This window comes from Streptomyces colwelliae, from assembly GCF_048158785.1.
GTDB lineage: Bacteria > Actinomycetota > Actinomycetes > Streptomycetales > Streptomycetaceae > Streptomyces.
On the sequence record NZ_JBLTJC010000011.1, the window covers coordinates 1 to 55,367 of the forward strand.

The following is a 55,367-nucleotide window of genomic DNA, read 5'->3' on the forward strand; positions in this document are numbered from 1 at the left end:
GTGCTGTCGTAGCCGCCCTTGGTGGCCTCGTCGCCGCGCGGGCCGAAGCCGCTGCCCCGCACGTAGATGATGTCCGGGTTGATCGCCCGGATGTCCTCGACGTCGATGCGCAGTTTCGCGCGCGCCCGGTCACGCCGGGATCGTCCCGCTGAGGCGGCGCGGCTGAGCGAGGAGATCACGTCCACCGAGCAGGCCCTCGCCGGTCTGATGCGGGACTCTCTCACCCTCACCCTCATCCACACCTCCGCCACCCTCCTCGCCACCACCTCCCTCACCCTCACCCTCTGGACCGGCCTCGAAGAACCCGGAGTAGCCCTCGCCTTCGGAGTACTCGTCGCCGTAGGGGAGTTGAGCCGCTGGAACGGAACCGGTCTCCGCGAAACCGCCCCCCTCGGCGCGGCCGGCGCCCTCTCCTACGCCCTGCTCGGCGCCGACGCGGGCGAGCCCACCCACCACGGTGTCTTCCAGGTCGTCGCCGTGGTCGTGGCGGCCGCCCTCGTCGGCTGTGTTCCGCACATCGCGCGCGGCCGGAGCCGGACGCCGGACCACATGGCCCGCCGCGTCCTGACCGTCGGCTTCGCGGCCGTCTGTTTCCAACCCCTGTACAACCAGGGCGTGTTCAGACACTGGGGCGGGCCCGCCTACGCCGTGCTCCTGCTCGCGCTGCTCTCCCTCACCGCGCTCTGCGACGCCGTGCTCGCCGCCGCGGTCGCGAACTCGCGGACCCGGTGGCCGTTCGGGCCGCTGCTGCGGGACGAGCTGCGGGGGATGCTCGGGATCGGGTCGGCGGTGTGCGCGACCGGCGCGGTGATGGCGCTCGCGGTCGCCGTCGTGGGGTTGTGGGCGCTGCCCGTGTTCTCGCTGCCGCTGCTGCTGACCCAGCTGTCGTTCCGGCGGTACGCGGCCGTACGGGACACCTACCGGCAGACCATCGCCTCCCTCGCCCGGTCCACCGAGATAGCCGGTTACACGCCTGCCGGGCACGCCCGCCGGGTCGCCGCGCTGTGTCAGGCGGTCGGGCGGGACCTGGGGCTGTCCGAGCCCGACCTCACCGTCCTGGAGTACGCCGCCCTGATGCACGACATCGGCCAGCTCAGCCTCGTCGACCCGGTACCGGCCGGCGCCACCGCCGTACTCCCCGCCGAGGAGCAGCGGCGGATAGCGCTGCTCGGCGGGGCCGTCGTACGGCAGACCGGGGTGAGTCCTCAGGTGGCGGCCGTCGTGGAGCGGCAGGCCGACCCGTGCCGGGAGCAGCCGCTCTCCGCGCGGATCGTCCGGGCCGTGAACGCGTACGAGGAGAAAACGCGGGCAGGCGGCCCCGGCGGGCCCCTCCAGGCGTTGGAGGAGCTGCGCCTCGGGACCGCCGGGGACTACGCTCCCGAGGTCGTGGAAGCACTGGCCCGGGTACTGTCCCGGGACTGTCTGACCTTGCCTTCGGCTGGGTAACCCATGGGTAATGAGCGCCCTCCCAGTCGTACGTGGTTGGATGCGAAGAAGAGGGTGTCCGGGGGCAGAGCCAGCCCAACGAACGGAACTGGCAGGCGGGAATCGTGAGGATCTTCGGCAAGGGACGGCACCGGCCCTCCGCCTCCTGGCGGCAGGCCACAGACCGCGCGTTCACGCTGATCGGCGACGGTCGGTACGAGGACGCGGGCGCGCTGCTGACGCGGGCCGCCGATCTGGAGCCCTGGCTGTCCGAGTCCTGGTTCAACCTCGCCCTGCTGCACAAGTTCCGGCACGACTGGGAGCAGGCGCGGGCGGCCGGACTGCGGGCCGTGGCGCTGCTCGACCGGGAGGCCGGCGCGCCTGACTGGTGGAACGTGGGTATCGCGGCCACCGCCCTCCAGGACTGGCCGCTGGCCCGGCGGGCCTGGCAGGCGTACGGGCTGCGGGTGCCGGGCGGGGTCACCGGAGCGGGTGAGCCGGCGGGCATGGATCTCGGCAGCGCTGCCGTACGGCTGTCTCCGGAAGGGGAGGCCGAGGTGGTGTGGGGGCGGCGGCTGGACCCCGCGCGGATCGAGGTGCTGTCCATTCCGCTTCCCTCGTCCGGGCGACGCTGGGGTGAGGTCGTCCTGCACGACGGGGTGCCGCACGGCGAGCGGACGACCGCCGCCGGGCACTCGTACCCCGTCTTCGACGAGATCGAGTTGTGGGCGCCGTCGCCTGTGCCTACGTGGGTGGTGCTGCTGGAGGCTGCCGCCGAGGCCGATCGGGATGCGTTGGAGCAGTTGGCGGCGGATGCGGGGTTCGCGGCGGAGGACTGGTCGTCTTCCGTGCGGTTGCTGTGCCGGATGTGTTCGGAGTCCCAGATGCCTTCCGATGAGGGTGACGGGGAGCATCTTGATCCGCATGATCACAGTGAGCCGGGGCATCCTGGGCCGCTGGGTCACCGGACGGACGGGCAGTTGTGGGTGCCTGAGCGTGAGTGTGGGTTGGCTGCGCCGGCGTCGCTTGTTCGGGGGTTGTTGGACGGGTGGGTTGCCGATAGCCCTGACTCTCGGGACTGGCGGGATCTGGAAGAGGTCTGCTGAGGTCGGTGGTCGGGTGCGGGTCCGTTGTGGCTGGTCGCGCAGTTCCCCGCGCCCCTAAAAGACAAAAGACAGGGCGTTGTGGTTGGTGGCGTCCACGCGGCGGAGCCGCATCGAGCACAGCCCCGCGCCCCTGTCAGGGCGCTGCACGTACCCTGTATCAGCAGTAATCCCCCCCGGTTTTTGAGGAAGGCGTTCGTCGGCATGGCGCAGCAGGACACCGATCAGCAGCACGTGGGCGTGCTTCCCGTGGACGACGAGGGGTTCGTCGTCGACACCGAGGGCACCGAGGAGCGTGAGGCGGCCTGGCGGGAGCGGGGGAGTTCGCGGGCCATCACGGTCGTCGGGAATCCGGTGCTGCACAAGGAGTGCAAGGACGTCACCGAGTTCGGCGCGGAGCTGGAGACGCTGGTGGCGGACATGTTCGCCTCGCAGCGCACCGCCGAGGGCGTCGGGCTCGCCGCCAACCAGGTCGGCGTCGACCTGAAGGTCTTCGTCTACGACTGCATGGACGACGAGGGCAAGCGGCATGTCGGTGTCGTCTGCAATCCCAAGCTCGTCGACCTGCCCGCCGACAAGCGGCATCTGGACGAGAGCAACGAGGGGTGTCTGTCCGTGCCGACCGCGTATGCGCCGCTCGCGCGGCCCGACTACGCCGAGGTGACCGGTCAGGACGAGCGGGGCAACCCGATCAAGGTCCGCGGCACCGGCTACTTCGCTCGGTGTTTGCAGCACGAGACCGATCACCTCTACGGCTACCTCTACATCGACCGGCTCTCCAAGCGTGACCGCAAGGACGCGCTGCGGCAGATGGCCGAGAACGAGCCCCGCTACCCCGTGGTCGCCAACGACTGATCCGGCCGACCCCAGCGGTCGACCCATCTCCCTTACGTACGGCGTCTGTTCAGGTGCAACTCCCTGACCAGGCGCCGTTCGTCTGTCCCTCGCACATTCGATCGTTTTCGCTCGTGTAGTGATCCAGAATCGGTCACACAAGGGGGGATTCTCGGCACTTGGGGGTAGTGAAGGGAGCAAATCCATTCCCAGAACGGTCAGTTGTGGTGCTGAATAGGAAGTGCGGGGATACGCAACGGCGCACGCCCGGCACAGCGGGAGGGGCGTACGCAACTGGCGGCTGAGAGGGGTTTGTTCGTGCCTGCTTTCTCGCACAGCACCGCATCGGCAACGGCAACGGTAACGACGGCGATCGAGGTTCCACCGTCGCTCTCTCCCGGTGATCGAGACGGCGTTTCCCCGGCAACTGCATCCGTATTGGCCGACGCTCCAGGAGAAGACACGTGTCTGGCTGCTGGAAAAGCACCTCATGTCGGGGGACAAGGTAAGGGAATATGCCGACGGTCTGTGCTACACGGACCTGATGGCCGGGTATTACCTGGGCGCACCGGACGAGGTGCTCCAGGCGATAGCGGACTACAGCGCGTGGTTCTTCGTCTGGGACGACCGCCACGACCGGGACATCGTGCACCAACGCCCCGACGCCTGGCGGCGGTTGAGGTTCCGGTTGCACGCGGCACTGGATTCACCACGGCACCATCTGCTCCACCCGGATCCCCTGGTCGCGGGGTTCGCCGACAGCATGATGCGGATCTACTCGTTCCTGCCGGACACCTGGAACGCGCGGTTCGCCCGGCACTTCCACGCGGTCATCGAGGCCTACGACCGTGAATTCCGCAACCGTACCGAGGGGACCGTCCCCACGGTCGAGGAATACCTCGCGCTGCGCCGGCTCACCTTCGCCCACTGGATCTGGACGGATCTGCTGGAGGCGAGCGCGGGGCTCGAACTCCCGGACGCGGTAAGGAAACACCCGGGATATCGGCGGGCGGCACTGCTCAGCCAGGAATTCGCCGCCTGGTACAACGACCTCTGCTCGCTGCCCAAAGAGCTCGCGGGCGACGAGTTCCACAATCTCGGAATCAGCCTCATCGCACACGAGGGGCTGACTCTTGAGGAGACGGTCGCCGAAGTGAGGCGCCGGGTCGAGGAATGCATCGCCGAATTCCTCGTCGCGGAACAGGACACCTTACGGCTCGCCGACCGGCTCGACGACGGCACGGTGCGCGGAATGGAATTGAGTGCCGCGGTACGGACCTGCCTCGGCAATATGCGGAACTGGTTCAGCACCGTCTACTGGTTCCACCACGAGTCCGGCCGTTACATGGTCGACAGCTGGGACGACCGGTCCACACCCCCGTACGTCAACAACGAAGCGGCAGGTGAGAAATGACCGTCGAGTCTGTGCAGCCCGCGGCATCCGAGGTGCCGGAGCTGCTTGAACCGCCCGTCGCGGGCGGCCGGGTCCCGCTTCTCGGCCACGGCTGGAAACTGGTCCGCGACCCGCTGGCCTTCATGGCCCAACTCCGCGACCACGGCGACGTCGTAAGGCTCCGCCTCGGCCCCAAGACGGTCTACGCCGTCACCGCGCCCGCCCTCACCGGCGCCCTGGCGCTGAACCCCGAGTTCATCATCGCGGGCCCGCTGTGGGAGTCCCTGGAGGGACTGCTCGGGAAGGAAGGGGTGGCCACCGCCAACGGGGCCCTGCACCGGCGCCAACGGCGCATCATCCAGCCCGCGTTCCGGCTCGACGCGATCCCCGGCTACGGGCCGATCATGGAGGAGGAGGTGCACGCGCTCACCGAGCGGTGGAAGTCCGGCGAGATGATCGACTGCACCTCCGAGTCCTTCCGGGTCGCCGTGCGGATCGCGGCCCGCTGTCTGCTGCGCGGCGACTTCATGGACGAGCGCGCCGAGCGGCTGTGCGTCGCGCTCGCCACCGTCTTCCGGGGCATGTACCGGCGGATGGTGATACCGGCCGGACCGCTCTACCGGCTGCCCCTCCCGGCCAACCGCCAATTCAACCGGGCATTGGCCGATTTGCATCTCCTGGTCGACGAGATCGTCGCCGAGCGGCGCGAATCTGGTCAAAAGCCGGACGATTTGCTGACGGCATTGCTGGAGGCGACGGACGACAATGGCGACCCGATCGGGGAACAGGAGATCCACGACCAGGTCGTCGCGATCCTCACCCCCGGAAGCGAGACAATCGCGTCCACGATCATGTCGCTGCTCCAGATCCTCACCGAACACCCGGAACACGCCGACAAGGTACGCGAAGAGGTTGAATCCGTAACGGGCGGCCGCCCGGTGGCATTCGACGACGTCCGCAAGCTCACGTACACGAACAATGTCGTCGTCGAGACGCTGCGGCTGCTTCCCGCCGTATGGATATTGACGCGGCGGGCGGTCGCCGACACCGAACTGGGCGGCTATCGGATTCCGGCCGGGGCCGACATCATCTACAGCCCCTACGCCATCCAGCGCGACCCGCGTTCGTATGACCGAAACGAGGACTTCGACCCCGACCGCTGGCTTCCGGAACGGTCCAAGGACGTACCGAAGTTCGCCATGAGCCCGTTCAGCAACGGCAACCGGAAGTGTCCCAGCGACCACTTCTCGATGGCTCTGCTGAGCCTGCTCACGGCGGCGGTGGCGACGAGGTACCGCTTCGAGCAGGTGTCCGGCTCGAACGACGCCACCCGCATCGGCATCACCCTCCACCCGCGCCGGCTGCTGCTCAGGCCCCTGCCGAGGTGAGGTGACGGGCGTGCGTTCAGGCGGCTTCCGGGCCCCTGAACGTACGCCGGTAGGCGTTCGGGGTGGTGCCCAGCGCCCGGACGAACTGGTGGCGCAGGGCGGGCGCGGTGCCGAAGCCGGCGCGCCAGGCGATCGCGTCCATCGTCTCGTCCGTCCCCTCCAGCAACTGCTGGGCCAGCAGCACCCGTTGACGCAGGATCCAGCGGTACGGCGTGGTCCCGGTCTCCTGCTGGAAGCGGCGGGCGAAGGTGCGCGGTGACATGAGGGCGCGGGCGGCGAGCTGTTCGACGGTGACCTCCTGGTCGAGGTGCTCCGCCATCCACACCAGCACCTCGCCCACCGTGTCGCACTGCGAGCGCGGCAGCGGCCGCTCGATGTACTGGGCCTGGCCGCCGTCGCGGTGCGGGGGGACGACCATCCGCCGCGCGATGGCGTTGGCGACCTCCGGCCCCTGCTCCTTGCGCACGATGTGCAGACAGGCGTCGATGCCGGCCGCGGTACCGGCGGAGGTGATCACCGGGTCCGCGTCGACGTACAGCACGTCCGGCTCCACGGCGACCTTCGGGTACCGCCGGGCCAGCAGCTCCGCGTGATGCCAGTGCACCGCGCACCGCCGCCCGTCCAGCAGCCCGGCGGCGGCCAGCACGAACACGCCCGAACAGACGCTGAGCACCCGGGCACCCCGGTCCACGGCCCGTCGTAGGGCATCGAGGAGTGCCTCCGGATACTCCCGGGCCGCATAGGTCGCGCCCGCCGGTACGGCGATCAGGTCCGCGCTCTCCAGGCGTTCCAGGCCGTGCTCGACGGCCAGGGAGAAGCCCGCGTGGGTGGAGAGCGTCGGCCCCTCGGCAGAGGCGACCGCGAAGTCGTAGACCGGCAGCCCCTCGTCGCTGCGGTCGAGGCCGAACACCTCGCAGACGACGCCGAGTTCGAAGGGGTGGACTCCGTCGAGCAGGACCACGGCCACGTTTTTCAGCATGGTGCCAGTGTGCGCCCGGAGTGGCAGTAAATCGAGGGTGTACGGCAGTCCTGCCACTCACGGTAAGGAGTCAAAAGGACGAGACTCATGTCCATGAACTCAGCCATGGACAACCTCATCGCCCTCCTCGCCGTCGTCGGCATCTTCGTGGCCGTGACCTTCCCGTCGCTGCTCGGTATCGCGCACGACCGGCGCATCGACCGTCAGATCAGGACCGCCCACCGGATGATCACTTCGACACCACGACGGTGACCGACCATTCCTGAATGCCCTTGCATGAGATCTTGTGCGCGGCGGTGGCACACAGCGGCCGGGACGACGTGAGCTTCACGGTCCCGGCCGAGACCGCCTCGTACGCGTTGCTCGCGTCGCCGGGCCGGATCAGGATCCCGCTGTTGGTGGCCTTCAGGCCGCTGCCCACGGTCTTCACCGGCGCCCAGGGGCGGCTGGTCGTCCCGTCCAGCAGGATGCGGACGGTGTTGCCGGTCGTCACGCAGAACGTGCCGTTCGAGTCGGTGGCGGCGAGTGTCTCCTTCGCCGTACAGGCCGACCGGCTCTTGCTCGGTGTGGGGGATGACGACGGCGACACACTGCCGCTGCCGGTGTCGGACTTCGTGCCGCCGCAGCCCGTGAGGGCGAGCGCCAGGGTGGCGACGGCGAGGGACGGACCGAGAATAGATCGGCGCATGGGGGCCTCCTTTGCCCCTTTGACGTGTCACGGACGCATCCGGATCCCTCGTGAGCAGTGCAATATCCGTGGACATGACAGAACCCCGGCCGCTGCGAGACGGCCGGGGTTCAGCTCATGAAGGGGTCAGCCGGTCGTCACGGCGGTGTCGTCGAGGACGAAGCTGGTCTGGAGGGAGGAGTCCTCGACGCCGCTGAACTTCAGCGTGACGGTGGAGCCGGCGAAGGAGGACAGGCTGAAGGACTTCGCGACGTACCCACTGGCCGCGTTGAGGTTGGAGTAGGTGGCCAGGGTGGTGGATCCGGCGGTGACCGTCAGCTTGTCGTACGCCGTGCTGGTGCTGGTCTCCGCGGTGTCGACGTGCAGGTAGAAGGTGAAGGTCGTGCCCGTGCAGCCGGACGGGACGGTCACCGACTGGGACAGGGTGTCGGTGTGGGTGGAGCCGTAGCCGTCGAGCCAGGCCTTGTACGAACCGGTGCGGGCCGCCTCGCCGGTGTCGTTGGTGATGACCCCGCTGCTCGCGGTCCAGGTGGTGTTCCCGGACTCGAAGCCCGCGTTGCCCAGGAGCTGGGTCGAGGTGCAGCTGCCGCCGCCGGAGGTGCTGACCGTCCAGGTGAAGGAGGCCGAGCCGGAGGCGCCGGTGCTGTCCTTCGCGGTCACCGTGACGGCGTAGGTGCCGGCGGTGGACGCGGTGCCCGAGATCAGGCCGGCCGAGCTGATCGACAGCCCGGTCGGCAGTCCGGTCGCGCTGTACGTGAGGGCCGCGCCCGCGCTGTCCGAGCCGGAGATCTGGAGGCTGGCCGCGCTGCCGGTCGCGGTGGACTGGCTGCCCGGGTTGGTGACGGTCACCGTGTTGCCCGTGGTGGTGCCGGAGGTGAAGGCGGCGGTGCCGTCCGGGGTGCCCCAGCCGGTCGGGCCGTCGTAGCCGGTGCCCGCGGTGCAGAAGTAACTCGTCGTGCAGGAGCCGTTGTTGCCGCTCGTGACGTCGTACAGGTTGCTGGTGTGGGAGTAGGGGTACTTCGCCGGGTAGTCGCTGGAGCCCGGGGTGCCGGCCAGCGCGTAGACGCCCGCGATGATCGGGGACGAGGCGCTGGTGCCGCCGTAGACCGCCCAGCCGGAGCCGCCGTAGGTGTCGTAGACGGCCACGCCGGTGGCGGGGTCGGCGACGGCGGAGACGTCGGCCTCCATGCGCTTGGTGCAGCCCGTGTCGGTCTGCCAGGTCGGCTTCGCGTCGTAGGCGGAGCAGCCGGAGCCACCGCCCTCGGTGCTGCTGGTCTTCCACACGGACTCGGTCCAGCCGCGCGTGCTGGACGACGTCGACAGCGCGGTGCCGCCGACTGCCGTCACGTACTGGGATGTCGCCGGGTACTCGGCGCCGTAGGCCTCGTCACCGGAGGAGACGGTGATCGCGACGCCCGGGTGCTTGAAGTACGAGGTGTCCTCGGAGGTCTGCGAGGAGGCCTCGTCGCCGCCCCAGCTGTTGGAGACGAACTTCGCGCCCAGGGCGACGGCCTCGTTCTCCGCGGTGCCGAGGTTGGCGTCGGTGGCCGAAGTGGCCTCCACCAGGATGATGTTGCAGTTCGGGCAGACGGCGCTGACCATGTCGATGTCGAGCGCTTCCTCGCCCGCCCAGCCGGTGTCGTTCGTCGGCAGGGAAGTGGTGGAACCGGTCTGGCTGACCTGCTTGAAGCAGCCGCTGGCCTTGGTGCAGGCGGAGAGGCCGAAGTTCGAGCGGTAAGTGGCCAGGTCCGACTCGGCGTTGGGGTCGTTGTACGCGTCGACCACGGCGACCGTCAGGCCGGAGCCGCCGGTCGAGGGAAGCGCGTACGCGCTGTGCAGGTTGGCCGGGCTCAGCCCGGAGACCGCGGCCGCGGCGTCCGCGTGCACGGCGGCGGCCAGCTTCTGCTTGATGTCGGTGCGCCGCTGGGCGAAGCAGGATGCCGAACCGGGGGCCGCGGCGGCACACAGGTGCTCGGTCGGCACCTTCTGCCCGGCCTTGCCGGTCGAGTGGACGGCCTGGGCCGCGGGGGAGGTCAGGGCCTTGGAGTTCTGGGTGGCCTTGGAGACCTGGGCGGACTGGACGGCTGCCTGGGGGGCGGGCTGCGCGTCGGCGGGGGAGGCCGCCACGAGCCCGAAGACGCTGAGGGTGAGGGCGGGTATGGCGGCGGTCAGCAGTCTTCGCAGACTCCGTCTGGGCTTCTCACGCATGGGGTACTGCCTCCATTTGGAGTGGGGGTCCTCGGCGTGGTGGCAGGCCTGTGACGCGCGTAGCGGCGGCAGATGACATCGTCATGGGCATGACACTTTGAGCGTCCTGTGGGGCCACTGGTGAATGGCATGAACAGGACGGGCAGAACGTAGCCGGGGCGACGAGACCGCGAACAGACGCACCCCATGAACTTTGCCGCTCCATAGAAACTCCATGGACGGCCCATGGAAGCTCCATGGGCCGTCCGCGAAGTAAGAGGCAGATAAGGGGACTCGGGCGCCCTCTGGGGAACCCTCCTCCGAGGGGCCTAGAAGTCCTCGTCCAGGTCGACCGTGCCCTCCACCGCGACCTGGTACGCCGACGGGCGGCGCTCGAAGAAGTTGGTCAGCTCCTGGACGCCCTGCAACTCCATGAAGGAGAAGGGGTTCTCGGAGCCGTAGACCGGCGCGAAGCCCAGCCGCTGGAGGCGCTGGTCCGCGACACACTCCAGGTACTGGCGCATCGAGTCGGTGTTCATGCCCGGCAGACCCTCACCGCACAGGTCGCGCCCGAACTGAAGCTCCGCCTCGACGGCTTCGCGCAGCATGTCGGTCACCTCCTGCTGGAGTTGGTCGTCGAACAGCTCCGGCTCCTCCTTGCGGACGGTGTCGACCACCTCGAAGGCGAAGCTCATGTGCATGGTCTCGTCGCGGAACACCCAGTTGGTGCCGGTGGCGAGGCCGTGCAGGAGACCCCGGCTGCGGAACCAGTAGACGTACGCGAACGCGCCGTAGAAGAACAGGCCCTCGATGCACGCGGCGAAGCAGATCAGGTTGAGGAGGAAGCGGCGGCGGTCGGCCTGGGTCTGGAGGCTGTCCAGCTTCTCGACCTCGTTGATCCACTTGAAGCAGAACTCGGCCTTCTCGCGGATGGAGGGGATGTTCTCCACCGCGTCGAAGGCGGCCGCCCTGTCCGCGGGGTCGGGCAGGTAGGTGTCGAGGAGCGTCAAGTAGAACTGGACGTGCACCGCCTCCTCGAAGAGCTGACGGCTCAAGTACAGCCGCGCCTCAGGGGAGTTGATGTGCTTGTACAGCGTCAGCACGAGGTTGTTCGCCACGATCGAGTCGCCCGTCGCGAAGAACGCGACCAGCCGGCCGATCATGTGCTGCTCACCCGGCGTCAGCTTCGCGAGGTCGGCGACGTCCGAGTGGAGGTCGACCTCCTCGACGGTCCAGGTGTTCTTGATCGCGTCCCGGTAGCGCTCGTAGAAGTCCGGGTAGCGCATGGGGCGGAGGGTCAGCTCGAAGCCCGGGTCGAGGAGGTTCTTTTCGGTGGAGCTCATTACTGGCAGGCCTCGCAGGACTCGGGGTTCTCAAGGGAGCAGGCGACCGCGTCTTCGTCGGGCGTCAACTGCTGTACGGGGATGGGGGTTTGGGTCTGAGCCTGGGCCGCGCGGGCGATGCGGGTCGCCGGGCGCGAGCGCAGGTAGTACGTCGTCTTCAGGCCCTGCTTCCAGGCGTACGCGTACATCGAGGAGAGCTTGCCGATCGTCGGCGTCTCCAGGAACAGGTTCAGGGACTGGGACTGGTCCAGGTACGGCGTGCGGGCGGCGGCCATGTCGATCAGGCCGCGCTGCGGGATCTCCCACGCGGTGCGGTACAGGGCGCGCACGTCGGCCGGGATCCAACTGAAGCCCTGCACCGAGCCGTTGGCCTCGCGCAGCGCCTCACGGGTGCGGGCGTCCCACACGCCGAGCCGCTTCAACTCGTCGACCAGGTAGGAGTTGACCTGGAGGAACTCGCCGGAGAGCGTCTCGCGCTTGAACAGATTGGAGACCTGCGGCTCGATGCACTCGTAGACGCCCGCGATCGAGGCGATGGTGGCGGTGGGGGCGATCGCCAGCAACAGGCTGTTGCGCATGCCGGTTCGGGCGATACGTTCCCGCAGTGCGGCCCAGCGCTCCGGCCAGGTCAGTTCCACGTCGTAGTGGTCGGGGTGCAGGACACCCCGGGCCGTGCGGGTCTTCTCCCAGGCGGGCAGCGGGCCGTTGCGCTCGGCGAGTTCGGCGGAGGCCTCGTACGCGGCGAGCATGATGCGCTCGGCGATACGCGTCGAAAGCGCCTGCGCCTGCGGGGAGTCGAAGGGGACGCGCAGCTTGAAGAAGACGTCCTGGAGGCCCATCGCGCCCAGGCCGACCGGGCGCCAGCGGGCGTTGGAACGGCCCGCCTGCTCGGTCGGGTAGAAGTTGATGTCCACGACCCGGTCGAGGAAGGTGACCGCGGTACGGACCGTCTCGTCCAGCCGCTCCCAGTCGATGTCACCGTCGACCACGAACGCGCCCAGGTTCACCGAACCGAGGTTGCAGACCGCCGTCTCGCCGTCGTCCGTGACCTCCAGGATCTCCGTGCAGAGGTTCGAGGAGTGGACCGTGTGGCCCGGCTCGGCGGTCTGGTTGGCGGTGCGGTTGGCCGCGTCCTTGAAGGTCATCCAGCCGTTGCCGGTCTGCGCGAGGGTGCGCATCATGCGGCCGTAGAGGTCGCGGGCCGGGATGGTCTTCTTGGCCAGACCCTGCGCCTCGGCCTTGCGGTACGCGGCGTCGAACTCGTCGCCCCACAGGTCGACCAGCTCGGGCACGTCGGCGGGGGAGAAGAGCGACCAGTCGCCGTTCTCGTTCACCCGGCGCATGAACTCGTCCGGGATCCAGTGCGCCAGGTTCAGGTTGTGCGTACGACGGGCGTCCTCACCCGTGTTGTCCCGCAGCTCCAGGAACTCCTCGATATCGGAGTGCCAGGTCTCCAGGTACACCGCGGCCGCGCCCTTGCGCCGGCCGCCCTGGTTCACCGCGGCGACCGAGGCGTCCAGCGTCTTCAGGAACGGGACGATGCCGTTGGAGTGCCCGTTCGTCCCCCGGATCAGCGAACCGCGGCTGCGGATACGGGAGTACGACAGCCCGATGCCACCGGCGTGCTTCGAGAGGCGGGCGACCTGGTGGTACCGGTCGTAGATGGAGTCCAGCTCGTCCAGCGGGGAGTCGAGCAGGTAGCAGGACGACATCTGAGGGTGCCGGGTGCCGGAGTTGAAGAGCGTGGGGGAGGACGGGAGGTAGTCGAGGCGGCTCATCAGGCGGTAGAGCGCGGCTACTTCGTCCAGGGCGCGGGTGCTGTCGTCCTCGGCGAGACCGGCGGCCACGCGCAGCATGAAGTGCTGGGGGGTCTCGATCACCTTGCGGGTGATCGGGTGCCGCAGGAGGTAACGGCTGTACAGCGTACGGAGCCCGAAGTAGCCGAAGCGGTCGTCGGCCTCCGTGTCGATCAGCGCGTCGAGACGGGCCGCGTGCAGCGTCGCGAACTCGGCGGTGCGGTCCGCGATGAGGCCCTCGCGGTGGCCGACGGCGACGGATTCGGTGAACGTCGTGACGCCCTGGGAGGCGGCCTCGGCGGCGATGCTGACCGTCAGCAGCCGGGCGGCCAGCCGGGAGTAGACGGGGTCCTCGGAGATGAGGCCGGCGGCCGCCTCCGTGGCCAGTTCGCGCAGTTCCGCCACGTCCGCGTGCGCGGACCGGCCGCGCAACGTGGCGGCGGCGACCCGGCCGGGGTCGGCGTCGGGAAGGTCGGCGGTCAGCTCGGTCAGGGTCCGCAGGATCGCGGTACCGGGGCCGTCGGCTCCGGGAACGGTCGCTCCGGGAACGGCCGTACCAGGAACGTCGGTTCCGGTTCCGGTCGCGTTCGCTACGGTCGCCTCGTTCACCTGGGTCGCTGATGCCGGCTCTGCTGGCGCGATGGTCACGGTGGGGCTCTCCCTCGCTCGGCACGGGGCCTCGCTGAGGGCAGGCGGCAGCACACGAGCGCACGGGGCGTCGCGTCCACCGGCCCACTCCACGAGGCCCGGACGTCATGCGCCCTGGCCGGGTGGCCGGACGCGCGCCGTCGGCAGGTCCTCGGACTGACCAGGCGTGCATATGCACGCAAGTACACCGTTGCGGGACAGTTCCGGATTCGCACCGGATTCCCCTGCGGCGACAGCGAGCATGAGCATACATCTTGTGCTCGCCTGTCACGCCACCACCAGATGTTGTGTCGCGGTGGTTTCAGAGTGTCAGCTTGTAGGTGAGCAGAGTGAGATCGTCCAGGTGTGGCACGGGGTTCCAGTCGCGGTCGGGGGTGCGGACGAAACCGAGGCGTTCGTAGATGCGGTGGGCCGCGTGCATGGAGCTCTGGGTCGACAGGACTACGGCCGTGCAGCCCTCCGTGGCTCGGGCGCGGTCGAGGCAGGCGCGGACGAGGGCCTCGCCGGCGCCGCGGCCTCGGGCGGTGCGGGTGATTGCCAGTGCGCGGATTTCTGCCTCGCCGGGGCGGGCTATGTCGGCGACTGGGCCGGGGCCTTGGACGAAGGTGACTCCGCCGAGGAGGTGGTCGCCGTCCACCGCGACGAGAACCTCGGCGGCTGCGGCTCGGCTTGCTACGTCCTTCAGTACGGGGAGGTACGGGTCGGTCTCGCCGTAGTCGAGTAGGCCGTCGTCGAGGTAGGCGTGGGCTGTGAGGGTGCCGAGGGGTTCGTACTCGTCGGGGTGGGCCTGCCGGATCACGATGTCCATGTGATCGAGTGTGCCGGAGGGGTACGACAACGGGCCGCCGTTTTTCTTGCTGTCGGCGGCCCGCTGCGGGTTGTGTGTGGCTGGTCGCGCAGTTCCCCGCGCCCCTGGGAAATTCAGGCGCCGGCGATTACGGGGAGCTCCTCTTTTACCCCCGGGTCGCCTGCGTCTGCCGTGTAGTCGCCGGGGTTGGTCTCGTCGATGCCCTCGGGGGCCTTGAACGCCTTCAAGGCGAACGTGAGGACCACCGTCACCACGACGTTCAGGACGAATGCCGTCAGGCCGATGTAGCCGATCTCACCGATGCCCGGGATCTCCTTCGCGGAGCCGCCGAAGTGGGACTGGGTCGGGGAGGCCACGCCGTACGCGGCGAGGGTGCCGTAGATCATGCCGGTCGCCCAGCCGGCGAGGAGGGCCCAGCGGTGGGGCCAGCGGGTGAAGAGGCCGCCCACCAGGGACGGGAAGGTCTGGAGGATCCAGATGCCGCCGAGGAGTTGGAAGTTGATGGCGACCGTCTTGTCCATCGTCAGGACGAAGGCCAGGGCGCCTACCTTCACCAGGAGCGAGACGATCTTGGAGACCTTTGTCTCCTGGGCGGGGGTCGCGTCCGGTTTGATGAAGTCCTTGTAGATGTTGCGGGTGAAGAGGTTCGCCGCCGCGATGGACATGATGGCCGCGGGGACCAGGGCGCCGATGCCGATCGCCGCGAAGGCCACGCCCGCGAACCAGTCCGGGAACATGTTCTCGAACAGCTGCGGGATGGCCAGTTGGCCGTTGGTGACCTTGACGCCCGCCGCGATCGCCATGAAGCCGAGCAGCGCGAGCAGGCCCAGCATCAGTGAATACAGCGGCAGGATCGTGGTGTTGCGGCGGATCACGTTGCGGCTCTTGGAGGACAGGGTCGCGGTGATCGAGTGGGGGTACATGAACAGGGCCAGTGCCGAGCCCAACGCCAGTGTGGCGTACGTCCATTGGCCCGCCGGTGCGGGGACGAGTCCGCCCGCTCCCGCCGCCTTGAACTTGGCGCCCGCCGCGCTGAAGATGTCGTCGAAGCCGCCGAGCTTGATCGGGATGTAGATGATCGCCACCGCGATCACGATGTAGATCAGGCCGTCCTTCACGAACGCGATCAGCGCGGGCGCCCGTAGACCCGATGAATAGGTGTACGCGGCCAGCACCGCGAACGCGATCAGCAGCGGCAGGTCCTTCACGAACCAGTTGGAACTCGCGCTGCCGCCCACCCCCATGACGTCCAACACGGCCTGGATGCCGACCAGTTGGAGCGCGATGTACGGCATCGTCGCGAGGATGCCGGTGACCGCCACCGCCAGCGAAAGACCCTTCGAGCCGAAGCGGCCGCGTACGAAGTCCGAGGTCGTCACGTAGCCGTGCTTGTGCGACACCGACCAGAGGCGGGGGAGGAACGTGAAGATGAGGGGGTACACGAGGATCGTGTAGGGCACCGCGAAGAAGCCGGCCGCGCCCGCCGCGTAGACCGCCGCCGGGACCGCCACGAACGTATACGCCGTGTAGAGGTCGCCGCCGAGCAGGAACCAGGTGACCCAGGTGCCGAACGACCGTCCGCCCAGGCCCCATTCGTCGAGGCTCTGCTCGTTGTCGGCCCGGCGCCAGCGTGCCGCCAGGAAGCCCAGGACCGTGACGGCCAGGAAGAAGAAGATGAAGACGCCGAGAGCGACGCCGTTCACGCCGTCGTTCACCGGTTGCCTCCGTGGCGGGTCCGCTGGTCACGCTGCCAGAGCTTGTAGGCGGTCATGGTCAGCGCCGCCGAGATCAGCACCCAGAGCATCTGGTACCAGTAGAAGAACGGGATGCCGATGAACGTGGGGTCGATCTTGGAGTAGGAGCCGACCCAGAGCAGCGCCACGAAGGGCGCGAACAGGCAGACGGCGATGACGACACGCGCCGGTGTCACCACCGGTGCCGCCGCTTCGGGCGGAACTTCAGGCACATCTGACATTTCGCGGGTCCGTTCCCTCACTGATCACCTGTGTAACGCGCAGGCAATGTAGGTCACGGAATCACCGCAGCGAAAGACCCCGTCCGCATATCGGCATGTCGATTCGGTGAAGGCCCGACATCGGTGTCAACAGCAGGGCTCAGCAGCAGCGGAAGCCCTGCCTCGGGTCGGCCTCCTGGCGCTCCGTCCGCATCCGTTCGAAGTCGCGGAGGCTGGGGACCTCCGCCTCGGGGTGGTCCCGGCGTACGTGCGCGACATACCGGTCGTACGCCGACTCGTCCATCAACTCTCGGACATACCACCGCACTCCGCTAGTCGCCCGACTGAACGCCGACCACATCGCGCGCCGCCTCCTCTTCCTTCTCCTCCCGGGTCGGGATCAGCCCGGCCGGTGCCACGATCTTCGACTCGACGTACGGCGTCTCGCTCAGCGTGGAGAGCGCGGGGCGGCGGACGTGTCGAACGCAGACGCGAAGGGCGTCCGCGATCACGACCACGACGAGCACCGCGAGAATGGCCGAAAGCACCCCGTCCACCGTGGAGTTGGTGACGACGGTGCGCATGTCGTCCATGGACTTGGCGGGCGGCAGCACCTTGCCCGCGTCGATCGCGTCCTGGAACACCGAGCGTTGCTTGAAGAAGCCGACCTTGGGGTCGCTGGAGAACACCTTCTGCCAGCTCGCGGTCAGGGTGACCGTGGCGTCCCAGGCGAGTGGAACCCCGGTGATCCAGGCCCACTTGAGGCGCCCGGACTTCACCAGGAGGGTGGTGCAGACGGCCAGGGCGACGGCCGCGAGGAGCTGGTTGGAGATGCCGAAGATCGGGAAGAGCTGGTTGATCCCGCCGAGGGGTTCGTGGACGCCGACCCAGAGGAAGTAGCCCCACAGCGCGCACACGATCGCGCTGGTCAGCGCCAGGCCCGGCTTCCAACTCACGTTCTTGAAGGGCCGGTAGACGTTCCCCAGCATGTCCTGGAGCATGAACCGGCCCACGCGCGTGCCCGCGTCCAGCGCGGTCAGGATGAACAGCGCCTCGAACATGATCGCGAAGTGGTACCAGAAGGCACGCAGGCTCCCGCCGGTCACCTTGGAGAAGATCTCCGAGACGCCGACCGCGAGGGTGGGCGCCCCGCCGGTACGGGACAGCAGACTGGTCTCGTCGACGTTCTTCGCGGCCTGAGCGAGGTCGGCGGGGGAGATGTGATAGCCCCAACTGCTCACCACCTGCGAGGCGTTCTGCACCGTCGTGCCGATCGCGCCGGACGGGGCGTTCATCGCGAAGTACAGACCCGGGTCGATGATGCTCGCGGCGACCAGGGCCATGACGGCGACGGACGACTCCATCAGCATGGCGCCGTAGCCGATCATGCGGATCTGGGTTTCCTTCTGGATCATCTTCGGGGTCGTGCCGCTGGAGATGAGCGAGTGGAAGCCGGACAGGGCCCCGCAGGCGATCGTGATGAAGACGAAGGGGAAGAGCGAGCCGGCGAAGACCGGGCCGTTGCCGTGTTTCGCGAAGTCGGTGACGGCGGGCATCTTCAGGGCGGGCAGGGCGACCACGACGCCGATCGCCAGCAGGACGATCGTGCCGATCTTCATGAAGGTGGAGAGGTAGTCGCGCGGGGCGAGCAGGGTCCAGACGGGGAGGATCGAGGCGATGAAGCCGTACGCCACCAGCCAGATCACCAGCGTCGAGGGCGCGAGCGTGAAGGTGCCGGCCCAGGACGACTCGGCGACCCAGCGGCCCGCGACCAGGGCGAGCAGCAGCAGGGCCACGCCGATCAGGGAGACCTCGGAGACCCGGCCGGGGCGAAGTACCCGTAGATAGAAGCCCATCAGCAGGGCGATCGGGATGGTCATGCCGATGGAGAAGGTGCCCCAGGGCGAGGAGGCCAGCGCGTTCACGATGACGAGGGCCAGCACGCCGAGCAGGATGATCATGATGGCGAAGGTGGCGATCAGCGCCGCGGCGCCGCCGAAGGGGCCGATCTCCTCGCGGGCCATCTGCCCAAGTGACCTGCCGTCGCGCCGGGTCGAGAAGAACAGCACCACCATGTCCTGGACCGCGCCCGCGAAGATGACACCGACGATGATCCACACCGTGCCGGGCAGGTAGCCCATCTGCGCGGCGAGTACGGGTCCGACGAGCGGTCCGGCGCCGGCGATCGCGGCGAAGTGGTGGCCCAGCAGGACGCGGCGGTCGGTGGGGTGGTAGTCGATGCCGTTGTCGAGGCGTTCGGCCGGGGTGGCCCGGGTGCCGTCGACCTTCAGGACCTTGTACGCGATGAACTTCGCGTAGAAGCGGTAGGCGATGGCGTACGAGCCGAGCGCGGCGGCGACCATCCAGGCGGCCGACACGTTCTCGCCCCGCGCCAGCGCGAGTACGGACCAGCCCGCCGCGCCGACGAGCGCGACGAGGGTCCAGACGACGATGGTTCGGACGTTCGCGGTACGCACCGGGTGGTCCTCCCGTCCATGCGGCGACGGGAGGAACGTAGAGCAGCTTCGGTGACAGCGCTACACCGCGTGCACTACCTCAAGTGGCGCGAACCGTATGCCCTTTGGGCAATGGGCTTGGCCGGTGGGGCGTTTGAGGCTCAGTCGGTGGGGCGCTTGAGGCGGGCCACGAACTTGTACCGGTCCCCCCGGTACACCGACCGCACCCACTCCACCGGATTGCCCTCCTTGTCGAGGGAGTGGCGGGAGAGCATCAGCATCGGGAGGCCGACGTCGGTGCTGAGCAGGCCGGCCTCGCGCGGGGTGGCCAGCGAGGTCTCGATGGTCTCCTCGGCCTCGGCGAGGTGGACGTCGTAGACCTCGGCCAACGCCGTGTACAGGGACGTGTACTTGACGAGAGACCTGCGCAGCGCGGGGAAGCGCTTCGCGCTGAGGTGGGTCGTCTCGATGGCCATCGGCTCGGCGTTCGCCATGCGCAGGCGCTCGATGCGCAGGACGCGGCCGCCGGCGGTGATGTCGAGCAGGTCGGCGAGGGTGTCGTCGGCGGTGATGTAGCCGATGTCCAGGAGCTGCGAGGTCGGTTCGAGGCCCTGGGCCCGCATGTCCTCGGTGTACGAGGTGAGTTGGAGCGCCTGCGAGACCTTCGGCTTGGCGACGAACGTGCCCTTGCCCTGGATGCGCTCCAGGCGGCCCTCGACGACGAGTTCCTGAAGGGCCTGGCGCACGGTGGTGCGCGAGGTGTCGAACTCCGCCGCGAGGGTGCGCTCGGGCGGGACGGGGGTGCCCGGCGGCAGCGTCTCCGTCATGTCGAGCAGGTGCTTCTTCAAGCGGTAGTACTTGGGCACACGCGCGGTGCGGACGGTAGGCCCACCCTCGTTCTCCGCACTGCTGACGTCGGTGCTCATGCTCCGCCTTCCCGGCTCCGGACAAGGGTCACTTGGTGATCCCCTCTGTATACCGTCGCCGTCTCTTTTGGTCTAGTCCACAGCGCCAAGTGGTCTAGCGGACGACAGTACTCCGGCACCGTTGTTTTCGCTGCCTTCTTACTTAAAGGTTCCTGCATATGTAGGTCGCATAACGGCTGGTCAGGGGTGTTTCGGGGGCTCTTGACAGGCCCTGTGGTCTGGTCCAAGCTCCCGGTACTGGTCTACACCATTGGTTCAGGTCCCGGCTCTTGGGCGGGAGGTGTGGCAGGCATCCCTGAGGAGGGTGGCGTGAAGCGCAAGCTGATAGCCGCGATCGGTATCGCGGGCATGATGGTCTCCATCGCGGCGTGCGGGGGCAACGACGACAAGGGCTCTTCGAACAGCGGCGCCGACGCCAAGGAGCTGACCGTCTGGCTCACCGTCGACGCGCAGAACAACTGGCCCCAGCTGGTGAAGGCGGCCGACGCGGCCGTGCAGAAGGCGCACCCGGGCGTCAAGATCAAGCACGAGTACTACGGCTGGCCGGACAAGAACACCAAGCTCGACGCGGTCCTCGCCACCGACAAGGCGCCCGACGTGGTCGAGATGGGCAACACCGAGATGCTGGGCTACATGGTCAAGGGCGCCTTCGCACCCGTGGACCCGGCCAAGTTCACCAACTCCTCCGCCTGGCTCGACGGCCTCAAGGCCTCGGTGACCTACGACGGCAAGACCTACGGCGTCCCGTACTACGCCGGTGGCCGCGTCGCCAACTGGCGCAAGGACATCGCCGCTTCGGTCGGCATCAAGGCCCCGCCGACGACGTACACCGAGCTGACCGCCGACCTGGACAAGATCCAGAAGAAGGAAGGCAGCAAGTTCAGCGCCTGGTACCAGCCCACCCGTGACTGGTACGCGGCCATGTCCTTCGTCTACGACGCCGGCGGCGCCATCGCCACCCAGTCCGGGGACCAGTGGAAGGGCAGCCTCTCCTCGCCCGAGTCCATCAAGGGACTCGACGAGTGGAAGTCGGTCATCGACAAGTACATGCACGGCGACAAGACCAAGGACGAGTCCGACCGTTACATCGTCTACGGCCAGGGCAAGGCGTCCATGATCTTCGCCGCCGCGTGGGAGGGCGCGACCGCCGCCGACCCGAAGAACGACAAGACGGGCGGCAAGCTGAAGACCGGTCTCGTCAACTTCGTGATGCCCGGCCCGTCCGGCAAGAACATGCCCGTGTTCCTGGGCGGTTCGGACCTGGCCATCCCGGTCAAGTCCAAGGCGCAGGCGCTCGCCGCCGAGTGGATCAACGCCTTCACCGGTCCGTCCGGCCAGAAGGGCCTGATGGCCAAGGGCAACCTGCCGAACAACAAGACCGACCTCGCGACGCTGAAGAGCGACCCCGCGACGGCGGTCCCGGCCACCGCGGCCGAGTCCAACTGGTTCGTCCCGATGGCGCCGGGCTGGGGCCAGGTCGAGAAGGCCCAGGTCCTCCAGACCATGCTGCAGAACATCGGCACCGGCAAGAAGTCGGTGGCGGACGCCGCGAAGGAAGCGGACGCCGCGATCGACAAGGTCATCAACACCAAGTGACCCAGGGCCCTGCCGTCGAACTCCCGCCTGCCCGGCGACGCCTGGCACGCACTCCCCCACTGCCCAAAAGGCGCGGGGGGACCCCCAGCTGCGTTGCCGAACCGCCCACGTGGCTCCGCCACGAGGACGCTCCGGCGCCTTGCGATCGCACGCACCAGACGCCGCCGGGCCCGCCCTTCGGGCGGACGACGGGAGTTCGACGGCAGGACCCAGCGCGGGGCCCTGTTGGACACCAAAGTGTCTTGCCGAAGTGTCTTGTCGGACGCCGAGGTGTCCTCGGGGCGGGGCCCCGCGACTCGTAGGAAGCACGGCCGTACGACCTGAGGGATCGCCGAGGAGCGCGTGATGAGTGCCGACACGACCACCCCCGCCAAGGTGCCGCCGCCGCGGCAGGCGCCCCCACCGCGCGTCTCCGACGCACCCCGCAGACGGCGGACGTCGAGAGGCACCGGCGTCCCCTGGCTGCTGCTCGCGCCCTGTCTGCTCATCCTCGGCCTGGTCATGGGCTACCCGCTGGTCCGCCTGGTCACCCTGTCCTTCCAGTCCTTCGGCCAGTCCCAGCTGTGGGGCTTCAAGCCCGCCGAGTGGATCGGCTTCGACAACTTCTCCGGCATCCTCGGCGACGGCGAGTTCTGGGGCGTCGTCGTCCGCACGATCGTCTTCGCGGCCGGCTCGGTCATCTTCACGATGGTCGCCGGCATGGCCCTCGCCCTGCTCCAGCAGAAGGTCTCCGGCTGGGTGAAGACCCTCATCAACGTTGTCCTGGTGGCCAGTTGGGGCATGCCGGTCATCGTCGCGACCACCGTCTTCAAGTGGCTCTTCGACTCGGACTACGGCGTCTTCAACGCGCTGCTCAGCAAGTTGCCCGGCGTCGACATGATCGGCCACAACTGGTTCGCCAGCGGACCGCAGGGCCTCCTCGTGATCATGCTGCTCGTGGTGTGGGGCGCGGTGCCCTTCGTGGTGATCACCCTCAGCGCCGGACTCACCCAGGTCCCCCAGGAGTTGGAGGAGGCGGCCCGCCTCGACGGCGCCGGCGCGTGGGGCGTCTTCCGGTACGTCACCCTGCCCATCCTCAAGCCGATCATCGTGATGCTCACGACCCTCTCGGTGATCTGGGACATGGGCGTCTTCCCGCAGGTCTTCGTGATGCGCGGCGGGCACCCCGAGGCCGACTTCCAACTGCTCAGCACCTATTCGTACGACCGCGCCTTCGTCGTCAACGACTACGGACAGGGTTCCGCGATAGCCCTGGTCACCGTGGTGCTGCTGCTCGGGGTCGTCGCCGTCTACATGCGTCAGATGCTTCAGATCGGAGAGGTCGAATGAGCGCGCTCACGACCGATGCGCCCAAGACGTCGGGTGGTGGCCGCCGGAAGTCGAAGCTGGGCTGGAACCTCGTAGGCCTGCTCGTCTTCGTCGTCGTCGGCTTCCCCCTCTACTGGATGCTCGACACGGCGTTCAAACCGGCCAAGGACGCCATCGACCCGGACCCGAGCCTGCTGCCCACCGGCATCACCCTCGACAACTTCCGCCGGGCGCTGGACATCGCCGACTTCTGGGGCCCGGTCGGACGCAGCCTCATCGTGTCCCTGGCGGTGGTCGTGATCGGCGTCGTCGTCGGCCTGCTGGCCGCGCTCGCCATCTCCCGCTTCGCCTTCCGCGGCCGCAAGATCGTGATCGTCGGCATCCTCGCGGTCCAGATGGTCCCGCTGGTCTCGATGATCATCCCGGTCTTCCTGCTCCTGAACGACCTCGACCAGTACGACAAGCTCTCGGGCCTGGTCATCACGTACCTGACCTTCATCCTCCCGTTCACGGTGTGGACCCTGCGCGGCTTCATCGTCAACATCCCGAAGGAACTGGAGGAGGCGGCCATGGTCGACGGTTGCTCCCGCACCGGCGCCTTCATCCGCGTCGTCTTCCCGCTCCTGGCCCCCGGCATGGTCGCCACCTCGGTCTACGGCTTCATCCAGGCCTGGAACGAGTACCTGTACGCCCTCATGCTGCTCAGCCAGGAGCACCAGACGGCGACCGTCTGGCTCGGCAACTTCACCACCAAGCACGGCACCGAGTACGCCCCGATGATGGCCGGCGCCACGATGATGGCCGTGCCGATCGTCGTCCTGTTCCTCATCGTCCAGCGCAAGATGGCCGCGGGGCTGACCGCCGGCGCTGTGAAGGGATAACGCAACCGATGACGACTCTCGCCAGCGGTACAGACACCCTGACGCGCGACGCCCTCACCGTCCTGCAACCCGGTTTCCCCGGCACCACGGCCCCCGACTGGCTGCTGCGCCGCCTCGGCGAAGGCCTGGCCTCGGTGGGCCTGTTCGGCCGCAACATCGCGTCACCCGATCAACTGTCCTCGCTGACCGCCCAGTTGCGCTCCGAACGGGACGACGTACTGGTCGCGATCGACGAGGAGGGTGGAGACGTCACCCGCCTGGAGGCCCGTACGGGTTCCTCGTTCCCGGGCAACCACGCGCTGGGCGCGGTGGACGACGTGGACCTGACGAGGGCGGTGGCCCACGAGCTGGGCCGCAGACTCGCGGAATGCGGCGTGAACCTGAACTGGGCCCCCTCCGCCGACGTCAACTCCAACCCCTCCAACCCGGTCATCGGCGTCCGCTCCTTCGGCGCCGACCCGGAGCTGGTCGCCCGGCACACGGCGGCCTACGTCACCGGCCTCCAGTCGGCGGGCGTCGCCGCCTGCACGAAACACTTCCCGGGCCACGGCGACACGGCGGTCGACTCCCACCACGCGCTGCCGCGCATCGACGCGGAGTCGACGGTCCTGGAGCAGCGCGAACTGCTCCCGTTCCGCGCGGCCATCGCCGCCGGCACCCGCGCGGTGATGAGCGCCCACATCCTGGTCCCCACCCTGGACCCGGACCGCCCGGCCACCCTCTCCCTCAGCATCCTGACCGACCTCCTCCGCGGCCGGCTCGGCTACGACGGCCTCATCGTCACCGACGGCATGGAGATGCAGGCCATCGCCGCCACCTACGGCATCGAACGTGGCAGCGTCCTCGCGATCGCCGCCGGCGCCGACGCGATCTGCGTCGGCGGAGGCCTCGCGGACGACGAGACGGTACGACGCCTGCGGGACGCGCTGGTGGGGGCGGTGCGCTCGGGGGAACTGCCGGAGGAGCGGCTGGCCGAAGCGGCGGAACGGGTGCGGGGACTGGCGCGGTGGACGGCTTCGGGTGCCGCCGCCGCTCCGGAATCGGCGTCCGCGTCAGCGGGAGGCGTGACGCGCGTCGACATCGGTCTCGTCGCCGCCCGCCGCGCCCTCACGGTCACCGGCGCCGACGACTTCACCCCGCTCACCGAAGCGCCCTACGTCGCGCTCCTCACCCCGGTCGCCAACATCGCCGTCGGCGACGAGACGCCCTGGGGCGTGGCCGCGGAACTGGCCCGGCTCCTGCCCGGCACGGAGACGGCCGGCTTCGCGGGGGAGGACGCGGGAGGTGACGTCCTGAACGCGGCCGGCGCGCGACGCGTCGTCGTCGTGGTCCGGGACGAACACCGGCACCCCTGGATGGCGGCCACCCTCGACACCCTGCTGGCCGCCCGCCCCGACACCGTCGTGGTCGAGATGGGCGTCCCGCAGGCACCGCCCCGAGGCGCCCTGCACATCGCGACGCACGGCGCGGCCCGCGTCTGCGGCCACGCGGCGGCGGAGGTCATCGCGGGCGCGTGACCACGAGCCGGGGGAGCGACCCCGACCCGGGGGAACACCTCCGAATACACCGGTGCCGGACCCTCCACGAGGGGGCCCGGCACCGGCACGTACACATATGAGACCGGGTCAGATCCCTTGCCGGTCAGGCGTGTTGGAGAACCCGAGCCTCGGACACTCTGCGAGCCAGGCGTGTTGAGGACCCCGCCCCTCAGATGCCCTGCCAGTCCGGCTTGTTGACGAACGTGTGCCGGAAATAGTCCGCGAGCTTCAGCTTGGACGCGGCGCCCTCGTCGACCACGACCGTCGCATGCCGGTGCAACTGGAGCGCCGACGCCGGGCACACCGCGGCGACCGGTCCCTCCACGGTCGCGGCGACCGCGTCCGCCTTGCCCTCACCGGTCGCGAGGAGCACCAGGTGCCGGGCCTCCAGGATCGTGCCGATGCCCTGGGTGATGACGTGGTGCGGGACCTGCTCGATGTCGCCGTCGAAGAACCGCGCGTTGTCCACCCGCGTCTGCTCGGTCAGCGTCTTGATCCGGGTCCGCGAGGCCAGCGACGAGCACGGTTCGTTGAACCCGATGTGCCCGTCGGTCCCGATCCCCAGTATCTGAAGATCGACCCCGCCGGCCTCACTCAGCGCCCGGTCGTACGCCTCGCACGCCCCCTGCACGTCCTCGGCGGTCCCGTCCGGCCCGAGGAACGCGTCGATCCCGACCCCGAGCGGCTCCAGCACCTCACGCCGCAGGACCGAGCGGTACGACTCCGGGTGCTCGGCGGGCAGCCCCACGTACTCGTCGAGCTGGGCGATCCGCGCCCGCGAGGTGTCCACGGCCCCGGCGCGGACCTTGGCGGCGAGGGCCTCGTAGATGGGCAGCGGCGTCGACCCGGTGGCCACGCCGAGAAGGGCGTCCGGCTTGCGCCGGAGCAGCTGTGCCATGGCCTCGGCGATCAGCTCGCCGCCCGACTTGGCGTCCGGAACGATGACAACTTCCACGCTGGCCTGCCGTTCTGCAGAGGGGCTTCGAGGAGCCCGGAGGTGCTGTGTGGTTTAGACCAATCCGCGCACCAATCTAACAGAGGAGGGTCCTGCCTCCCAGAGTTCGCCGCCTGTCCGGGAACCGGTAACCGCCCAACAGAGGCGCACCTCCCTCAGAGGGGGTGAAATGGACACCGCACCACTGCCGCGACCGACCTCCGGAGGACCCCGCATGACCGCCACGACACCGGCCCCCGACAGCGAACTCCCCGGCCGGATCATGGCCCGCGAGATGGCCGAGCAGCCGGCGGTCCTGCGCCGCATCCTGGACGAGGGCGCCCCGCGCATCCGCCAGGTCGCCCAGGAGGTGGCCGTACGCAAGCCGCGCTTCGTGCTGCTCACCGCCCGCGGCACCTCCGACAACGCGGCCCTGTACGCCAAGTACCTCCTGGAGATCCGCCTCGGCCTGCCCTGCGGACTCACCTCGATGTCGACGACCACGGCCTACGGCGCCCGCCCCGACCTGACCGACGTCCTCGTTGTCACCGTCAGCCAGTCCGGCGGCTCCCCGGACCTGGTGGCCTCGACCCGGGCCGCTCGCGAGGCCGGCGCGATCACGGTCGCCGTGACCAACAACCCGGACTCACCGCTGGCCGCCGTCTCCGAGTACCACATCGACGTCATGGCGGGCCCGGAGAAGGCCCTCCCTGCGACCAAGACGTACACGGCCTCCCTGCTCGCGCTCTACCTCTTCGTCGAGGGCCTGCGCGGCGGCGACGGCGCGGCGGCCAAGGCGCTGCCCGACCTAGCCGAACAACTCCTCGCCCGCCAGGACGAGGTCCGCACCCTCGCCTCCCGCTACCGCTTCGCCGAACGCATGGTGATCACCTCGCGCGGCTACGGCTACCCCACCGCCAAGGAAGCCGCCCTCAAGCTGATGGAGACCAGCTACATCCCCGCTCTCGCCTACTCCGGCGCCGACCTCCTGCACGGCCCCCTCGCCATGGTCGACAACGTCTCCCCGGTCATCGCGGTCGTGACCGACGGCAAGGGCGGCACCGCCCTCCAGCCCGTCCTCGACCGGCTGCGCGGCCGGGGCGCCGACCTGGTCGTCATCGGCCCGGCAGGCCAGGTCGACCAGGCCTCCGCCGGCTTCGTCCTGCCCGTCGAGGGCGTCCCCGAGGAACTCCAGCCGGTCCTGGAGATCCTCCCGCTCCAGCTCCTCGCCTACGAGGTCACCATCGCCCGCGGCCAGGACCCGGACGCGCCCCGCGCCCTCGCCAAGGTGACGGAGACCCGCTGAGCCCGCGTTCCGTTCCGGCCGCGGAAATTCGCATGACCAATCAGCCCCGCACAGGACCGGACACCGTTAGGCTTTCCAACATCCTTCAAAGCATGGACACCGAATGTGGTCTAGTCCACAATGTGTTAAAGGCGTAAGCCTCCGTCTTCCCCGCACAGGAGGACGGACCGAGGAACCGAGGCTCTCTGCCCTGACTGCCCCGGCTCCTCATCCATCGGCCGATCGGGACCGCACACCCCGTGGCCGTTGCTGCTCCGGGCTGCGGTGCCGAGAGGGCTGAGGGTCCCTCTCAGGCGCCGCGGCCCGCGGGTGTTTTTAGGACAGGTGCAGACCGGCGGGTACGCTCGCAGACGTGCCCTCCATGAACGAACTCGTACGCCAGCACACCGCACTCGACGACTCCGACCTCGAGTGGCTCCACCTGCTGGTCTCGGAGTGGCAGCTGCTCTCCGACCTCTCCTTCGCCGACCTGGTCCTGTGGGTCCCCACGCGCGACGGCACCCGCTATGTCTCCGTCGCCCAGATGCGGCCGAACACGGGTCCCACCTCGTACCAGGACGACATGGTCGGCCACCTCGTCCCACGCGGCCGCCGCCCCATGCTGGACGCCGCCCTGGACGAGGGCCGCATCGTCCGCGAGGGCGACCCGGAGTGGCGCGAAGAGGTCCCCGTCCGGGTCGAGTCGATTCCGGTACGACGGGACGGGCGCGTCCTGGGTGTCATCGCGCGCAACACCAACCTCCTCACCGTGCGCACCCCGAGCCGCCTCGAACTGACCTACCTCCAGAGCGCGTCGGACCTCGCGCAGATGATCGCGGCCGGTTCCTTCCCGTTCCCGAACCAGCAGGTCGACATGGACGCCTCGCCGCGCGTCGGCGACGGCCTGATCCGCCTCGACGGCGACGGCATCGTGCAGTACGCCTCGCCCAACGCGCTGTCCGCGTACCACCGCATGGGCCTCGCCACCGACCTCGTCGGCCAGCCCCTGGGCACGACCACCGCCGAACTCGCCCCGACCCGGGGCCCGGTGGACGAGGCGCTCGCCAAGGTCGCCAGCGGATGGGCGCCGCGCGAGTTCGAGATCGAGGCACGCGACGGGGTCATCCAGTTCCGGGCGATCCCCCTCAAACCCAAGGGCACCCGCATCGGTTCACTGGTGCTGCTCCGGGACGTCACCGAACTGCGGCGCCGCGAGCGGGAGTTGATCACCAAGGACGCGACCATCCGGGAGATCCACCACCGGGTGAAGAACAACCTCCAGACGGTCGCCGCCCTGTTGCGCCTCCAGGCCCGCCGGATCGACTCCGAGCGCGGCCGGGAGGCGCTGGAGGAGGCCGTACGCCGGGTCGGTTCGATCGCGATCGTGCATGAGACGCTGTCCCAGAACCTGGACGAGCGCGTGGAGTTCGACGAGATCGCCGACCGGGTGCTCGCGATGGTCGCCGAGATCTCCCCGGGCAAGGTCACCGGCCGGCGCAGCGGTCGCTTCGGGATACTGGACGCCGAGGTCGCGACCCCGCTCTCCATGGTCCTCACCGAGATCCTTCAGAACGCCCTGGAACACGGCTTCCGCGAGGGCGAGACGGGCACGGTCGAGGTCTCGGCCGTCCGCGGCGGCACCTCCAAGGAGGCCCGCCTCCTGGTCACCGTGCAGGACGACGGCGTGGGACTCCCCGAGGGATTCGACCCGCACCGCTCCGGCAACCTGGGCCTTCAGATCGTACGGACCCTGGTGGAGGGCGAGTTGGGCGGCACGTTCGACATGGTGGCGGGGCCGGAGCGGGGAACCCGGGTCATCCTGGACGTCCCGGTGCAGGCGCACAAGTGACGTACGTGCACAGGACCTCCACACGCGGGTGCGTCAACGGCCGTACGTACGCGGGCGCTTGAACGGCCGTACGCGCGCGGACTCGGACGGCGGTACGCGCGGGCCTGAACAGCAAAGAGCCCCGGACCAGTTGATGGTCCGGGGCCAGTCGCTCGTTGCTATGCGCATCGGGGGTACTGCGCGCTGCGGCTCGGGGGCGGGAGATGCGTACTCGCTGTACGCGCCGCCAAGCTCAGGCTGTTAGCAGGGTGGGCGTCAGGCGGAGGCCTGACGGGCACGGTTGCGAGCGGCGCGGCGCTTCATGGCGCGGCGCTCGTCCTCGCTGAGACCACCCCAGACGCCGGAGTCCTGGCCGGACTCGAGCGCCCACTGCAGACACTGGTCCATAACGGGACAGCGACGGCAGACGGCCTTGGCTTCCTCGATCTGCAGCAGCGCAGGACCGGTGTTGCCGATGGGGAAGAAGAGCTCGGGGTCTTCCTCGCGGCAAACGGCGTTGTGACGCCAGTCCATGGCTGCTACCTCTCCTTGGTATTACGTGCGGGTTGCTTGTGAATGTGAACGCTTTCACGAATCCCTCAACAAGTGAAGGGCCGAACGCCAGGTTCACTGGCGGAGGTCCTGTGGATTGAAGAGGGGTTCCGGTGATCCGTGGAGGCCGGTGTTGCGGGCCGTCTCGATCGCCACGTAGAGACTCGCAAACCTCAGCGGCGGATACAACCCCTTCCGGAAAGTTTTTTTTGATTCCTCGGTGTCGACTAGGTCACAGCCGTACTTCCATGGGGTGGACCCTGGTCTAAACGTTCGAGTGAAAGGACTTCAGCCCTTTCTGCTCACACAATCACACGCAGTGCACGGCGTACGCCTGTGAACGTCACGCTCGTACGCAGTCCGAGGTGGTCGCCGTCCATCTGGAGGGGCAGGGGGACCTTCGAATGCAAGGTGAACTCGCTCAGGTCGTGCAGAGCCGCAGCGTGCTTGCCATGGGGCCCGCGTTCGGGGGACGAAGTGAGCAACTGGGTGCCATACCGGGCAACCGCGGCACTGGACAGGCGGCTGAGACCGAGTACGTCGAGGCCTTTATCGAACGACGCCTTAGGTGACGTGTACATCGGGCGATTGCCGAGATACGTCCAGGGCGAGGTGTTCGAGACTATGGCCACCACCAGATCGGTGACCGGGTCGCCGCCGGGCTGCTCCAGGGTGATCGTCCCGTGCCGGCGGTGCTGCTCGCCGAGGAACTGCCGGACCACCTGACGCACGTAGAGCGCATGCGTGGACTTCTTACCCTGCTCACGCTGTTGTTCGACCCGCCCGACCACCCCGGCGTCGAACCCGAGCCCGGCGTTGAAGGTGAACCAGCGCGAGGGCACGGCCTCGTCCTCGGTGCCGGGCGTCCCGGAGGTCAGCCCCAGGCCGACCGTGCGCTCGCTGCCCTCGCGCAGGGCGTCCAGGATGGCGCCGGTCGCCTCCACGGCGTCGTTGGGCAGCCCCAGGGCGCGGGCGAAGACGTTGGTGGAGCCGCCGGGGACCACGGCGAGGCCGGGCAGGCGCTCCGGGTCGGGGCCGGTGTGCAGCAGGCCGTTGACGACCTCGTTGACGGTGCCGTCACCGCCGAGGGCCACGACCAGGTCGACGTTCCCGGTCTCCGCGGCCTGCCGGGCGAGGTCGCGCGCGTGGCCCCGGTACTCGGTGGTGACTGCCTCCAGCTTCATCTCGCTCGCGAGCGCGTGGAGCAGGACATCGCGCGTACGTGCGCTTGTGGTGGTTGCCGCCGGATTGACCACGAGAAGTGCACGCATGAGTTGCAGCGTACCTACTGGGGGGTACCCGGCCCATACCGAGGTAGGGGTTGGGTAAGAGGAGACGGCGTGAGCCTGGCCACCTGGGGCCGGATCCCGAGGGCTACCCTGCTGGGGTGAGTGCTGAGCAGACCCCCGCCCCGGAGACCGACGCCCCCGACGGACCCCGTCCGCGCCGGCTGAACTACGCGGCGGCCCTCGTCGCCGTCGAGGGGCTCGCGCTCGCCGTCGCCGGGGTGTGGATGCTCGTCCTGGGTCTCACCGGCGAACCGGACGACCGGCAGCAGGCCGTGACCGGTGGGGTGACCCTGGTGGTGCTCGCGCTGCTGCCGCTGCTCGCCGCCCGCGGACTGCTCGGGCTGCGCAGCTGGAGCCGGGGGCCGGCCGTCATCACCCAGATCATGGCGCTGCCCGTGGCCTACAACCTGCTCCAGGCCGACAGTGTGGCCATCCCGGCCGGTATCGCGCTCGCGGTGGTCGCGATCGGTGCGCTGGTGCTGCTGGTGAACCCGGCGACGACACAGGCCCTCGGAATCCGAGGGCCCGGCCGTGGCACCGAAGAGCCGAAGAGCTGACTTCGGCAGGCGGATCACTCCTCGACGAGGAGCTTCTCCCGCAGCTGGGCCAGTGTCCGGGCCAGCAGCCGGGACACATGCATCTGCGAGATGCCGACCTCCTGCGCGATCTGCGACTGCGTCATGTTGCCGAAGAAGCGGAGCAGCAGGATGCGCTTCTCCCTGGGCGGCAGGTCCTCCAGCAGCGGCTTGAGCGACTCGCGGTACTCGACGCCCTCCAGGGCCTCGTCGTACGCGCCCAGTGTGTCCGCGACCGCCGGGGACTCGTCGTCCGTGTCGGGGACGTCCAGGGACAGCGTGGAGTAGGCGTTGGCCGACTCCAGGCCCTCCAGGACCTCCTCCTCCGAGATGCCCAGCTTCTCGGCCAGCTCGTGGACCGTGGGGGAGCGGCCGTGCCGCTGCGAGAGCTCCGCCGTCGCCGTGGTCAGCGACAGACGCAGCTCCTGGAGCCTGCGCGGGACGCGCACCGCCCAGCCCTTGTCACGGAAGTGCCGCTTGATCTCGCCGACGACCGTCGGGGTCGCGTACGTCGAGAACTCGACGCCGCGCTCAGGGTCGAAGCGGTCGACCGACTTGATCAGGCCGATGGTGGCGACCTGGGTCAGGTCGTCCAGCGGCTCACCGCGGTTGCGGAAGCGGCGCGCGAGGTGCTCGACGAGCGGCAGGTGCATACGGACCAGCCGGTTGCGCAGCTCCGCGTACTCGACGCTGCCGTCCTTGAGGGTGCGCAGCTCGATGAAGAGTGCGCGCGCCCCGCTGCGGTCCTGGGGGTCGTGCCGTGTGACCTGCACGCTCTGCGTGCTCGCCACGTTGTCCCGCTCGTGCTCGCTCATCGCCTGGCCCGTCGCCCCTTCCCGAGCTTTCGCCTCCTCCCCCGCGCTCGACCCAGTCGGAGCGGGGGAACCCCCGGCAACGGGGGAGACCCCACCAATACGCACGGCACCGTCCTGCTCACGTTGACCGTCGTCCATCACACCGGCCTCCGAGGGTTCTTCCTCCGGGTGCGGCCGGGCCTGTTCCGGGATTCCGCCGCGCGGCACGAGGGGGCTTCCGTCCGCCGTGCGGCGGGATCCTCCCGGGCCGCCCTCGGCCGGCAGCTCCCGTGTGCCGCGCTCTTCGTCCCGCACCGGCCCGTCCCCGTTCCTCACGCCGGCCCGGGTCCCGCGCCGCGCTGTTTGTAGAGGCTGATCGAAACGGTCTTGTCCTCGTCGACTGCCGATGAGACCTTGCCCGCGAGGGCCGAGAGCACGGTCCAGGCGAAGGTGTCGCGCGCGGGGGCGTGACCGTCCGTCGTCGGGGCGGAGACGGTGACTTCGAGCGAGTCGTCCACCAGGCGGAAGACACAGCTGAGCACCGAGCCCGGCACGGCCTGCTGGAGCAGGATCGCGCAGGCCTCGTCCACCGCGATGCGAAGGTCCTCGATCTCGTCGAGGGTGAAGTCCAAACGGGCTGCGAGGCCGGCCGTGGCCGTACGCAGCACCGACAGGTATGCGCCCGCAGCCGGCAGCCGGACTTCCACGAAGTCCTGGGTCGCGGGCTCGCCTGCGATCTGGGACACCCTCACCTCCAAGGTGGTACAAGCTCTTTCGGGGGCCCAGGGGTCGCCCCCCGGGGTAACGCGATACTTGGTTCAGCGGTGACGCTACCGCGCTCCGAACTTTTCTGTCCCCGGGACCCCAACCCCATGGTGTCACTCATAGTAAACCTACGGATACGCTCCGTGGCTAGGGGTCCTGCGGGCCCAATTGGGAAGAGCGCGCGCCGGGTTGACGTACCCAGACGTCAGACGGTCGAACCGTCGAAACGGGCGGGAAACAGGCGGCCGGATTACGGGGTCACAAGAGCACGTGGTCGACGAAGCACCAGCGCCAGCTCTCCCCGCGCTCGAACGTCCGCATCACCGGATGTCCGGAGTCCTTGTGATGTGCTGAGGCATGGCGCAGGGGCGAGGAGTCGCAGCAGGCGACATGGCCGCAGAAGAGGCACAGTCTCAGCTGCACCGGGTGGGTGCCTGCCGCCAGACACTCCAGACAGGTCTCGCTCTGGGGCCCCGGTTCGGGGAGCGGCAGCGCGTCGGCGTGCGTGCACTGTTTCATGATTGCCAGATTACGACGGGTGTGCGGTTGGCCGCGCGGAAAAACGAGGGCGGGCGAGGACGATGGACGTGATGCCACTGCTGTTGCTGGTGGCGGGGAGTGCCGTGGTGGCCGCCGCGGCCCGGCGCACCCCGGTGCCGGCACCGCTGCTGCTGGTCGCGGTCGGGCTGGTCGTCTCGTACGTCCCGGGGGTGCCCGACTACACCCTCGACCCGGAGGTCGTGCTCCCGCTGCTGCTGCCCCCGCTGCTGTACACGTCGGCCACCGACAGCTCGTACCTCGATCTGCGGGCCCAAGTGCGGCCCGTGGCACTGCTGTCGGTGGGCTACGTGCTCTTCGCCACGTTCGTCGTCGGCTGGGCCGCGTACGTGATCGTGCCGGGGCTGCCGCTGACCGCGGCCCTGGTGCTGGGCGCGGTGGTGGCGCCGCCGGACGCGGTCGCGGCGACGGCGGTGGCCCGCCGGGTCGGACTGCCCTCGCGGATCACGACGATCCTCCAGGGCGAGTCCCTGCTGAACGACGCCACCGCGATCACCGCCTACAAGGTGGCCCTCGCGGCCGCGATCGGCGAGGGCGCCACCTGGGCCGGCGGTATCGGCGAGTTCCTGTTCGCGGCGGTCGGCGGTGTCGGTATCGGGCTTCTCCTGATGGTGCCGATCCACTGGCTGCGCACGCACCTCAAGGAGGCGCTGCTCCAGAACACGCTCTCCCTGCTGATCCCGTTCGTCGCCTACGCGGTCGCCGAGCAGGTGCACGCCTCCGGGGTGCTCGCAGTCGTGGTCGTGGCGCTCTATCTGGGCCACCGCGCGTGGGAGGTCGATTTCGCGACCCGCCTCCAGGAGGAGGCCGTGTGGAAGATGGTCGCCTTCGTCCTGGAGTCCGCGGTGTTCGCCCTGATCGGGCTCCAACTGCCGGTGGTCCTCAAGGGCCTTGGGGAGTACCGGGGCCTGGACGCCGCCTGGTACGCGATCGCCGTCTTCCTGGTCGTCGTCGTGACCCGGTTCGTGTGGGTGTACCCGGCGGCCTTCCTGCCCCGCATGCTCTCGGCGCGGATCAGGGAGCGCGAGGACAGCCCCACCTGGAAGGGGGCGATGACCACCGCGTGGGCCGGCATGAGAGGCGTGGTCTCGCTGGCCATCGCCTTCTCGATCCCGCTCACGGTGCACGGCGGCGACCCCTTCCCGCAGCGCAACCTCATCCTGTTCCTGACCTTCACGACGGTCATCGGGACGCTGGTGGTGCAGGGCCTGAGCCTGCCCCCGATCATCCGCCTCCTGAAATTCCCCGGCCGCGACCAGCAGGCCGAGACGCTCGCCGAGGCCAACGCCCAGGCGCAGGCCTCCCGCGTCGCCGAAAAACGCCTGGAGGCCCTTCTGGAGGACGAACGCAACGCCCTGCCCCCTCCGCTCGCCGACCGCCTCCGCGAGGTCCTGGAGCGCCGCCGCAACGCCGTCTGGGAGCGCCTCGGCGCCACCAACCCCGTCACCGGCGAGACCGTCGACGACACCTACCGCCGCCTGTCCCGCGAGATGATCAGCGCCGAACGCTCGATGTTCGTCCGCCTCCGAGACGGCCGCTACATCGACGACGAGATGCTCCGCACCCTGCTGCGCAGGCTGGACCTGGAGGAGGCGGCGGCTTACCGGGAGGCGGCCTAGCGGTTTCGGTTTCTACGGCACCAGGAGTGCGCTTATGGGAACGGCCGCCCGGTGATCACCGCGGCAACTGTGCTCCCGCGCGGAAAGGCCCCTTCGCCGGCCAGGGCGACAAGTCCGTACAGCAACTTGGCGACATAGAGACGCTCTACGGGCACCCCGTGCCGGTCCTCGAAGTCCTCGGCGAAGGCGTCGAGTTCGGTCGGCACGCGCGCGTAGCCCCCGAAATGGAAGCGGTCGTCGAGCGACCAGTCGCCCCGCCGGCCACCGAAGGCGCGCTCCTGCAAGGCCTCTATGTCGGTGCTCAGGAAACCGCCCTTGAGGACCGGTATCCCCAACGCCCGCTGGTCGGGGGCCAGTCCGGCGGCCAGCCCGGCCAGCGTGCCGCCCGTCCCGCACGCCAGGGCGACGACATCGGCATGGACGTCGGCATCGGCACGCGCGCGCAGTTCCTCGCCCAGGGCCCGGCAGCCGCGCACGGCAAGGGAGTTGCTGCCGCCCTCGGGGACGACGTGGGCGTCCTCCGCGCCCGCCGTGCGCAGGATCGCGGCCAGTGTCTCCGACTCGGTCTTGCGCCGGTACGTCGACCTGTCGACGAAGTGGAGGCGCATCCCGTCGGCCGCGCAGCGGGCCAGGGACGGGTTGAGCGGGCGGTCGGACAGTTCCTGGCCGCGGACCACGCCGACCGTGGGCAGACCCAGGAGGCGGCCCGCGGCGGCGGTGGCGCGCAGGTGGTTGGAGTAGGCGCCGCCGAACGTGACGACCGTCCGGCCGGCCGCCGCCGTGAGGTTCGGCGCGAGCTTGCGCCACTTGTTGCCGATGAGGTCCGGGTGGATCAGGTCGTCCCGCTTGAGCAGCAGCCGGATGCCGTGCCGACCGAAGCGCCCGTCCGTGATCTCCTCCACCGGCGACGGGAGCCGGGGCCGTAGGGCGGCGAGGTCGGGGCTGGTCACGGCACCATTGTCACCCGGGGCGCCCGTGTCGTCCGTGTCGCCTGTGTCGTCCGGGGGTCACTTCAGCCGGTCGTGGATCCGGTCGCGCAGCCAGTTCATCGTGAACCCGCGCGGGTCCACCTTTCCGGGCTGCCACTCCAGGTGCCCGATCACCGACCGCGCCGTCCAGCCGTGGTGGCGGCAGATCGCCGCGCAGACCTTCTCGATCGTCTCCAACTGGGCCTCGGGCCACGGGTCCTCGCCGTCGCCGAGGTTCTCGCACTCGAAGCCGTAGAAGTGCCGGTTGCCGTCGGTGTTGGCCTCGTTGTCGTGCGGCAGCGCCTTTTCGGCGATCACCGCGCGCAGGACGTCGTCGTCGCCGAGGCCCGCGTGGTTGGCGCGGCCGTAGCCGACCAGGTGGACGGTGCCGTCCTTGGTGATGACGCCGTGGCAGAGCGGGCCGGGCAGGTCGGAGCGGCCCTCGCGGCACAACTCCACCGTGTGTGCGCTGCCCTTGGTGACCGTGTGGTGGATCATCACGCCGTGGACGGGCCCCCACGGGCCCTTGTGGTTGCGGTTGTGGTGCTTCCAGTCGCCGACCTCGACGACCTTGACGCCCTCCGCCTTCAGACCGGACAGGAAACCGCCCGCGGACATGGGTGAGGCCATGACGCCTCCTTCGTGCTGTGCGACGGCCGCCGTACAAGGCCGTCTCGTATCGCTGCTTGTACCGAGAAAGTGCGGTACGGGCGACTTGTTCGCACGGCGTGCGAGTCGATCCGGACACCCCGGACATCAGCGGCCACTCGAACAACATTCGACGTAAACGGCCCCCGTGCCCAGCAGTTGAAGATCCATTCCCGCTCTTTTGGGTAATACCATCAGCACGCTCCGTGAGAAAGGCTGGTGCGCGAGAACGATGCCCGGCGCACAGGTGCCGGGCGAATGGGGAGGGCATTTCTCTATGTCGGTAGGCGAAGAGGTCCGCGCGGAGCAGAACAAGCCGCAGCAGAGTCTTGGTACGGCGGCTGCGCGGAACCTGGCCACGACCACGAAGTCCGCGCCGCAGATGCAGGAGATCAGCTCGCGCTGGCTGCTGCGCACACTGCCGTGGGTGAACGTGCAGGGTGGCACATACCGGGTGAACCGACGGCTGAGTTACTCCGTGGGCGACGGCCGGGTGACATTCGTGAAGACCGGCGACCGAGTCGAGGTCATTCCCGCGGAGCTCGGCGAACTGCCCGCGCTGCGGGACTACGAGGACGAGGAGGTGCTCTCGGAGCTGGCCACCCGCTGCCGGCAGCGCGAGTACGCCCCGGGGGAGGCGATCGCGTCGTTCGGCGGCCAGGCCGACGAGGTGTACCTGCTGGCGCACGGCAGGGTGGAGAAGGTCGGCACGGGCCCGTACGGCGACGACACGGTCCTCGGAGTCCTCGCCGACGGCGCCTACTTCGGCGACGAGGCACTGCTCGACCCGGAGTCCATCTGGGAGTACACGGCCCGCGCGGACACCGCCTGCACGGTGCTGATCCTGGCCCGCGGAGACGTCGAGCAGGTCGCCGAGCGCTCCGAGACCCTGCGGGACCACCTCGCGCAACTGCGCGCGATCCCGGAGCAGCGCACCAACAAGTACGGCGAGAAGTCCATCGACCTCGCCTCGGGCCACTCCGGCGAGCCGGACATCCCGCACACGTTCGTCGACTACGACGCCAAGCCGCGCGAGTACGAACTGAGCGTCGCCCAGACCGTCCTGCGCATCCACTCGCGCGTGGCCGACCTCTACAACCAGCCGATGAACCAGACGGAGCAGCAACTCAGGCTCACCGTCGAGGCGTTGAAGGAGCGCCAGGAGCACGAGCTGATCAACAACCGCGAGTTCGGCCTGCTCAACAACTGCGAGTACGACCAGCGGCTCCAGCCCCACGACGGCGTGCCCGGCCCGGACGACATGGACGAGCTGCTCAGCAGGCGGCGCGGCACCAAGATGCTCCTCGCCCACCCGCGCGCGATCTCCGCCTTCGGCCGCGAGCTGAACAAGCGCGGACTGGTCCCGGAGTCCCTCGACGTCGCCGGCAACCGCATCCCGACCTGGCGCGGCGTGCCGATCTACCCGTGCAACAAGATCCCGGTCAGCGACCGGCGGACCACCTCGATCATCGCCCTGCGTACCGGCGAGGCAGAACAGGGCGTCATCGGCCTCCAGCAGGCCGGCATCCCGGACGAGATCGAGCCGAGCCTGTCGGTGCGCTTCATGGGCATCAACGAACAGGCGGTCATCAACTACCTCGTGACGGCCTACTACTCGGCGGCCGTCCTCGTGCCGGACGCCCTCGGCGTCCTGGAGAACGTCGAGATCGGCCGCTGGAGGTGACGTTTCAGCAGATGGACGCGGTGTCCCCGCCCGTCAGGGCGGGTACACCCCGGTCGTATGCGACCGGTCGCAGCGCAGGCGTCACCGTCCGCGGACTGTCCGAGGGGGACCCCATGGCCGAGTTCAGGACGGAGACGAAACAGCGCGCCGACGGGACACCGCCGGCCGACGGGCACGAGGCGGCGGTGATCCTGGAGGGGGCCAGGGCATCCGTCGACCCCGAACTGCGCGCGGCGATCGACTCGTTGCCCGGCTCGATGCGCCGGATCGCGCTCTACCACTTCGGGTGGGAGCACGCGGACGGCACCCCGGCGGCGGGCAACGCGGGCAAGGCGATCCGCCCCGCACTCGTCCTCGCCGCCGCCACCGCACTCGGCGGCGAGCGGGCACGGGCGAGCGCACTGCGGGCCGCGGCCGCGGTGGAACTGGTCCACAACTTCACGTTGCTGCACGACGACGTGATGGACCGGGACACCACCCGCCGGCACCGGCCCACCGCCTGGACCGTGTTCGGCGACGCCGCCGCGATCCTCGCCGGGGATACCCTCCAGGCGCTGGCCCTCCGGCTGCTCGCCGAGGACCCGCACCCGGCGGCCCCGGCCGCCGCCGCCCGGCTCGCGAACTGCGTCGTCGAACTGTGCGAGGGCCAGCACGCGGACACCGCCATGGAGAAGCGCGCCCCCGGCGAGGTCACCCTCGACGAGGTGCTCGCCATGGCCGAGGCCAAGACCGGCGCGCTGCTCGGCTGCGCCTGCGCGGTGGGCGCGCTGTACGCGGGGGCGTCCGCCGAGGACGTCGAGGCGCTGGACGCGTTCGGCCGCCAGGCCGGGCTCGCCTTCCAGCTGATCGACGACGTCATCGGGATATGGGGCGACCCCGTCCGCACCGGCAAACCGGCCGGCGCCGACCTCGCCGTCCGCAAGAAGTCCCTGCCCGTGGTCGCCGCCCTCACCTCGGGCACACCGGCGGCCGTGGAACTCGCTGAGCTGTACGGACTGCCGTGCGAGGAAGGGGAGTTGGAGCGCACCGCGCTCGCCGTCGAGCGGGCGGGCGGCCGGGACTGGGCGCAGGACCAGGCGGCCGACCGGATGGGGCGTGCCGTGCAGGAGCTGGCCCGGGCGATTCCGGACCCGCAGGACGCGGGCGGTCTGCTCGCACTGGCCGAGTTCGTGACCCGGCGCAGCAGCTGATGACCCCGGAGCCCTCCGGAGCCGTGCGGACCTGACCCCGCACGACCACCGAGGGCCCCGGACAGACGGGTCCCGCGCATCCCCACGGTGCGCGGGGCCTGCTTTTTTTGTGGCTCGGTTCGCCTCCGGGGCGCCAAAGTCTGTGTCGAGAGGCCGACCGTGCTCGACCCTTCGGGCCTCCGCGCGCTCGACCTCTCGACACAGACGCGCCCCTTCGGCTCACTCGCCCGTAAGTCCCGCTAGTCTCAACAGCCCTTCAGGTAACGGTGGTTGAGAGCTAGGGGCAGGGTATGGGCGTGGCGATACGGACCGCGGGCGAGGGCGACAGAGAGCTGGTCGTCCGGCTGTTGGACGAGGCTTTCCAGGACGATCCGGTCAGCGGCTGGGTCTTCCCCGACGCCGAGTACCGCCGTACGACCCACCACAGGCTGATGGCCGCCTTCACCGACGCCGTGTTCGCCGACGGCCGTATCGACCTCGCCGAGGACGGCACGGCGTGCGCGCTGTGGCTGTCGGTACCGGGCGAGCCGCATGCGGAGGGCGGCGAGGACGAGGCCGTACAGCTGCGGGAGTTCGTGGATCCCGACAACGAGCGGGTCGAGACGATCGCCCGGCTCATGGAGGAGGGGCATCCCACCGGCCGCGCCCACGAGTACCTGTGGATGATCGCCGTGGCACCGGGCCGGCAGGGTGAGGGCCTCGGCGCCGCGCTCATCCGGCACGTCCTGGACCGCTGCGACCGCGAGGGCCTGCCCGCGTACCTGGAGGCGAGCAGCGAACGCAGCACCAAGCTGTACGAGCGGCTCGGGTACTCGTTCACCGACCGCACCCTCGACCTTCCGGACGGTCCGCGCATGTATCCGATGTGGCGCGAGCCCCGCACGGTTCTAGGCTGAGGACATGGGCAGAGAAGAGCACACCTGTCCCGACTGCGGACAGCCGGTGGCCACCGTCGTGCGGCGGTACAAGACGCTCGGCGCATGGGTACCGAAATGGGTGGCCGGCCCGTGCCGGAACCCTGACTGCGAGGCGTACGCCGGCGAGGGCGCCGGGCCCAAGGAGGAGCCCGGGGCCGAATCCGGCCCGAAAGAATCCTGATCCCGTGTCGAGAATCCCGGCCCGGCTCCGATGTCCCCTGTGAGAGCCGCCCGGTACGGGTGGCACGAGCCGAAGGAGCGGACTCATGAAGTACCTGGTCATGGTGCAGGGCACACAGGCGGACTACGACGGCATGCAGGGCAAGCCCACCCCGGGTTCCCCGGCCTGGAGCGAGGCCGAGATGCAGGCCATGTTCGCCCACATGGGAGCCATCAACGACGACCTGTCCGAGACGGGTGAGCTGATCGACGCGCAGGGGCTGACCGAGCCGGCGAGGACCCGGCTGGTCGCGCTGGGCGCGGACGGCAAGGCCGTGATCACCGACGGGCCGTACAGCGAGACCAAGGAGCTGATGGCCGGCTACTGGGTCCTGGAGTGCGCGAGCCTGGAGCGCGTCACGGAGATCGCCGACCGCGTCACCCGCTGCCCCCTGCCCGAAGGCGCCGCCAACCGCGCGGTGGTGATCCGCCCCATCGGGGAGGGCGGCGGGGACATCTGAGCCGTATGCGGGACACCACCGGGACCACCGGCACCGAGGACCTGCGCCGCCACGCGCCGCAGGTCCTCGGCGCGCTCGTCCGGCGCTACGGACATTTCGACACCGCCGAGGACGCCGTACAGGAGGCGCTGCTCGCGGCGGCCCGGCAGTGGCCGGAGCACGGGGTGCCGGAGAATCCGCGCGGCTGGCTGATCCGGGTCGCCTCGCGGCGGCTGACGGACGCGCTGCGCGCCGAGGAGGCGCGGCGGGCGCGTGAGGAGAAGGCGGCGGCACTCGAGCCCCGGGAGCCGTACACGGCCGAGCCGCCGCGCGAGGACGACACCCTCTCGCTGCTCTTCCTGTGCTGCCATCCGGAGCTGACCCCGACCGCGCAGATCGCGCTCACCCTGCGGGCGGTCGGCGGACTGACGACGGCCGAGATCGCCCGCGCGTATCTCGTGCCCGAGGCGACCATGGCGCAGCGGATCAGCCGGGCGAAGGCGAAGGTGCGGGGCGTGCGCTTCGGGCGGCCGGACAACTGGGCCGAGCGGCTGCCCGCCGTCCTGCACACGCTGTACCTGATCTTCAACGAGGGCTATACGGCGACGTCCGGCCCGAGTCTCACGCGGCGCGAACTCGCGGGCGAGGCAATCCGGTTGACCCGCGCCGTGCACCAACTGCTCCCCGAGGCCGGCGAAGTGGCGGGGCTGCTCGCGCTGATGCTGCTCACCGACGCCCGCCGTGCCGCCCGCACCGGCCCGCACGGCGAACTCGTCCCCCTCGACGAACAGGACCGCGACCGCTGGGACAGGGCGGCGATCGAGGAGGGCGTCGCCCTCGTCACCCGGGCGCTGTCCCAAGGGCCCGCGGGGCCTTACCAGTTGCGCGCGGCGATCGCCGCCGTGCACGACGAGGCGCCGTCGGCGCGGGCGACGGACTGGCACGAGATCCTCGGCCTGTACGAGGTGCTGGTGCGGCTGGTCCCCGGCCCCGTCGAACGCCTCAACCGGGCTGTCGCCGTCGCCATGGTCGACGGTCCGCACGCGGGCCTGGCCCAACTGGACGTCCTGGCCGACGAGTTGGGAGAGGGACACCGCCCCGACGCGGTCCGCGGCCACCTCCTGGAACGGGCCGGCGATCTCACCGCGGCCCGGGCCGCCTACGAGTCGGCGGCGGCCAGGACCCTCAGCCTGCCCGAGCAGCGCTACCTGCGCACGCGGGCGGCGCGGCTCGGGCCGTAGCGTGCTCCCATGCCGGAAGACGAACCCACCACAGCCCCCAGTCCCGCCCCCATCCTCCACATCACCGAGCGCGCCCTGTGGGACGCGGCCCGCGAGCGGGGGAGTTATGAGTGGTCGACCCGTGGCCGCACCCTCCAGGAGGAGGGTTTCATCCACTGCTCGACCCGTTCCCAACTCCCGCGCGTGGCAGCGTTTTTGTACGGTTCCTACGACGGCCCCGACGACCTGGTGGTCTTGGTCGTGGACCCGGTACGGCTCGGCGTTCCGCTGAAGTACGAGGCGCCGGAGCCGGGGGCTGAGGAGTTCCCGCACGTGTACGGGCCGATTCCGGTGGACGCCGTGGTGGACGTGGAGGTGTGGACGGCTTGAGTCGATTATGGCGCCGGGCCCTGGTGGCGTGGGCGGTCGCCGTGGTCGTCGGGGGCGGGCTCACGCTGTGGCTGCGGGACCCGGGCCAGTCGCATGAGCCCGGCGGGACGCCGACGCCGTTGCTGAGGCAGGACGGCCAGGACACGGCGAGCGCCTGTCCGAGGCCGACGGACTCGCGGTACGACGACCCCCGGGTGATCGTCGTCTGCGTCAGGGGCGGTTAGGCAGCCCGCCGGTCTCCGGGTCGCGGCCGGTCAGGCAGTAGACGCCGCCCGCCGGGTCCCGCATCACCGTCCAGTGCTTGCCGTGGGAGACGACGGTCGCGCCGAGTTCCTCGTGCCGTGCGACGGCCGCGCCGATGTCCGCGCAGGCCAGGTCGAGATGGGCGGCGGCGAGGTGTTCCTCGCCGAGGCGTTGCAGCAGGATGCGGATCGGCAGGCCGGGCGGGGGCTTGAGCACGTGGAACTCGGGGAGCGCGCCCGCCAGCGAGGCCCAGTCGGGCAACAGGGCGCTCCAGAAGGCGACTTCGGCGTCGTAGGAGCCGGGGCCGATGTCGAGGGAGACCTGGTCGAGGCGGCTGCCGGCCACGACGGGCGGTCGTACGGACTCGCCGTGCCAGGGGACGGCGCAGAACAACTGACCGCCGGGGGACCGGAGTACGGCCCAGCCGTCGTGCTCGGCGACGGTCTCCGCGCCGAGTCGCAGCGCGGCGCCCACGAACGCCGGTACGTCCTCGACGGAGAAGTCGAGATGAGCGCCGCCCGCGCCCGCCTCGACCCCCTGGACCTTCACACAGGCGTCGGCCCCCTCGGACAGCAAGGTGACGAACTCCCCCTGTTCACCGCGCGGTTCGGACAGCCGGGTGTTCGTGACGGCCGTCCAGAAGGCGTGAGCCGGGCCCAGGAGGCCGAGCGGGCGGTCGACGAAGGCGTGGGTCCAGCGGATGGTCGGTGCGCTCATGGCGTGATCGTAGGCGGGAGCATGCGACGCGCCCGCGTGATTTTCGGCCCGTCCTTTTTTCGGTCCCGCCTTCAATCGCCGCTGCGCTGCATGAACCGCAGCATGTTCCCGGCCGGGTCGCGGAACGCGCAGTCGCGGACGCCGTACGGCTGGTCCGTCGGCTCCTGGACCACCTCGGCGCCGGACTCCTGGACGCGGGCGTAGAGGGCGTCGCAGTCGGCGGTGGTGAAGTTGACCCCGCGCAGAGTGCCCTTGGCGAGCAGTTCGGCCATGGCCTGCTTGTCGGCGGGGGAGGCGTCCGGGTTCGCGGCCGGCGGCTCCAGGACGATCTCCACGTCCGGCTGCAACGGCGACCCCACGGTCACCCACCGCATGCCCTCGAAACCGACGTCGTTACGGATTTCCAGCTCCAGGACGTCGCAGTAGAAGGCGAGCGCCTTGTCGTGGTCGTCGACGGCGATGAAGCACTGGCGGAGTTTGAGATCCATGGACGACAGGCTAGGGGCGGAGCGGTGGTCCCGCCCGGTTCGGGCGGGTGAAAGTGCGGGCCACGCAGGACGGGATCACCGCGCCCGCCTCGTGGGAGCGGGCGCGGTAGGCGCTCGGGGTCTCGCCGACCAGTTCGGTGAAGCGCGAGCTGAACGAACCGAGCGAGGTACAGCCGACGGCCATGCACACCTCGGTCACGCTGAGGTCGCCGCGCCGCAGCAGCGCCTTCGCCCGCTCGATCCGCCGGGTCATGAGATAGCTGTACGGCGTCTCCCCGTACGCGGCGCGGAAGCTGCGCTGGAAGTGGCCCGGGGACATCAGCGCGGTCCGCGCGATCGAGGCCATGTCGAGCGGTTCGGCGTACTCGCGGTTCATGCGGTCACGGGCCTGGCGCAGCCGTACGAGATCGTCGCGGTTCACGTCGCCCAGGATGGCACGGGTGCGGCGTCTTGACCTCGGTCCAGGAACGCGAGGGAGAGGGGCTCCGCCGTCGGTCGGGACGGGCCGACTGGCTCCCCCCCCCACACACAGCCTGACCGATCACCACGCCGTGTCTGCCGATACAGTGGTGCCCGGCCGCGACTGGCGAGGGTGGACAACCACCGGGGAGCGGCTGTTCTTTCACGTGAGCGTCGACCGCCTGGGCGCCTCCGCCAGTGAATTTCCGCTGAGGAGGCCAAGACGTGGATCTGCGTTACGGAATCAACCCACAGCAGCAGCCGGCGCATGCCACGCCGGTGGGGCCCGGCCGGTGGCCGGTTCGGGTGGTGCAGGGAAGCCCGTCGTACATCAACATGTTGGACGCGCTGAACGGCTGGCAGCTGGTGTGTGAGGCGAGCCGGGCCCTGAAACGGCCGGCGGCTGCTTCCTTCAAGCATGTCTCACCCGCCGGTGCCGCCGTGGCCGGGCCCGTCGATGACGTGACAGCGGAGCTCTACGGCGTTCAGCAGCCCGATGTCGGCCCCCTGACCAGTGCGTATCTCCGCGCTCGCGACGCCGACCCGAAGTCCTCCTACGGAGACTTCGCCGCTGTCTCGCACCCGGTCGACGCGGAACTTGCCGCATTGCTGGCCCGCGTGGTCTGCGACGGCATCATCGCGCCGGGCTATGCGCCGGGCACCGTGGGAACGCTCGCCAAGAAGAAGAACGGCCGCTTCCTCGTCATGGAGGCGGACCCGGCCTTTGTGCCGCCGGAGCGTGAGACGCGCGAGGTCTTCGGCCTGCGCCTGGCCCAGCAACGGGACGAAGTGCCGCTTGCCGCCACGCTGTTGGAGAACGTCGTGTGCGGTGCGCTGCCCACGACGGCCGCGGAGGATCTTCTGCTCGGCCTGGTGGTGCTGCGTCACACCCAGTCCAACTCGGTGTGCTACCTGCGGGACGGGGTGACGCTGGGCATCGGCGCGGGACAGCAGTCCCGCGTCGACTGCACGCGACTTGCCGGCGCGAAGGCCGACACCTGGTGGTTGCGTCGCCATCCGGCGGTTCGAGCTCTCGCCTTCCGGCCGGACATCCGACGCCAGGACCGGATCAACTGGCAGATCCGCTTCATCGAGGGTGACCTCACGCCGGACGAGAGCACCCGCCTCTCCCGTGCGCTGTCCCAACCGGGGGAAGAGCTGACCGGCAGCTCGCGCGCCGAGTGGATGGCCCGTCTGAAGGGCGTCGCGTTCGTCTCCGACGGGGCTCTGCCGTTCCGCGACAACGTCGACCACGCACACCGGCACGGTGTCCGCTACATCGCCGAGCCGGGCGGATCGATCCGTTCCGCCGAGGTCGAAGACGCCTGCCGCGAGCATCGGATCGCCCTCGCACGCACCGGCCTCAGGCTGTTCCACCACTGAGGAACCATGCCCTGCGACGACGCTCGTGGGGCGCTGCGTCAGGAAAGCGCCGTCGACAGGGATGCCGTCCTCGGACCGACCAGAAAGGGCACCGCATGCTCGACCTCCACGACCTGTTGTCCGCCAACCCCTACCCGGGCCGCGGGGTCCTGTGCACCCGCACCCACTCCGGAGCGGTTCTGGGTGGTTACTTCCTCACCGGACGCAGCCCTGCCTCGCGCGACCGCGCCCTGCGACTGATCGACGGTGAGCTCGTGGTCGGCCCCCGCACCATGGGGAAACATGATCCACTGCGCCACTACGCCGCCGCCACGGCTACCGGTGGCTGGCTGGTTCTGGGTAATGGTGAGCAGGTGTCCCAGGCCGCGGAACGACTCCGTGCGGGAGCCGCGCCCACCGAAGCGCTCAGCGGCTTCGAGTACGAACCGGACCCGCCGATCCGGACGTCCCGGATCACCGCGCTGATCAGCCGCGACGGCGGACGCACCGCCGTTTTCGGAGCCGCCCGGCCCAGTCGCGCCGCACGCCTGACCAGCAACGTGATGACCCTCGCCGTGCAGGATCTGGAACCGGGCGAGGCGGTCCTGCTGACCACCTACGACTCCGATGGCGAACAGGTCTCGGTCGCCGCTCCCTTCACCGAGGCCGCTGTCAGCGCCAGGAACGCCGAGGAACTGTTGGACGAGATCTGGTCCGCGCTCGACGAACGGTTCAGGATCGCTGCCGCCGTCCTTGATCCTGCCCCAGGGACCAGGGTCGGCGATCCGGCGATCTGCTTGAGCTGTGACGCTTGTAGCGCCCGCCTTCTGCCCCAACGGTCGCTTGGGCGTGGGTCCGTGCGGCAAACCCGTGTCGTGGACGGGCGGGACGCCTGGGAGACAGGCCGAGACAGGCTTCCTGTGACACATTCCGATCTCGCTCGCCGCATCCATGCCGTCTCCCACCTCGAAAGCCACTTCACGCTCCGGTCCGGACGGGCCGCCACGGAGTACTTCGACAAGTACCGGTTCGAGGGCGATCCCGTTCTACTGGACGAGATCGCCCAGCGGATGACGCCACCGGCGACGAGGTCGGCGAGGTGCGGGTACTTCACCCGCACCTCGATACTCAGCGATGCTGCCGGGCCGCTGCCGGGTATCGAGCATCCAGCAGGCCGCGCCCTCGGGTAAGGACGCGTGGCCCCCGCGGATCAGCGAGATCACGTGCCTCGGTGGCGTCCTCGTCTGCCGTCGCTGACGCAGGAACGACGAAGGGGCCCCGCCGGCGAACCGGCAGAGCCCCTTCCCCAAACCCACTGACCGTCGATGGTGCACCGATCGCCGGTCCGTCGGGACAGGCCGACTGGGTGTCAGGCCTTCTTCGTCTCCTAGTAATGGGCCGGGTTGGTGACCTGCGGGGATCCCGCCTGTGGGGCGCTGACCTGGCCTTTTGGTGTTGGGCTGCGATGGCTGCTGACGGTCCTGATCGGGTGTTCTGCGGACTGTGTGCGGACTGGGCCGGGACTGATGCGATATCACTGAGCGTTTTCATTGCGGCCACTGATCGGGTGACGGGGGCGATGTGAGGTCCGGGTGCGCAACGGACAGGGCTCCCATGCTGCCGAGTTGGGACTTCGAACACTCCTCCGGGCGAGGCAACCATGATCACGACCTACAGCTTGAGTACTCGAAGCCGAAAATGGCCGCGTGTGAGCGCTGGACGTAGCTGGCGACGGACGTTGGGAGGAGCTCTCGACGAAGGTTCCTACGTGGCGGGCCAACCACCGCTTGATTATCCGGATAATCCGAGCCGGGCCCTGGCGAGCGCGTGGCAGACTGGGCGGATGGACGCAGGTGATATCCCGTGGCAGTTGGGCGTACAAGTTTCGCCCACCAACCCAGGGGCAAAGGTCAGCTTCGCAGCTCTACGCGAATTGAGTCGCGAGGATGCCGAGCAGGCGCAGGAGTCGAGCAGGTTTCTCGAGCGACTCGCGGCTGCGACCGGATACGCCCAGCTCGTCGATGCATATCAGCAGCTTGACAAAGCTCTCAAGCGTCAGTCGACTCCCGAGCGACGTGCGATCGAGATGAATTCGGCTGCACGGGCCCTCGGCGCTATCGCTGCAGACTTTTCGGACGGGCTGAGGCGATCAGCCGAGCAGGACTTCGGAGAGGCAAGCGAGCAGCTCGCCCAGATCGAGGCTGCGATCTCCGAGGAAACCGCTCGTCCGCCGTTTCGGCTCCTGATAGCCGTCGGTTCGCTCAATACCGGCCCGTTCATTGCGTTGGGCGGGGGCATCGGCATCGAATCCGAAGCACTCAGCCAGCTTGCCACCGCAGTAGACGGAGTTGGTCCCGGATTGGACCTGATGGCATCACTCTTCAGCGGTGTCGTCGTCGTACAGCGGCTAATCGGTCGCCAGCTTCAGACATACGCATCACTCATCAACAGCCACTCCCTCCGCCTGCGCCAGCTTGCCGCAGAGGTCCCTGACGGTGGCGCGTGCCTGTTCCGGTGGAGATCTATGGAAGGGGAAGCTGGCAGCAAGCAAAAGATGACCATGGATGTCGTGGCATTGCCTCTAGACAAAGGCGTCCTTCTGCATCGCGCGCTGTCGTTCACAGAACAGTTACTGAATTCGACCTCGGGCTCACAAATCCGCTCAGCTCCTCCGCCTGCGGCGGGCCCCCGACAGCCTCTGGCGGCGCAAGTTGTCGATCCGGCGAGGGTTGGCGATGGGGGCTCGTCCCCGCCTGCTCAGGAGGTCGAGGCGTTTGACGACCAAGCACAGGACCTCGATGCGCTCGCAAAGCACGCCACGGAGTTCTCCGATGAGCTAGAAAGAGCGTGGTCGACGGCGATGGACCGGGCCCTTCTGACGGAAGCTAAGCAAGAGACCCAGGCACGCTACGCAAGCCTCCTGTCGGCAGTCCAGAGGCGCGCGAGTTCCTATGACCGAGCCCTTCAAAAGGCCGGAGTCGATCCCGGCCTTCCCGCCTTCCCGACGCCACCTCACGAGGCGGCGCGCTACAGCTACGACAGTGATCGGGACCAGTGCGTGCTTCAGGCGCGCCTTGCTGAGATCGAGGCGCTTACCCTGCTGCTCGGTCCCGTTGTCGCCATGCGCGAGCCGTCAGCACGGCGGACCTTCTCCAAGGGGCGCGCTGCCGAAACCGAAACGTGGTGGGAAGCTGGAGCCTTCTCCCTCGTGCGCGAGCGGGCCGCCCATCTCCTACGCGTTAGCAGGAACACAGCTGCACTCCTAGATGGTGCCCCAGAGGCCCGCTCGCTATCGATGGCGACGGCATTCGATCAGATGAGGTTGGCGACCATCGCATATGGTCGAGGCGATATGGAAGCCTCCGTGATGCACGTGCGGCTAGCCCTTTTCCACCGTGCCGCAACTGAGCGGGATGACGTACCGGACGACCTCTTGGAGCGGCTGGCGCAGTACGTGCCAGGTGCAGATCACGCGAATGCGCTGCGTCTCCTTGAAGTCGCCGCTCAACGAACAGCCAAAGGCGTGCTTCCGGAGGTCGCAGTGACGGCCCTCATCGCACCTCTCGCGCTTTCTGTTCTCAGCGAACTTCTGCATGCACCGCAGGTCTTTGCGGACGCCCTGTCGGAAGAAGAGAGTGAAGATGGCGAAGAAGCCTGACCTGGACGCATTCGGACTTCTCAAGGCACAGAGACGCTGGGCGATCCGATTTGGGCCGGTGGATGTGTCCACGGCGTTCACTGACGGGCAAGTCAACGCTGCAATAAACACCGGAAATGATGCCCGAGTAAACCTCGACCTTGAGCGTAGTGCAGCAACTCCGGACTACTTTGCCGGTCTCGCTGTGGCGGTGGAGCAGGAGGGCGCAGTCATTCCGCGATTCACGGGAACCGTGGCGGCTGCCGAGCCGGATGCCGACGGAGTCTCCGTACAGGCGCTAGGAATGCTTTCGCTGTCCGAGGCAGTCCTAGACACGTTTACATATCGTGGATTCAACGGCTCCGAGCTTATATATACTCTGGCTCGCTCCGGAGGGATGCGCGACGATCAACTCAGAATCGAAGGACTCGAGGCCCTGCCGCGAGAAACCTTCGAAGTGATCGTGCCTGTCAGCGGAATTATCGCGGAGAAGCCCACAGGTTTCGCGGGGGTGTATTTCATGCCCTCAGACACCGCTTCGCGAATCCTCGCGGGCCTCGACACTACAGACGGTAAATACGACGACTTTAATGCACAGGCCTATGCGCTCGCGCTCATCACGACGACACACGCCTTGACCGCAGAGGAACGGGGTGTCGCGAGCATCGATTTTGCGCTTGCCTGGCTGACCACCTTCCTCCGCTTCGGCCACGCCACACTCCCGTCAGGTGAGACGATCCACTTCAGCAGAAAGGACTCGCTCGCCCGCTTGACCAGGCAAGACTGGGTGGCCGTACGAGGTCTGCGCACCGGCCGGTTCTGGCTTCGCCGTCCCGGACTTCTTCCGCAGCCGCACCCTGTTCCTCTCACGCCTGATGGCAGAAGATTCCATGCTGATGTCCCAAGGCTGACACTGCAGGAGCGTCTTGCGTTTCTCGCCCTTGCTCGTGCCGCAAATGAATCCGATCTGCTCGCCCGTGTACTCGCCCTGTTCGAAGCGATCGAGTTCTATGCCAGTGGAACAGTAGTCGAGCGCGCGTTCGCACAGGTAGAACTCGATGCGATCAAGGCGAGCATTCCGACCACTCTCAAGCCGGACCAGAAGGCCAGAGTCAACGATTTCGTTGGCAAACTCAATAGTCCACCGCTGCGGCGGCAGTTGATGAAGGCGCTCGATGTGGACGGTGTCACTTACACGCCTGACGAAATAGAAATGCTCTGGGGGCTTCGCAAACTGCGCAATGAGGTTGTGCATGGGAGGAGCAAGGAGATGCCGAAGGCCGAAGACGTCGAGTACGCCACGAGCATCGTCGCGCGCATGTTGGTCTACCGGGCCGCGAGGCGTCGGCGGGAGGAGAGCTGAAGCGGTTCACGCCACCGATACTGGTCAAGCCGATGCTGGAACGGTGAAGCGCTCCCGGCCTGCTGCTGGCCGGTACAGCCAGAGACAGAAAGCTGATCACACGCCGGAGGCTAGTGATCAGAGGTACGTTCGATTTCGATGGCCAGAGCCCCCAGGGCTTCCTTCTTGGGCGGGTAGATGGCTCGGATGTTGTTGAGCTGCTGTTCGCGAGTAGCGGTTGGATTGATGTTGGCCGGTCCCTCGCCGTCGAGCAGCGCTTCGAAATTGGCGTATTCGGTCACCCGCTTGACGTTCACCTTGCAGGTTTCGTCCGTGCCCTTGATACGGAAGCGGATGATGTCGCCTGCACCGAGATCGGTGAGGTGCGGGTATTTCACCCGCACCTCGATGGTCTTGGTGCCTGCGGCAACGAGGTCGAAGTACTGGCGGTAGAGGTTGAGCTCGTGGACGCGGGCGGTGGTGTCGGTCATGGGGCGGGAACACTCCTGGTGACTGGTGCGGGCATCATGCGGCCGATCTCGGAGGCCGAATACGAGCGGAAGAAGTGCCGGGGGTCGGACAGCAAGGTATCGGTCATGGCCAGCAGTTGTTCGGCGTACTCCGGGATGGTGCCGGGCCACTCCCGGGTATCGAGCATCCACTCGGCGGCGCCCTCGGGAAAGGGAGCACGCCCCTCGCGGATCAGCGACTTGGACAGCTTGGCGCCGGTGTCGGTGACGACCTGCGGGCAGAACAGGCGGGCGGGGAGCTGGGCGCGGGTGAGACCGACGGCTTGGAGGGCTTCGTCGACCAGGTGGGAGCCGAAGACCCAGTCGCCGCCCTTGACCATGACGTGCAGCGTGCCGTGGGGGTCGGACACGGAGAGTTCCTTGACCGCATTGCGGTACAGGGTGGCCAGGTCGAGGTAAGCGCCTCCGGTTGGCGTGATGGTCGCCTGGTAGGGGCCGTGGTGGAGGCAGACGGCAGCGACTTGCGCGGTCTCGCGGTCGGTGAGGTGGACTCGGGTGCGTTCGGCGTGCTTTTCGGCCCAGCCGCAGCCGGGGTGTGGGCAGGGGACGCGCAGGTGTGGGGTGCCGGTCGAGGGGGCGAGCCACCAGCGGGCGGCGTCGAGGCGGGGCAGGAGGCGCAGCCATGTGCGGCGGAAGTGCTCGCCGGCCTGCTGCTGGCTGTAGGTCTCGATCCGGTGAGGGATGCCCAGGCGCCGAGAGAGCGCGCTGAACAGGGGTTGGTAGAGGGCGGCGACGAGGTCGGACAGGGCCTCGTGGCCGAGGGCCTGGGCGTAGGCGCGTTGGTATCGGTGACCGCTGACCGGATCTGTGGTCAGCTCGTAGGGGGCGTTGTCGAGGGCGCTGAACAGGACTTCGGTGGGGATGCCGAAGCGGTCGCGCAGGCGGGCTGCCATGGCGAAGGCCAGGGACTGCACGAGCGACGTGCCGATGTGCGGGGCACCGTTGATTTGAGTGCCGACGACCAGCACGATCCGCTCGGGTGGGGTGGCCAGGATGCGTGGGGTCAGGACGTCCTCGGCGTGGTGGAGGGCGTTGGCCAGGACGGTGTTCGGTGAGACGGGGTGGGTCGTCACGGGATGTCCCCCTGGGGTGGGTTGGGGTTCATTCGGTTCTGGTGTGACCGAAGAGGAGTCGCTGGCGGGGAGTGGCGCGGTCCAGGTAGGTGTCGATCTCTGCCGGCGTGGCACTGCGGGAGAGCGGGTCGAGGCCCAAGACAAGGGCTACTGGCATCCCTTGGCCGAGGAGCAGGATCCAGGGGCGGCCTGCAGGGATCCGTTTTCGGTAGGGGGTGCCGTCGAAGTGCAAGGCCACGTCAGTCGGGGTGATCTGGCGCAGGCGTGGCCCGATGTCCGGCGGAGGTGCGTTGGCGGGGCCGAGGTGCAGAGCTTCGCCGACCGCGCGCATGCGTTGCTCGATGACCGTCGGCGACTCGTAGAGGCTGCGGGGGTGTTGGGGCACCAGCAGGAGGCAACACAGAGTGGCGCCGGTCGGGGCGGTGTCCAGCCACGTGGTGGTGGCCAGGGAGGCGATCAGACCGGCGGTCAGCGTGAGCGCCTCGGTATTGGCGGGCGTCAGCATGTCGGCACCGCGCTGTGGTGGAAGGCCGCCCAGACGCACTTGCCGGGGCCACGGCGTTCCTCCACGCCCCAGTGGTCGGCCACTGAGGATACGAGGAGAAGGCCGCGGCCTTCGGCGTCAGTGCTCCGTGCCTCTCGCTTGGTGGGTGTGCCGTTGCCGCCGTCGTGCACCTCGATGCGCAGCACGGTGGCGTGCAGTTCGACGCGTACGAGGACCTGGCCGCCCGCCGGGGCTCCGTGCAGGACGGCGTTGGTGGCGAGTTCGGAGGTGCACAGCCGGATGTCGTCGAGGCGTTCGGTCCGACCCCATTGGGTAAGGGTCTCGGCGACGAAGGAGCGGGCGGCTCCTGGGGTGGTCCGGCGTCGGTCGAAGAGCATCGTTTTGTGCTCGACGGCGCCGTCGAGGGCTTGGTCCGGTGCGAGGGTGTCCGGCTCGCCGGGCAGTCTGCTGGGCATGGCCAACAGCCAACCGCTGTCACTCGTTTGGGTCGGGAGCCAGCACGGGGGCCATAGCAGGGGCCACTATGGGGGCCAGACTTCACGTGCTGCGGGGAGAGGGGATGAGCGACACGGGGATCGGTGCGCTGCTCATCAGGCTGCGTACCGAGCGTGGCTGGCCTCAGCAACGGGTGGCCGACGAGTACAACGCCCTGGAGGGGCGTGCCACCAAGACGGGCAAGGAGATCGGGCGCTACGAGCGCGAGGTACGCATCCCGGTGCCGTACACGCGGAAATACCTGGCGCAGGTGTTCGGCGTCGATGCTGGGGAACTCGACCGAGCAGTTGTGGTCAGCAAGAGCCGGCGGAACGGCGGCGGCCCGGAAGATGCGCAACAGCCGTTGCTCGCCCAGCCCATGGCGCGTCCGCGCACAGTGGTGGGGGCTGTGTCGGTGGATGCCGTGGACTCGGCGGAGTTCGCCCGGTTCATCGCGCAGCGGAACGCCGACGAGTTTGTCGTAGAGCAGTTGGAGGCCGATATCGCTCGGCTCGCCCGTAGCTACGTCAGTCACCCGTTGCTGGAGTTGTACGTCGAGATCAAGCGACTGCGGAACGGGGTGTTCGAGCTGTTGCGCGGACGGCAGCACCCACGGCAGACCACCGACCTGTACGTCGCGGCCTCCCGCCTGTGCGGCCTGTCCGCTCACGTGTGCCTGGACCTGGGCGACTACGACTCCGCGGCCACACACGCTCGCACTTCCAGGGCATGCGCCGAAGCTGCCGGCCACGAAGGGATGCTGGCCTGGGTGCGAGCCGTTGAGTCCCTGATCGCCTACTGGACTGGACGATACGAGCAGGCGGCGCGGCTGGCACAGGCGGGTCGTCAGCACCGGGCGGGCGGGAGCATCGGAGCTCGGCTGGCGAGCCTGGAGGCGCGGGCGCTGGCCATAGTCGGAGACCGGGCGGGTGTGGTGGCCGCGCTGGCGGATGCCGAGAGTTCTCGCGGCGCGATGCTGGGTCCCGATGAGGTTCCGGGCATCTTCGCCTTCCCAATCGCCAAGCAGTTCACGTACGCCGGGACGAGCCACTTGGCGGTGGGTGGGCGGGAGCATATCCAGCAGGCCATCGTCAGCGCGGACACCGCGATCCGGCTCTACCGCAGCGCCGAGGGCGACGACCAGTCGGTGGGAGACTTGTTCGCCGCGCATGTCGATCTCGCTCGCGGCCATCTGCTCCTGGGCGATCTGGACGGCACGGAGGCGATGCTCGGCTTCGTCCTCGACTCCGCGCCGGAGCGCATGTCGGCCAGCATCGTCCGTCGGCTCACTGCTCTGGGCCGGGAGCTGAGCGAGCCGCAGTACGGTGGAGCCGCGCGGGCTGCACACCTGCGCGAACGACTCCAGCACACGGCCGTCCTCGCGGCCTCACCCTCCCCCACTGCCTTAAGG

Annotated in this window: 53 protein-coding genes, 1 pseudogene and 2 riboswitches (1 of these 56 running past the window's edge); of the genes and pseudogenes, 27 read left to right on the forward strand and 27 right to left on the reverse strand. The window is 68.9% G+C overall.

Annotated elements, in window-relative coordinates:
* Positions 1-179: CoA transferase (locus ACNFOC_RS03975; RefSeq protein ID WP_416956707.1), on the reverse strand; the 179-nt coding region annotated here is incomplete at its 3' end.
* A 28-nt stretch (positions 180-207) separates the two neighbouring features.
* Here ACNFOC_RS03975 and ACNFOC_RS03980 point away from each other — a divergent pair.
* The 5 genes and pseudogenes from ACNFOC_RS03980 (at position 208) to ACNFOC_RS04000 (ending at position 6,143) form a co-directional block, all read left to right on the forward strand.
* Positions 208-1,446 carry an HD-GYP domain-containing protein gene (locus ACNFOC_RS03980; protein WP_416956605.1) on the forward strand — a complete coding sequence of 413 codons (1,239 nt, stop codon included), beginning with the start codon at positions 208-210 and terminating at the stop codon, positions 1,444-1,446.
* 104 nt (positions 1,447-1,550) lie between these two features.
* A complete protein-coding gene (locus ACNFOC_RS03985; RefSeq protein WP_416956607.1) occupies positions 1,551-2,531 on the forward strand; it encodes a tetratricopeptide repeat protein in 981 nt (326 codons plus the stop codon).
* A gap of 201 nt (positions 2,532-2,732) precedes the next feature.
* On the forward strand, positions 2,733-3,383 hold the full coding sequence (gene def, locus ACNFOC_RS03990) for a peptide deformylase (protein ID WP_416956609.1): 651 nt from the start codon (positions 2,733-2,735) through the stop codon (positions 3,381-3,383).
* A 297-nt stretch (positions 3,384-3,680) separates the two neighbouring features.
* A pseudogene (cyc1, locus tag ACNFOC_RS03995) lies at positions 3,681-4,776 on the forward strand (epi-isozizaene synthase).
* Entirely contained in the window at positions 4,773-6,143 is a 1,371-nt protein-coding gene (locus ACNFOC_RS04000) for a bifunctional albaflavenone monooxygenase/terpene synthase (protein ID WP_416956611.1), read from the forward strand. The pseudogene cyc1 and the gene ACNFOC_RS04000 overlap by 4 nt, the downstream one beginning before the upstream one ends.
* 16 nt (positions 6,144-6,159) lie before the next feature.
* Here the strand turns inward: ACNFOC_RS04000 and ACNFOC_RS04005 are convergent, their stop codons facing one another.
* Entirely contained in the window at positions 6,160-7,122 is a 963-nt protein-coding gene (locus tag ACNFOC_RS04005; RefSeq protein WP_416956613.1) for a GlxA family transcriptional regulator, read from the reverse strand.
* 87 nt (positions 7,123-7,209) lie between these two features.
* On the opposite strand from ACNFOC_RS04005, the gene ACNFOC_RS04010 reads away from it, so the two are divergent.
* On the forward strand, positions 7,210-7,374 hold the full coding sequence (locus tag ACNFOC_RS04010; protein WP_416956615.1) for a hypothetical protein: 165 nt from the start codon (positions 7,210-7,212) through the stop codon (positions 7,372-7,374).
* On the opposite strand, the gene ACNFOC_RS04015 is transcribed toward ACNFOC_RS04010, so the two are convergent.
* The 10 genes from ACNFOC_RS04015 to ACNFOC_RS04060 form a co-directional block, all read right to left on the reverse strand.
* Positions 7,352-7,810 (reverse strand): hypothetical protein, encoded by a 459-nt coding sequence (locus tag ACNFOC_RS04015; RefSeq protein ID WP_416956617.1) that lies wholly within the window; start codon positions 7,808-7,810, stop codon positions 7,352-7,354. The two genes, ACNFOC_RS04010 and ACNFOC_RS04015, sit on opposite strands and share 23 nt — an antisense overlap.
* Positions 7,811-7,936: 126 nt before the next feature.
* On the reverse strand, positions 7,937-10,018 hold the full coding sequence (locus ACNFOC_RS04020; protein WP_416956618.1) for a putative Ig domain-containing protein: 2,082 nt from the start codon (positions 10,016-10,018) through the stop codon (positions 7,937-7,939).
* Positions 10,019-10,326: 308 nt separating this feature from the next.
* Positions 10,327-11,340, reverse strand: coding sequence for a ribonucleotide-diphosphate reductase subunit beta (locus tag ACNFOC_RS04025; RefSeq protein WP_019058297.1), 1,014 nt, complete (start codon positions 11,338-11,340; stop codon positions 10,327-10,329).
* Positions 11,340-13,784: a ribonucleoside-diphosphate reductase subunit alpha gene (locus tag ACNFOC_RS04030; protein ID WP_416956620.1), complete on the reverse strand. Its 2,445-nt coding sequence runs from the start codon at positions 13,782-13,784 to the stop codon at positions 11,340-11,342. The genes ACNFOC_RS04025 and ACNFOC_RS04030 overlap by 1 nt, the downstream gene beginning before the upstream one ends.
* Positions 13,785-13,909: 125 nt before the next feature.
* Positions 13,910-14,033, reverse strand: a riboswitch (cobalamin riboswitch).
* A 52-nt stretch (positions 14,034-14,085) separates the two neighbouring features.
* On the reverse strand, positions 14,086-14,592 hold the full coding sequence (locus ACNFOC_RS04035) for a GNAT family N-acetyltransferase (protein WP_416956622.1): 507 nt from the start codon (positions 14,590-14,592) through the stop codon (positions 14,086-14,088).
* A gap of 113 nt (positions 14,593-14,705) precedes the next feature.
* Positions 14,706-16,307 carry a monocarboxylate uptake permease MctP gene (gene mctP, locus ACNFOC_RS04040; protein WP_416956624.1) on the reverse strand — a complete coding sequence of 534 codons (1,602 nt, stop codon included), beginning with the start codon at positions 16,305-16,307 and terminating at the stop codon, positions 14,706-14,708.
* Complete coding sequence (locus ACNFOC_RS04045; RefSeq protein WP_416956626.1) at positions 16,304-16,567, reverse strand: DUF3311 domain-containing protein; 264 nt, start codon at positions 16,565-16,567, stop codon at positions 16,304-16,306. The genes mctP and ACNFOC_RS04045 overlap by 4 nt, the downstream gene beginning before the upstream one ends.
* A gap of 139 nt (positions 16,568-16,706) precedes the next feature.
* Positions 16,707-16,907 carry a YbdD/YjiX family protein gene (locus ACNFOC_RS04050; RefSeq protein ID WP_416956628.1) on the reverse strand — a complete coding sequence of 67 codons (201 nt, stop codon included), beginning with the start codon at positions 16,905-16,907 and terminating at the stop codon, positions 16,707-16,709.
* Entirely contained in the window at positions 16,879-19,023 is a 2,145-nt protein-coding gene (locus ACNFOC_RS04055) for a carbon starvation CstA family protein (protein WP_416956630.1), read from the reverse strand. The genes ACNFOC_RS04050 and ACNFOC_RS04055 overlap by 29 nt, the downstream gene beginning before the upstream one ends.
* Before the next feature lie 140 nt (positions 19,024-19,163).
* Positions 19,164-19,928, reverse strand: a complete 765-nt coding sequence (locus ACNFOC_RS04060; protein WP_416956632.1) for a GntR family transcriptional regulator — start codon at positions 19,926-19,928, stop codon at positions 19,164-19,166.
* A 309-nt stretch (positions 19,929-20,237) separates the two neighbouring features.
* Between ACNFOC_RS04060 and ACNFOC_RS04065 the strand changes: the two genes are divergently transcribed.
* The 4 genes from ACNFOC_RS04065 (at position 20,238) to ACNFOC_RS04080 (ending at position 25,230) form a co-directional block, all read left to right on the forward strand.
* Complete coding sequence (locus ACNFOC_RS04065; RefSeq protein ID WP_416956634.1) at positions 20,238-21,524, forward strand: extracellular solute-binding protein; 1,287 nt, start codon at positions 20,238-20,240, stop codon at positions 21,522-21,524.
* 342 nt (positions 21,525-21,866) lie between these two features.
* The gene (locus ACNFOC_RS04070) at positions 21,867-22,853 is read left to right on the forward strand and encodes a carbohydrate ABC transporter permease (protein WP_416956636.1); all 987 of its coding nucleotides are present in this window, start codon (positions 21,867-21,869) and stop codon (positions 22,851-22,853) included.
* On the forward strand, positions 22,850-23,713 hold the full coding sequence (locus tag ACNFOC_RS04075) for a carbohydrate ABC transporter permease (RefSeq protein ID WP_416956638.1): 864 nt from the start codon (positions 22,850-22,852) through the stop codon (positions 23,711-23,713). Before ACNFOC_RS04070 ends, ACNFOC_RS04075 begins: the two co-directional genes overlap by 4 nt.
* An 8-nt stretch (positions 23,714-23,721) precedes the next feature.
* Positions 23,722-25,230, forward strand: a complete 1,509-nt coding sequence (locus ACNFOC_RS04080; protein WP_416956640.1) for a glycoside hydrolase family 3 protein — start codon at positions 23,722-23,724, stop codon at positions 25,228-25,230.
* Positions 25,231-25,420: 190 nt separating this feature from the next.
* Here ACNFOC_RS04080 and nagB read toward each other — a convergent pair whose 3' ends face one another.
* A complete protein-coding gene (nagB, locus tag ACNFOC_RS04085) occupies positions 25,421-26,206 on the reverse strand; it encodes a glucosamine-6-phosphate deaminase (protein WP_416956642.1) in 786 nt (261 codons plus the stop codon).
* Positions 26,207-26,420: 214 nt separating this feature from the next.
* Between nagB and ACNFOC_RS04090 the strand changes: the two genes are divergently transcribed.
* Both ACNFOC_RS04090 and ACNFOC_RS04095 read left to right on the forward strand, forming a co-directional pair.
* On the forward strand, positions 26,421-27,491 hold the full coding sequence (locus ACNFOC_RS04090; RefSeq protein ID WP_416956644.1) for an SIS domain-containing protein: 1,071 nt from the start codon (positions 26,421-26,423) through the stop codon (positions 27,489-27,491).
* A gap of 361 nt (positions 27,492-27,852) precedes the next feature.
* A complete protein-coding gene (locus ACNFOC_RS04095) occupies positions 27,853-29,319 on the forward strand; it encodes a sensor histidine kinase (protein ID WP_416956708.1) in 1,467 nt (488 codons plus the stop codon).
* A 255-nt stretch (positions 29,320-29,574) separates the two neighbouring features.
* Here the strand turns inward: ACNFOC_RS04095 and ACNFOC_RS04100 are convergent, their stop codons facing one another.
* Together ACNFOC_RS04100 and ACNFOC_RS04105 are read right to left on the reverse strand one after the other, a co-directional pair.
* On the reverse strand, positions 29,575-29,832 hold the full coding sequence (locus ACNFOC_RS04100; RefSeq protein WP_006142322.1) for a WhiB family transcriptional regulator: 258 nt from the start codon (positions 29,830-29,832) through the stop codon (positions 29,575-29,577).
* A gap of 320 nt (positions 29,833-30,152) precedes the next feature.
* Positions 30,153-31,121 carry a diacylglycerol/lipid kinase family protein gene (locus tag ACNFOC_RS04105; RefSeq protein ID WP_406122230.1) on the reverse strand — a complete coding sequence of 323 codons (969 nt, stop codon included), beginning with the start codon at positions 31,119-31,121 and terminating at the stop codon, positions 30,153-30,155.
* A gap of 116 nt (positions 31,122-31,237) precedes the next feature.
* Between ACNFOC_RS04105 and ACNFOC_RS04110 the strand changes: the two genes are divergently transcribed.
* Positions 31,238-31,696 (forward strand): hypothetical protein, encoded by a 459-nt coding sequence (locus ACNFOC_RS04110; RefSeq protein ID WP_416956649.1) that lies wholly within the window; start codon positions 31,238-31,240, stop codon positions 31,694-31,696.
* Positions 31,697-31,710: 14 nt separating this feature from the next.
* Here the strand turns inward: ACNFOC_RS04110 and ACNFOC_RS04115 are convergent, their stop codons facing one another.
* The 3 genes from ACNFOC_RS04115 to ACNFOC_RS04125 form a co-directional block, all read right to left on the reverse strand.
* Complete coding sequence (locus tag ACNFOC_RS04115; RefSeq protein WP_416956650.1) at positions 31,711-32,844, reverse strand: RNA polymerase sigma factor SigF; 1,134 nt, start codon at positions 32,842-32,844, stop codon at positions 31,711-31,713.
* A complete protein-coding gene (locus ACNFOC_RS04120; protein ID WP_019058277.1) occupies positions 32,841-33,254 on the reverse strand; it encodes an ATP-binding protein in 414 nt (137 codons plus the stop codon). The genes ACNFOC_RS04115 and ACNFOC_RS04120 overlap by 4 nt, the downstream gene beginning before the upstream one ends.
* Before the next feature lie 277 nt (positions 33,255-33,531).
* Positions 33,532-33,792 (reverse strand): UBP-type zinc finger domain-containing protein, encoded by a 261-nt coding sequence (locus ACNFOC_RS04125; RefSeq protein WP_365305124.1) that lies wholly within the window; start codon positions 33,790-33,792, stop codon positions 33,532-33,534.
* Between the two features lie 62 nt (positions 33,793-33,854).
* On the opposite strand from ACNFOC_RS04125, the gene ACNFOC_RS04130 reads away from it, so the two are divergent.
* On the forward strand, positions 33,855-35,450 hold the full coding sequence (locus ACNFOC_RS04130) for a Na+/H+ antiporter (RefSeq protein ID WP_416956653.1): 1,596 nt from the start codon (positions 33,855-33,857) through the stop codon (positions 35,448-35,450).
* Positions 35,451-35,482: 32 nt separating this feature from the next.
* Here the strand turns inward: ACNFOC_RS04130 and ACNFOC_RS04135 are convergent, their stop codons facing one another.
* Positions 35,483-36,400 carry a 1-aminocyclopropane-1-carboxylate deaminase/D-cysteine desulfhydrase gene (locus ACNFOC_RS04135; RefSeq protein ID WP_416956655.1) on the reverse strand — a complete coding sequence of 306 codons (918 nt, stop codon included), beginning with the start codon at positions 36,398-36,400 and terminating at the stop codon, positions 35,483-35,485.
* Positions 36,401-36,457: 57 nt separating this feature from the next.
* A complete protein-coding gene (locus ACNFOC_RS04140) occupies positions 36,458-37,048 on the reverse strand; it encodes an N-acetylmuramoyl-L-alanine amidase (protein WP_416956657.1) in 591 nt (196 codons plus the stop codon).
* A gap of 295 nt (positions 37,049-37,343) precedes the next feature.
* Between ACNFOC_RS04140 and ACNFOC_RS04145 the strand changes: the two genes are divergently transcribed.
* From ACNFOC_RS04145 to ACNFOC_RS04180, 8 genes are all read left to right on the forward strand, one after another.
* Positions 37,344-38,750 carry a family 2B encapsulin nanocompartment shell protein gene (locus ACNFOC_RS04145; protein ID WP_416956659.1) on the forward strand — a complete coding sequence of 469 codons (1,407 nt, stop codon included), beginning with the start codon at positions 37,344-37,346 and terminating at the stop codon, positions 38,748-38,750.
* Positions 38,751-38,863: 113 nt separating this feature from the next.
* Positions 38,864-39,940, forward strand: a complete 1,077-nt coding sequence (locus tag ACNFOC_RS04150; RefSeq protein ID WP_416956661.1) for a family 2 encapsulin nanocompartment cargo protein polyprenyl transferase — start codon at positions 38,864-38,866, stop codon at positions 39,938-39,940.
* 290 nt (positions 39,941-40,230) lie between these two features.
* Positions 40,231-40,836, forward strand: a complete 606-nt coding sequence (locus ACNFOC_RS04155; protein ID WP_416956663.1) for a GNAT family N-acetyltransferase — start codon at positions 40,231-40,233, stop codon at positions 40,834-40,836.
* Positions 40,837-40,840: 4 nt separating this feature from the next.
* On the forward strand, positions 40,841-41,038 hold the full coding sequence (locus ACNFOC_RS04160; protein WP_398851525.1) for a hypothetical protein: 198 nt from the start codon (positions 40,841-40,843) through the stop codon (positions 41,036-41,038).
* Between the two features lie 85 nt (positions 41,039-41,123).
* Positions 41,124-41,537: a YciI family protein gene (locus ACNFOC_RS04165; RefSeq protein ID WP_416956665.1), complete on the forward strand. Its 414-nt coding sequence runs from the start codon at positions 41,124-41,126 to the stop codon at positions 41,535-41,537.
* Positions 41,538-41,542: 5 nt separating this feature from the next.
* Positions 41,543-42,757 carry an RNA polymerase sigma factor gene (locus ACNFOC_RS04170; protein ID WP_416956667.1) on the forward strand — a complete coding sequence of 405 codons (1,215 nt, stop codon included), beginning with the start codon at positions 41,543-41,545 and terminating at the stop codon, positions 42,755-42,757.
* A gap of 9 nt (positions 42,758-42,766) precedes the next feature.
* Complete coding sequence (locus tag ACNFOC_RS04175) at positions 42,767-43,126, forward strand: DUF952 domain-containing protein (protein ID WP_416956669.1); 360 nt, start codon at positions 42,767-42,769, stop codon at positions 43,124-43,126.
* Positions 43,114-43,350 (forward strand): hypothetical protein, encoded by a 237-nt coding sequence (locus ACNFOC_RS04180; RefSeq protein WP_416956671.1) that lies wholly within the window; start codon positions 43,114-43,116, stop codon positions 43,348-43,350. The genes ACNFOC_RS04175 and ACNFOC_RS04180 overlap by 13 nt, the downstream gene beginning before the upstream one ends.
* On the opposite strand, the gene ACNFOC_RS04185 is transcribed toward ACNFOC_RS04180, so the two are convergent.
* From ACNFOC_RS04185 to ACNFOC_RS04195, 3 genes are all read right to left on the reverse strand, one after another.
* A complete protein-coding gene (locus ACNFOC_RS04185) occupies positions 43,337-44,086 on the reverse strand; it encodes a VOC family protein (RefSeq protein ID WP_416956673.1) in 750 nt (249 codons plus the stop codon). The two genes, ACNFOC_RS04180 and ACNFOC_RS04185, sit on opposite strands and share 14 nt — an antisense overlap.
* A 71-nt stretch (positions 44,087-44,157) precedes the next feature.
* On the reverse strand, positions 44,158-44,574 hold the full coding sequence (locus tag ACNFOC_RS04190) for a VOC family protein (protein ID WP_019072193.1): 417 nt from the start codon (positions 44,572-44,574) through the stop codon (positions 44,158-44,160).
* Between the two features lie 10 nt (positions 44,575-44,584).
* Positions 44,585-44,995: a helix-turn-helix transcriptional regulator gene (locus tag ACNFOC_RS04195; RefSeq protein WP_019058262.1), complete on the reverse strand. Its 411-nt coding sequence runs from the start codon at positions 44,993-44,995 to the stop codon at positions 44,585-44,587.
* 148 nt (positions 44,996-45,143) lie between these two features.
* Positions 45,144-45,228, forward strand: a riboswitch (ZMP/ZTP riboswitch).
* A 30-nt stretch (positions 45,229-45,258) separates the two neighbouring features.
* On the opposite strand from ACNFOC_RS04195, the gene ACNFOC_RS04200 reads away from it, so the two are divergent.
* The 4 genes from ACNFOC_RS04200 (at position 45,259) to ACNFOC_RS04215 (ending at position 51,395) form a co-directional block, all read left to right on the forward strand.
* Positions 45,259-46,416, forward strand: a complete 1,158-nt coding sequence (locus ACNFOC_RS04200; protein ID WP_416956676.1) for a phosphoribosylaminoimidazolecarboxamide formyltransferase — start codon at positions 45,259-45,261, stop codon at positions 46,414-46,416.
* A 95-nt stretch (positions 46,417-46,511) separates the two neighbouring features.
* Positions 46,512-47,585 carry an IMP cyclohydrolase gene (locus tag ACNFOC_RS04205; protein WP_416956678.1) on the forward strand — a complete coding sequence of 358 codons (1,074 nt, stop codon included), beginning with the start codon at positions 46,512-46,514 and terminating at the stop codon, positions 47,583-47,585.
* Between the two features lie 653 nt (positions 47,586-48,238).
* Positions 48,239-50,053, forward strand: coding sequence for a hypothetical protein (locus ACNFOC_RS04210; protein WP_416956680.1), 1,815 nt, complete (start codon positions 48,239-48,241; stop codon positions 50,051-50,053).
* Positions 50,037-51,395: a hypothetical protein gene (locus ACNFOC_RS04215; protein ID WP_416956682.1), complete on the forward strand. Its 1,359-nt coding sequence runs from the start codon at positions 50,037-50,039 to the stop codon at positions 51,393-51,395. The genes ACNFOC_RS04210 and ACNFOC_RS04215 overlap by 17 nt, the downstream gene beginning before the upstream one ends.
* A gap of 110 nt (positions 51,396-51,505) precedes the next feature.
* Here ACNFOC_RS04215 and ACNFOC_RS04220 read toward each other — a convergent pair whose 3' ends face one another.
* The 4 genes from ACNFOC_RS04220 to ACNFOC_RS04235 are packed head-to-tail and all read right to left on the reverse strand — an operon-like array spanning position 51,506 to position 53,937.
* The gene (locus ACNFOC_RS04220; protein ID WP_416956684.1) at positions 51,506-51,865 is read right to left on the reverse strand and encodes an ASCH domain-containing protein; all 360 of its coding nucleotides are present in this window, start codon (positions 51,863-51,865) and stop codon (positions 51,506-51,508) included.
* Positions 51,862-52,977 (reverse strand): hypothetical protein, encoded by a 1,116-nt coding sequence (locus ACNFOC_RS04225; RefSeq protein WP_416956685.1) that lies wholly within the window; start codon positions 52,975-52,977, stop codon positions 51,862-51,864. The genes ACNFOC_RS04220 and ACNFOC_RS04225 overlap by 4 nt, the downstream gene beginning before the upstream one ends.
* Positions 52,978-53,005: 28 nt before the next feature.
* A complete protein-coding gene (locus ACNFOC_RS04230) occupies positions 53,006-53,482 on the reverse strand; it encodes a hypothetical protein (RefSeq protein ID WP_416956687.1) in 477 nt (158 codons plus the stop codon).
* Positions 53,476-53,937 (reverse strand): ATP-binding protein, encoded by a 462-nt coding sequence (locus tag ACNFOC_RS04235; RefSeq protein ID WP_416956689.1) that lies wholly within the window; start codon positions 53,935-53,937, stop codon positions 53,476-53,478. Before ACNFOC_RS04235 ends, ACNFOC_RS04230 begins: the two co-directional genes overlap by 7 nt.
* 104 nt (positions 53,938-54,041) lie before the next feature.
* On the opposite strand from ACNFOC_RS04235, the gene ACNFOC_RS04240 reads away from it, so the two are divergent.
* Positions 54,042-55,367, forward strand: partial view of an NsdA family TPR-like regulatory protein gene (locus tag ACNFOC_RS04240; RefSeq protein ID WP_416956691.1) — the 5' portion only. Its footprint extends 45 nt past the window's final position; 1,326 of the gene's 1,371 nt are visible here — the first part of the coding sequence; it begins with the start codon at positions 54,042-54,044; its stop codon lies beyond the right edge, outside the window.

Excerpts from the sequence above, each read along its gene's own strand:
- ACNFOC_RS04165 (WP_416956665.1), top strand. The coding sequence starts at position 41,124 with ATGAAGTACCTGGTCATGGTGCAGGGCACACAGGCGGACTACGACGGC.
- ACNFOC_RS04235 (WP_416956689.1), bottom strand. The coding sequence starts at position 53,937 with ATGCCCAGCAGACTGCCCGGCGAGCCGGACACCCTCGCACCGGACCAA.
- ACNFOC_RS04215 (WP_416956682.1), top strand. The coding sequence starts at position 50,037 with ATGGCGAAGAAGCCTGACCTGGACGCATTCGGACTTCTCAAGGCACAG.
- ACNFOC_RS04050 (WP_416956628.1), bottom strand. The coding sequence starts at position 16,907 with ATGTGGTCGGCGTTCAGTCGGGCGACTAGCGGAGTGCGGTGGTATGTC.
- ACNFOC_RS04210 (WP_416956680.1), top strand. The coding sequence starts at position 48,239 with ATGGACGCAGGTGATATCCCGTGGCAGTTGGGCGTACAAGTTTCGCCC.
- ACNFOC_RS04010 (WP_416956615.1), top strand. The coding sequence starts at position 7,210 with ATGTCCATGAACTCAGCCATGGACAACCTCATCGCCCTCCTCGCCGTC.
- ACNFOC_RS04060 (WP_416956632.1), bottom strand. The coding sequence starts at position 19,928 with ATGAGCACCGACGTCAGCAGTGCGGAGAACGAGGGTGGGCCTACCGTC.
- ACNFOC_RS04025 (WP_019058297.1), bottom strand. The coding sequence starts at position 11,340 with ATGAGCTCCACCGAAAAGAACCTCCTCGACCCGGGCTTCGAGCTGACC.
- ACNFOC_RS04155 (WP_416956663.1), top strand. The coding sequence starts at position 40,231 with ATGGGCGTGGCGATACGGACCGCGGGCGAGGGCGACAGAGAGCTGGTC.
- ACNFOC_RS04015 (WP_416956617.1), bottom strand. The coding sequence starts at position 7,810 with ATGCGCCGATCTATTCTCGGTCCGTCCCTCGCCGTCGCCACCCTGGCG.
- ACNFOC_RS04090 (WP_416956644.1), top strand. The coding sequence starts at position 26,421 with ATGACCGCCACGACACCGGCCCCCGACAGCGAACTCCCCGGCCGGATC.
- ACNFOC_RS04080 (WP_416956640.1), top strand. The coding sequence starts at position 23,722 with ATGACGACTCTCGCCAGCGGTACAGACACCCTGACGCGCGACGCCCTC.
- ACNFOC_RS04075 (WP_416956638.1), top strand. The coding sequence starts at position 22,850 with ATGAGCGCGCTCACGACCGATGCGCCCAAGACGTCGGGTGGTGGCCGC.
- ACNFOC_RS04190 (WP_019072193.1), bottom strand. The coding sequence starts at position 44,574 with ATGGATCTCAAACTCCGCCAGTGCTTCATCGCCGTCGACGACCACGAC.
- ACNFOC_RS04185 (WP_416956673.1), bottom strand. The coding sequence starts at position 44,086 with ATGAGCGCACCGACCATCCGCTGGACCCACGCCTTCGTCGACCGCCCG.
- ACNFOC_RS04130 (WP_416956653.1), top strand. The coding sequence starts at position 33,855 with ATGGACGTGATGCCACTGCTGTTGCTGGTGGCGGGGAGTGCCGTGGTG.
- ACNFOC_RS04045 (WP_416956626.1), bottom strand. The coding sequence starts at position 16,567 with ATGTCAGATGTGCCTGAAGTTCCGCCCGAAGCGGCGGCACCGGTGGTG.
- ACNFOC_RS04175 (WP_416956669.1), top strand. The coding sequence starts at position 42,767 with ATGCCGGAAGACGAACCCACCACAGCCCCCAGTCCCGCCCCCATCCTC.
- ACNFOC_RS04000 (WP_416956611.1), top strand. The coding sequence starts at position 4,773 with ATGACCGTCGAGTCTGTGCAGCCCGCGGCATCCGAGGTGCCGGAGCTG.
- ACNFOC_RS03980 (WP_416956605.1), top strand. The coding sequence starts at position 208 with ATGCGGGACTCTCTCACCCTCACCCTCATCCACACCTCCGCCACCCTC.
- ACNFOC_RS04145 (WP_416956659.1), top strand. The coding sequence starts at position 37,344 with ATGTCGGTAGGCGAAGAGGTCCGCGCGGAGCAGAACAAGCCGCAGCAG.
- ACNFOC_RS04205 (WP_416956678.1), top strand. The coding sequence starts at position 46,512 with ATGCTCGACCTCCACGACCTGTTGTCCGCCAACCCCTACCCGGGCCGC.
- ACNFOC_RS04150 (WP_416956661.1), top strand. The coding sequence starts at position 38,864 with ATGGCCGAGTTCAGGACGGAGACGAAACAGCGCGCCGACGGGACACCG.
- ACNFOC_RS04020 (WP_416956618.1), bottom strand. The coding sequence starts at position 10,018 with ATGCGTGAGAAGCCCAGACGGAGTCTGCGAAGACTGCTGACCGCCGCC.
- ACNFOC_RS04160 (WP_398851525.1), top strand. The coding sequence starts at position 40,841 with ATGGGCAGAGAAGAGCACACCTGTCCCGACTGCGGACAGCCGGTGGCC.
- ACNFOC_RS04125 (WP_365305124.1), bottom strand. The coding sequence starts at position 33,792 with ATGAAACAGTGCACGCACGCCGACGCGCTGCCGCTCCCCGAACCGGGG.
- ACNFOC_RS04105 (WP_406122230.1), bottom strand. The coding sequence starts at position 31,121 with ATGCGTGCACTTCTCGTGGTCAATCCGGCGGCAACCACCACAAGCGCA.
- ACNFOC_RS04005 (WP_416956613.1), bottom strand. The coding sequence starts at position 7,122 with ATGCTGAAAAACGTGGCCGTGGTCCTGCTCGACGGAGTCCACCCCTTC.
- ACNFOC_RS04100 (WP_006142322.1), bottom strand. The coding sequence starts at position 29,832 with ATGGACTGGCGTCACAACGCCGTTTGCCGCGAGGAAGACCCCGAGCTC.
- ACNFOC_RS04220 (WP_416956684.1), bottom strand. The coding sequence starts at position 51,865 with ATGACCGACACCACCGCCCGCGTCCACGAGCTCAACCTCTACCGCCAG.
- def (WP_416956609.1), top strand. The coding sequence starts at position 2,733 with ATGGCGCAGCAGGACACCGATCAGCAGCACGTGGGCGTGCTTCCCGTG.
- ACNFOC_RS04170 (WP_416956667.1), top strand. The coding sequence starts at position 41,543 with ATGCGGGACACCACCGGGACCACCGGCACCGAGGACCTGCGCCGCCAC.
- ACNFOC_RS04035 (WP_416956622.1), bottom strand. The coding sequence starts at position 14,592 with ATGGACATCGTGATCCGGCAGGCCCACCCCGACGAGTACGAACCCCTC.
- ACNFOC_RS04095 (WP_416956708.1), top strand. The coding sequence starts at position 27,853 with ATGAACGAACTCGTACGCCAGCACACCGCACTCGACGACTCCGACCTC.
- ACNFOC_RS04140 (WP_416956657.1), bottom strand. The coding sequence starts at position 37,048 with ATGGCCTCACCCATGTCCGCGGGCGGTTTCCTGTCCGGTCTGAAGGCG.
- ACNFOC_RS04230 (WP_416956687.1), bottom strand. The coding sequence starts at position 53,482 with ATGCTGACGCCCGCCAATACCGAGGCGCTCACGCTGACCGCCGGTCTG.